This is a genomic window from Arthrobacter sp. NPDC056691, from assembly GCF_042791415.1.
Lineage (GTDB): Bacteria > Actinomycetota > Actinomycetes > Actinomycetales > Micrococcaceae > Arthrobacter.
The window spans coordinates 27,337-82,340 of the sequence record NZ_JBHTXX010000030.1 but is presented as its reverse complement, the minus strand read 5'-3'; the positions used below and the strand labels follow the sequence as shown (position 1 = coordinate 82,340).

The window sequence follows — 55,004 nt, the reverse complement described above, 5'->3', positions numbered from 1 at the left end:
GCTACCAGCCGAAAAAACAAAACACCCCCGGTCCGTAGACCGGGGGTGTAGCCGATGTCTCGGGACATCTGTAGTCGATGTCCCGAGACATCACAAATGCGCCCCAGGAGGGAATCGAACCCCCGACCGGCGGATTAGAAGGCCGCTGCTCTATCCCCTGAGCTACTGGGGCAATGCCTGGCTGGCACATTGCTGGCGCCTAAAAAGTCTACATTGACTTGCGCGCCACCAGCGTCAGGCACCTGGCAGTTTTACCATCGCGTCACAAGCCGTGCGGCCATAGTTTTCCACATACGGAACGTCGGCTCTCGCTGTCCATCTGTTGCCGGTTGATGCTTGAAATGCCTGCTAGGGCATGACACTTCGAGACAGGACACCAAGATGACCGACACCATTACCGTCCGGGGCTTCGTTGCCACGGAGATCCGCAGTTCCACCACCCCGGGAGGCGTCCCCACCGCCTCATTCCGTCTCGGCTCCGCGGAACGGCGGTTCGACAAGACCGCCAACGCCTGGGTGGACGGCAACATCAACTGGTTCACCGTCCAGGGATACCGGCAGCTGGCCGGAAACATGGGCTGCAGCATCAAGAAGGGCCAGCGCGTCATCATCGTGGGCAAACTGAAGATGCGCAGCTGGGAGAAGGAAGGCCGCGTCTACCACGACGCTGAGATCGACGCGGATGCTGTGGGCCACGACCTCAAGTGGGGCACCGCCAACTTCATCCGCAATTCCGGCAACCCGCAGGCCGCCGACGGATTCGGTCCCGCGAACGGCGATCGAAGCACTTCGGGCCCCTCCGGCGCGGGCCAGGACGGAGCTGACGATGGCCGGGAGGACGATGACGAGACCGATGAGGATGCGGCCGCGGCAGGAATCTTCCTCGACGACGCCGGCGACGAGCTGGAGCTTGATCGCGAAACGGGAGAACTTACCGGAGCCGCTGCCTGAACGCCGGTGGCGTGCGGCACCGCACCCCCTGGCGGTGCCGCATGGCAGAATGGCAGCGTGATGCGAGCGATGACACTCCGGCGGAACACGGCTCTCCGCGGCAAGGCAACTGGTGCCCGGGAAAATACCAAGGTGGTTGCCGGCCGGCTCGCACTGGCGGTTGCATTGCTGTCGGCGCTCGCCGCCTGTACGGCACCGGAAGACCAGGCCACCGTCAATCAGACGGCGGAAGGACAGGCCGCGGGAACACAGGCTGCCAAGCAGTCGGCATCGCAGTCGGCACCGGCGCCGGCGGGGGCTTCGGCGCCTGCATCCGCCGCCACGGCCTCCGCCTCTGCCGGGGCCACGGCCGCGCTGCAGCGGACCATGACTGACGTCCTGGGAAAGGTAGTCGCAGCCAATCCCAAGCCTGCCACGGCGGACATTGCCGCGGCGCTCACGGCGGCAGGCGTTCCGGCGCGGAGCCTGGAGGTCTCGGCGGGCCGCACGCCCACCGGGCTCGAGGTGGATTCCATGGAAGCGGCGGCCGTCCAGGCCAACGAATGCGTGATCGGCCAGATCCGCGACGGAAAGGTGACGGTGGCCGTTCTCCCGGCGCTGTCGAACGGGAAGTGCTTCGTAGGCGCCCCGGCCTGACGGGAATGCCGGACCTGACGCGAATGCCAGACCTGACGCGAATGTGAGATATGCCCGCCAACCCACTAGATTTGGAACCATGGCGGAATTTATCTACACAATGACCAAGGCCCGAAAGGCTGTTGGCGAAAAACTTATTCTCGATGACGTAAGCATGTCCTTCTTCCCGGGCGCCAAGATCGGTGTTGTTGGTCCCAACGGTGCCGGTAAGTCCACCATCCTGAAAATCATGGCCGGCCTGGACACCCCCTCAAACGGCGAAGCCCGGCTGAGCCCCGGCTACAGCGTTGGCATCCTGCTGCAGGAGCCGCCGCTGAATGAGGAGAAGACCGTCCTGGGCAACGTCCAGGAAGGCGTTGGCGAGATCTTCGGCAAGATCCAGCGCTTCAACGCGATCTCCGAGGAGATGGCCAGCCCTGACGCGGACTACGACTCACTCCTCGAGGAGATGGGCCACTTGCAGGAAGCCATCGACTCCGCCGACGCCTGGGACCTGGACTCCCAGCTCGAGCAGGCCATGGACGCCCTCCGCTGCCCGCCGGCCGACGCGGATGTCACCCTGCTCTCCGGCGGTGAGCGCCGCCGCGTGGCGCTCTGCAAGCTGCTCCTGCAGAAGCCGGACCTCCTGCTGCTTGACGAGCCCACCAACCACCTCGACGCCGAGAGCGTGCTGTGGCTGGAACAGCACCTCTCCTCCTACGAGGGCGCCGTTCTCGCCGTCACCCACGACCGGTACTTCCTGGACCACGTCGCGGAATGGATCGCCGAGGTCGACCGCGGCCACCTGTACCCCTACGAGGGCAACTACTCCACCTACCTGGAGAAGAAGCGCGCCCGCCTGGAAATCCAGGGCAAGAAGGACGCCAAGCAGGCCAAGCGGCTCTCCGAGGAACTCGAATGGGTCCGCTCCAACGCCAAGGGCCGGCAGACCAAGTCCAAGGCACGTCTGGCACGCTATGAGGAAATGGCCGCCGAGGCAGACCGCACCCGGAAGCTGGACTTCGAAGAGATCCAGATCCCGCCGGGACCGCGTCTTGGCGGAGTGGTCCTGGAAGCCAAGAACCTCCAGAAGGGCTTCGACGACCGCACCCTGATCGACGGGCTGTCCTTCTCCCTGCCGCGCAACGGTATCGTCGGCGTTATTGGCCCGAACGGTGTGGGTAAGTCCACGCTGTTCAAGACCATCGTGGGCCTCGAGCCCCTCGACGGCGGCGAGCTGAAGATCGGTGACTCGGTCAAGATCTCCTACGCCGACCAGAGCCGCGGCGGCATCGACCCCAACAAGACCCTGTGGGAGGTCGTGTCCGACGGCCTGGACTTCATCCAGGTGGGCAACGTCGAAATGCCGTCCCGCGCCTATGTCGCGGCGTTCGGGTTCAAGGGGCCGGACCAGCAGAAGAAGGCAGGTGTGCTCTCCGGTGGTGAGCGCAACCGCCTGAACCTGGCTCTGACCCTCAAGCAGGGCGGAAACCTGCTCCTGCTTGACGAACCGACCAACGACCTCGACGTCGAAACCCTCAGCAGCCTGGAAAACGCGCTGCTGGAGTTCCCCGGCTGCGCCGTCGTGGTCTCCCACGACCGCTGGTTCCTGGACCGGGTGGCCACCCACATCCTCGCCTACGAAGGTGACGAGGAGAACCCGTCGAAGTGGTACTGGTTTGAGGGCAACTTCGAATCCTACGAGGAGAACAAGGTGCAGCGCCTCGGCCCCGACGCCGCCAAGCCGCACCGCGTCACGCACCGCCGCCTGACCCGCGACTAGTCGCGCTGAGCACGAAAAAGGCCGGACCCGGGATCAATGAACCCCGGGGCCGGCCTTTTCGTATCAGGAGCCAGTCAGGCCTTGCGCATCTGGTGCTGCATGATCTTGGTCTGGACGGCACCGGCCACCTTGCTCTTGATGTCCGTTGGCACACGGACCATGCCCTCCTGCGCGACGGACGCCACATGCAGGCCCTCGCGGTTGAAGATCTTGCCGGTGGCGAGTCCGCGCGCCCCCTGGGCGCTGGGTGATTCCTGCACATACAGGAGCCACTCGTCCACGCGCACGGGACGGTGCCACCACATGGCGTGGTCGAGGCTCGCCACGCTCATGCCCGGCGTGATCCAGCTCAGCCCGTGCCTGCGAAGGATCGACTCGAGCAGTGTGTAGTCGCTGGCGTAGGCCAGCGCGGCGCGGTGCGTGTTGGCGTTGTCCGGCATGGGGCTGAAGGTCTTCATCCACACGGCGTTGCGTGCTTCCTTTTTCCCCGTAGCGGCCACATACAGGGCGGGATCCACATGGCGGATGTCGAAGGGCCGTTCGTACGCCCAGTGCCGGGCGACGGGGTGGTCGAACTTGCCCAGCAGGTCTGCGGTGCTGGGCAGGGTCTCCGGATCGGGGATGCCGGCAGGCATCTCGGACTGGTGCTCAATGCCCTCATCGCTTGCCTGGAACGAGGCGATCATGGAGAGAATCGGTGTCCCGTCCTGATAGGCGTGGACCCGCCGCGCAGAGAACGAGCGGCCGTCCCGCAGGCGCTGTACCCCGAACGTGATGGGTTTGTTCGCGTCCCCGGGCCGGAGGAAGTAGCCGTGCATGGAATGGACGGTGCGGTCCTCGTCCACGGTGCGCATTCCCGCAATCAGGGACTGGGCCAGGACCTGGCCGCCGAAGACACGCTGGTGCGGCTGGCGCTGCGACGGACCCATGAAAATGTCCTCGTCGGTGCGGGCGCCTTCCAGCTCGCCGAGGTCCAGCAGGTCGAGGAGGGAGTTCGTGGGGTGGTTCGTGGGCAAGGCCTGCAATCCGGCGTCCGCTTCAGTCATGGTTTGACTCTAGACGGCGCCCCGGCACCGCTCAACCGAGCCCCAGCCGGTAGTGTTCTTAACGTGTCTGATCTCCTTACCCAGTCTTTCCGCTTCGCTGACCCCCGCGACCTCGCCGATCTGAAGACCTTTGTCACCCGCGCCAAGGCCATCGATGACGGGGCCATCCGCCTGCAGGCAGCCGGCACGGTACTGGCCGCCTACGTCTGCGTCCTCCGGCCCCGGATCCTGGGGGAGTCCACCCCAACGATCCTCGGCCTGCGCACCATGGGGCTGGCAGACCCGTCCGCTATTGACGTCACGGTTCCGCTCGCCGCGGTCCTGGACCGGCTGGCCCGGGCAGGGGAGAACGACGCCGATCTTCCGGTCCCGCCGTCGACCGTCACCGAATCATGGGCCGGCGTGGGCGCGCCGCGCAGCGGCTGGGAACTGGTGGATTCAGTGCCCGACGCCGAACTGCGGCAGGTTGCCGAAGACGGCATCGCCGAGGTGGCCGGTATTGTCCCGGACAAACCCGGAGCCGTGATCGTCAACAATGCCCGGGCCGCCGTCTGGGGGCGGGGGCTGGCGGAACGGCACGGGGTGCCGGCCGGAGTGGCTTTTGCCGCCCTCACCCTGGGATTCCTCGGCGAGGACGAACAAAAGCTTTACCGTTCGGGGCGCTGGTTCCGGCTCAGCGGCAGCCGCGGACACGTGCTGGCACGGACGGGCGCCGGGCTGCTTTAGCCTAGGCGTCGGACGGGCTGTTCACCATGGAGAGCGCAGCGCGTTCCATGTAGTCCCACAGCGTGCCCTCATGCAGCGGCGGCAGGTCCAGCGAATCGACCGCCGCCCGCATGTGGTGCAGCCAGCGGTCCTTCGCTTCGGGCGTCACCCGGAACGGCATGTGTCGCATCCGCAGCCGGGGATGGCCGCGTTCCTCGCCGTAGGTGGTGGGGCCGCCCCAGTACTGCTCCAGGAACATCAGGAACCGCCGCTTGGCCGGCCCCAGGTCCTCTTCCGGATACATGGGCCGCAGCAGCGGATCGGTGGCCACGCCGTCGTAAAAAACGTCAATGAGCTTCACGAATGTCTCGTGGCCGCCCACGGCGTCGTAAAAGTTGTCCGTGTACCCGGGCTGGCTGAAGGGGTCGTTGCGCATCAGCGGCTTGCGGACGCCCGGCTCCGGCGGGGTGGGGAGCGATGGAATGGTCATGGCTATTCTCCGGCCTTCTGCTGGGGTGCGTGCTCGGCTTCGGCGGCAGTCACTTCAGGCTCTGCAGGCGGGACGTAGTTACCCTGCGAGCGGTTGCCCACGCGGAGGATCTCACCGTTGCGGAGGTACCAGATGGCGCCGTTCTCGTCGCGGACGCGCGTGATCCTCAGCCCGATCGACTCCACCACGCCAATCACTTCGCTGGTTTCAATGGTGTCGCCGATGCCGTACTGGTCCTCGATGGTGATGAAGATGCCGGCAAGGAAGTCCCTGATCAGCTGCTGGGCACCAAAGCCGATGGCGATACCCAGGATTCCCACGCTGGTCAGCAGCGGCGCCACGTCGACGTCCAGGTTCTTCAGCATGTAGATGCAGGTGATGACGGCGATGACCACGCCGATGCCGCTCTTCAGCAACGAGCCGATCGTTTGGGCCCGCTGGACGCGCCGCTCATGGTCCAGGGCGCGCAGCGCCGGCGCCACCCAGCGGAAGTGCGGTTTCTTGAACAGCGACGTGCCGTTCGCCACCCGACGGGTGATCCTGGCGATCAGGAAACTCGCGATCAGCCACAGGACGATGCCTGCGCCGAGGCTGATGGCCACGCCGGCCAGGTCAAGTCCGGTGGGCTCCAGTGAGGCCGAGGGCGTTGTGAACATGCTGTACATCTGCAGGAAGGCTCCTTGCTGCTGTCCGGCGGCGGCCGGTCTCCACGCTTACCGGGGAGACCGGCTGCTCTTTGGTCGCCTTTAAGCCTAGCGGGGTCTGCCGCTGGCTATGGACTTCCGGCTGTGGTAACAGGAGCGTGCAGAACGGGGAAATTTACGCTGCGGGCTATGAAACACACCTGGTTGGCCTCCTGGTGCATCTGTTCCGCCAGCGCAAGGTGCCCCGGATCCGCAACCGCCACCTGCGGGCGGAGGGTGACGGTTTCGAACTGGCCGCTGCCGTCCCGGTTCAGCCGGAGCAAGCCGGTGGCGTTGTCCTCATAGGACAGAACCACCACGCCATGCCTCACCGCAACGTGCAGGAAGGAGAGCATGTGGCACTGCGCCAGGGCCGTCAGCAGCAGCTGTTCGGGGTTATACCGGGAACGGTCGCCGTGGAAGGTGGGGTCGGCCGAGCCCTGCAGGACCGGCAGCCCCGGAATCTCGATGTCGTGGTCCCGGGAGTATCCCCGGTAGGACGACGTCCCGCTTCCAAGGTTGCCGGTCCAGCGGACCGTCAGCGCGTATTGGTGTTCGTCGAGCGCCACTGGTCAGGCCTGGACATCCGCCGCGCGGGCCCGCAGCGCCCGGGCCACGCCGTCGCGGTTTTCCAGCATCATCCGGCGCAGCGCAGCGCTCTCCTCCGGCAGCGACGCCAGGAACCCGTCGGTCCGGTCCACAGTCGCCTGGCTGGTCAGCTGCGCCGGGTAGAGTCCCAGGACGATTTGCTGAGCCAGGGCAAATGTGCGATCGGCGACGATGCCGGGCACGGCCTCGAAGTACTTCTCCGCGTACGGCTCCAGCAGGGCGGTGTCCAGCACCCGCGTGAAGCCGGCGACAGCCGAGGCCTGGATGGCATTGGAGAGATCGCCCTTGACCACGATCGACTCCCAGGCCTCCGCCTTGGCTTCCGGGGTGGGGATGGCAGCCTTGGCCAGCGCGGCCGCGTTCTGGCCGCTGGAGGTGTTGTCCCTCTCCAGTTCGGCGTCGATGTCCGCCTGGCCCAGCCGGCCGCCCGCAACGAGGGCTGCCACCAGCTCCCACCGGAGGTCCTGGTCCACGGCCAGCCCGGCCAGGGTGAGCGAGCCGTCCAGCAGGCCGGCGATTTGATCCAGCTGCTGCGCGCTGCGGGCCAGGAGGGTGAAGGACTTGATGAACTGCAGCTGGGCGTCGGAACCGCCCGGCACGTCCGAAGCCAGTTCCCAAAGACGGTCGACGGCGGCAACGGTGGCGGCTTCGCGGTGCTCCCCGGCCACGTAGAAGGTGAGCGTGGTGGCAAGCTGCCGCAGCTGTACCAGGATCACCGACGAATCAGACTCGGAGGCGATGTTGGCCAGGATCAGGTCGACGTATCCCCGGGCGGGGCTTTCGCCGTCCCTGGCCGCGTCCCAGGCCGAGCCCCACACCAGGGTCCGCGGCAGGCTCTCCCGGAAATCCTTGAGGTGAGCGGTGGCGGTGGCCAGGGACTGCTCGTCCAGGCGCACCTTGGCGTAGGCGAGGTCATCGTCGTTGAGCAGGATCAGATCCGGCCGCTTGAGTCCGGCCAGCTCCGGCACCTCGGTGCGTTCGCCGTCGACGTCCAGCTCCTCGCGGTGCACGCGCTCCAGCGTGCCCTCACCGGTGAGGTCGTAGAACCCCACTGCCAGGCGGTGCGGCCGGATGGTGGGCTGCTCGGCAACCGCGGACTGCAGGATGGCGAAGGACGTGATGGTGCCGTCCGCGTCCACGGCCAGTTCCGGCTTCAGCGAGTTCACGCCGGCCGTTTCCAGCCACAGGCGGCCCCACTGGTCCAGGTCGCGTCCGCTGGCCTTCTCCAGCTCGACCATCAGGTCACCCAGCTCGGTGTTCCGCCAGGAATGCTTGGCGAAGTATTCACGCACGCCGGCCATGAACTTGTCCGGCCCCACCCAGGCCACAAGCTGCCGCAGCACCGAGGCGCCCTTGGCGTAGGTGATGCCGTCGAAGTTCACCTCGACGTCATTCAGGTTGTTGATTTCGGCGAAGATCGGATGGGTCGTCGGGAGCTGGTCCTGGCGGTAGGCCCACGACTTTTCCACCGAGGCGAACGTGGTCCACGCGCTCTGGAACTTGGTGTTCTCCACGGCGGCCAGGTGCGACATGTATTCGGCGAAGGACTCGTTGAGCCAGAGATCGTTCCACCAGCGCATGGTCACGAGGTCGCCGAACCACATGTGGGCCAGCTCGTGCAGCACGGTGATGGCCCGGCGTTCCACCTGCGCCTCCGGGACCTTGCCGCGGAAAACGTAGCCTTCGAGGATGGTCACCGCTCCGGCGTTCTCCATGGCGCCGGCGTTGAACTCCGGCACAAACAGCTGGTCGTACTTCTCGAACGGGTAGGGGCAGCCGAACTGGGCCTCGAAGAACTCGAATCCCTGGCGCGTGAGCTCAAAGATGTTGTCCGCGTCCAGGTACTGCATGAGGGACTTGCGCGCGAAGACGCCCAGCGGCACGACGCGGCCATCCGAGCTCGTGACGTCGCTGCGCACCGACTGGTAGGGCCCGGCGATGAGGGCGGTGACGTACGAGGACAGGCGTGGCGTGGGCGCAAAGTCCCAGACCGAGCGGGCTCCGCCGTCGTCCCCCGGGGCAGCCGCTTCCGGCTCCGGCGTCGGTGAATTGGAGATGACGTCCCAGTGCGAGGGGGCGGTGACGCGGAACCGGAAGGCGGCCTTGAGGTCGGGCTGTTCAAAGACCGCGAACATCCGGCGCGAGTCCGGGACCTCGAACTGCGTGTACAGGTACACCTCGCCGTCCACCGGATCCACGAAGCGGTGCAGGCCCTCGCCGGTGTTCATGTAGGGCGCATCCGCCACCACGGTCAGCTCGTTGTCCGCCGCCAGGTCGGGCAGCTGGATCCGGACGCCGTCGGACACCTCGGCTGGGTCCAGTTCGCGGCCGTTCAGCGTCACGCTGTGGACAGCGTCCGTCACGGCGTCGATGAACGTCGAAGATCCGGGCGTCGCCGTGAACCTGACGGTGGTGGTGGAACCGAAGACGGTCCCGCCCGTGGTCAGGACCAGGCTGACATCGTAGGAGTCGACGGCGATCAGGGCGGCGCGCTCGCGCGCTTCGGCGCGGGTCAGATTCATGCCTGGCAAGGTTGTGCCTCCAGAGGTTGTGGTGGCCGGACTGGCCCGGCCCGCGGCTGCTGCGCGGTGTTCACGCGCGGATTACATCACTGTGAAGCCATTGTTTCATTTCGGCGCCGCTTGGCAAGTTATCTGGCTCACTTCTGCGGCCCGTTCGCTGCGGGACCTCTCTCCAGGCCGGCGGGCGCGGGGGTAGCGTTAAGGCATGGGAAAGATCCTCGATGCTGTGGACACCAAGGCGCTGCGGTTCGCGGCCGGCTTCCCCGTACTCCTTGCTGTCGCGTTTGCTGTGTGTGCCCTGCTGTTGCGGCCGGATCTGCCGGAGCCGCTGGCGGTCATGTGGAACAACGACGGCGGCACAGCCTTCGCGCCGTTCGCCGCCTTCGTGGGCGGCGGGTCTGCCCTGATCGTTGTCACCGGCTGGCTGGTGCTGCTGCAGTCCGTGCCCCTTTCCCGGCCCACGGTGATGCGCCGGATCATGATGGGCGCGGGGCTGACGGTGAGCCTTTTCGTCACCACCGTGCTGGCGGCCGCCCTCGTTGGCCAGGCCGGAGAGGCGGACGCCCGGGAATCCAGCGTCGATGTGATTGTTCTGGCTTCTGGCAGCGGTGCCGCGCTTGCGCTGGGCCTCATCATCGGGTTCGTCTTCAAGGCGGACCACCAGTGGACGCCGGAGGATGACCGTGCCCTGCAACGGGCGCTGGAACAGGAGCTGGATCCGGATCTTGCCGCCGATTCCGTGCGGTTCTGGGTACATGCCCGCAGTTCCGTCTTCGTCATGATCGCCATCGCCAGCCTGTTTCCCGCGTCGCTGCTGGCCATCGCAGTGCCGTGGCTGGGGGTCCTGCTGGTGGCCGCCGCCCTGGTTGGCGCCGCGTTCCTCTTCGCCAGGGTCACCGCGGACCGCAGCGGACTGCGAGTTTTCCTGGCCGGCATCCTGCGTGTCATTGATGTCCCCGCTACCGCCATCTCCGCCGCGCATCCCGCGGACGTCCGCGCCGCCGACTACGGCGGCTGGGGCTACCGCAACCACGACGGAACCGCAGCGGTGCTTGTCAGCAGCGGCCCCGCCGTCGTCGTCCGCAAGACTGACGGCCACCGGCTTGCCGTCAGCGGCGGAAACTCCGACTCGGCGGCCCTTCTCGCGGAGGTCCTCACCCGCGTGGCGGCGAGGGCCCGCCGCGACACGCGCCCCCCGGCGCAGGGCGACGCGGACGCTTAGCTACCGCGTAACTGCCGCGCCGGCACCTCGCCGGCGCAAGCACACCGAGTACTCTTGGATCTGTTGATTTGACCTGTACCAGCCCGGCTGCGCCCCGGTGCTCATGACTGAACGGAACCTACCGTGACAACAAACCCTGCCTTTCCGCGGGTCCACATCGCCACCGACCACGCCGGCATGGAGCTGAGCGCCCACCTGGTCAAGCACCTGACGGCGAACGGCTACGACGTGGTGGACCATGGTCCCAGGGAGTACGACGCCCTGGACGATTACCCGTCGTTCTGCATCAACGCGGCGCGCGCCGTGGTGGCGGACCAGGAGGCCGGCGTCCACGCACTGGGCATCGTGCTGGGCGGATCCGGAAACGGCGAGCAGATCGCGGCCAACAAGGTCAAGGGTGTCCGTGCAGCCCTCGCCTGGAACCACGCCACCGCAACGCTGGCCCGCGAGCACAATGATGCCAACGTCGTGGCCGTCGGCGGGCGCCAGCACAGCGTTGAGGAGGCCACGTCCCTGATCGAGGCGTTCCTGCAGGAGCCCTTCAGCAACGACGAGCGGCACGTGCGGCGCATCGGCAAGATCGCCACCTACGAAACCACCGGCGAGATCGTCGAATAGTGCCCGAAGGCCACTCGATCCACCGGCTTGCCCGCCAGTTCGGTGACGTGTTTGCCGGCGAGCGGCTGGCTGTCAGCAGCCCGCAGGGCCGCTTTGCCGCCGGCGCGGCACTGCTGGACGGGAACGCCATGGTCCACGCGGCCGCGCACGGCAAGCACCTGTTCCTGCACTTCGAGCACGGGCTGGTGCTGCACGTCCACCTGGGCCTTTACGGGGCCTGGGACTTCGGCGGCGATAGCCAGTTCCGCGGGGCGTCCAGCATCGGTGCGCCCCGCAGGGTGGGGGAGCGGGAAGTGGCCGGCGACGGCACCGGCCCTGCGCCCGCCGGGTACGCCGGCCCGCCGGCGCCAGTGGGCGCCGTGCGGGTCCGTTTGGTGAGTGACCACGGCTGGGCTGACCTGCGCGGCGCCACCACGTGCGCGGCCATCACCGACGCCGAGGCGGCAGCCGTGCTGGACAGGCTGGGACCCGACCCGCTTCACAACACCGCAGGCAGCCGGGACGACTTCATCCGGCGCATACTGGCGAAGCGGACGCCGCTCGCCACGCTGCTGATGGACCAGAAGGTGATTGCCGGCGTCGGGAACGTCTACCGGGCCGAAGTGCTGTTCCGCGGCCGGATCGACCCGTTGCTTCCCGGCCGGGCGCTTACGGAGGACGCCGCCGGGTTCCTCTGGGACGACACCGTGGCGGTGATGACCGACGGCGTCCGCGACGGGCGGATCATCACCACCACCGCCGGCTTTTGGACCCGGAGCGATCAGCTTCCGCCGGGGGAGGAGGCGCATTTTGTCTACCGCCGCCAAGGCCAGCCCTGCCGCGTCTGCGGCACCCCGGTTGCCCTGGCCGACCACGCCGCCCGCAAACTCTACTGGTGCCCGTCCTGCCAGCAGCCTGCCTGAGCCGACTTTCAGCGCCGCCGCGTCAGGCGAACCGAAACGGGGCACTTTGACACGATGGTTAACGCAGAAGAGGCCCCTCGCGGAGGGACCTCTTCTGTAATGGAGGGGACGACGGGAATCGAACCCGCGTAATCAGTTTGGAAGACTGAGGCTTTACCATTAAGCTACGTCCCCGAGGAAAGCGTTCCGGCGCAGGCTTTTGGGGCACTGGCCTTTAGGCTTTTCTTCGGCGGCTGTTCAAGCCGGATATAACTAAACCTAATTCATGCCCCAAGTGTCAAATGTGCATTCGCGGCAGGGATGAACGTAGACTGTCCTGTGCATTACGGGGTGTAGCTCAGCTTGGCTAGAGCGCCTGCTTTGGGAGCAGGAAGTCGCAGGTTCAAATCCTGTCACCCCGACTCTGCGGCCAGGGCCCCAGGCCTGGTCACAACAACGCGTTTGCAGAAACCATCCAACAAAACCAGGAGTACTTAGACCGTGAAGAGCGCTGTCGAGAACCTCACCCCCACGCGGGTCAAGCTCAATGTTGAGGTCCCCTTTGAGGAATTGAAGCCCAGCATCGAAGAGGCATACAAGACTGTTGCTTCGCAGATCCAGGTTCCTGGCTTCCGTAAGGGCAAGGTTCCCGCCAAGCTGATCGACCAGCGCGTCGGCCGCGGCTACGTCCTGGAGACTGCCATCAACGAGGGCCTCAATGGCTGGTACCAGGCTGCTGTCCAGGAATCCGGCATTCGCCCCCTGAGCCGTCCCGAGGTTGAGATCACCGAGGTTCCGGACCCGTCCGCCACCGACGGTGAGCTGAAGTTCCAGGCCGAGGTTGACGTCCGCCCCGAGATCGAACTGCCCGACTACTCGGGCATCAAGGTCGAGGTTGCCGCGGCCGAGTCCTCCGACGCCGACGTCGACAAGGCGCTGGACGAGCTGCGCGGCCGCTTCGGCACGCTCAAGACCGTTGAGCGCCCGGCCGCCGACGGCGACTTCCTCAGCATCGACATCACGGCAAGCGTTGACGGCGCCGAGGTGGACTCCGCTGCGGGCCTGTCCTACCAGGTTGGCGCCGGCACCATGCTTGAGGGCATGGACGAGGCCGTCACCGGCCTCAGCGCTGACGAGGACGCCATCTTCGACACCACCCTCGTGGGCGGTGAGCACGCCGGCGAGTCGGCCCAGGTCAAGGTTGTCGTCAAGTCCGTCAAGGAGCGCGAGCTGCCCGAGGCGAACGACGACTTTGCACAGCTGGCCTCCGAGTTCGACACCTTGGCGGAACTGCGTGAAGACCTCGCCAAGCAGGCCGCCGACTCCAAGGTCGTCGAGCAGGGCGTCGAAGCCCGCGACAAGGTCCTGGACAAGCTCGTTGAGCTGGTTGAGGTTCCGGTTCCGGAATCCGTCGTCGAAGAGCAGCTCGAGCAGCACTTCAAGGCTGAGAACTCCCACGGTGAGGGCGAGCATGACACCGACGAGCACCGCGCCGAGGTCAAGGCCAACACCGAGCGCGCCTTCCAGAACGAGATCATCCTCGACGCCATCGCCGAGAAGGAAGAAGTGGGCGTCAGCCAGAACGAGCTGATCGACTACATCGTCACCACCGCCAGCCAGTACGGCATGGACCCGAACCAGTTCGCCCAGATCATCGACCAGAGCGGCCAGGTTCCCATGATGGTCTCCGAGGTCCGCCGCCGTAAGGCGCTGGCCGTCGTCCTGGGCCAGGCCGAGGTCACCGACTCCGAGGGCAACAAGGTCGACCTGAGCGACTTCGTCCGCCCCGGCGGCGAAGAGGCTGCGGCCGTCGAAGCAGAAACCGAAGCTGAAGAAGCAGCCGGCGAGACCGTCGCAAACGACGATCCCGCGGCCGTGAAGTTCTAGCAGCTGCACGCATCAGTGACGCCAGCCCCCGGGTCCTCGGATCCGGGGGCTGGCGCGTTAACGGCCGGTGTACAGCTCCCGCGGGCAATCGTGCGCCGTCAGCGAACAGCGCGATTCCGACGAACAAATCCGCTCCGAAAGCGGTTAGTGTCCAAGTAGTGAAGTTCAGTGATGTCGAACAGTAACGTCACCGTCACCAGCGAGAGGTAAGTACAAATGTCACAGCAAGCAGCGGCCCCCCGCATGGCAACCGTCGATCCTGCAGCCCAGGACAACTACATCTACAACCGCCTGCTGAAAGAGCGCATCATCTGGCTTGGCTCCGAAGTCCGCGACGAGAACGCGAACGCCATCTGCTCACAGCTGCTGCTGCTTTCCGCCGAGGATCCCAACAAGGACATCTACCTCTACATCAACTCGCCGGGCGGCTCGGTGACGGCCGGCATGGCCATCTACGACACCATGCAGTTCATCCCCAACGACGTCGTTACGGTCGCCACCGGCCTGGCTGCCTCCATGGGACAGTTCCTGCTGTCCTCCGGCACCAAGGGCAAGCGGTACGCCACCCCGAACGCCCGCATCCTGATGCACCAGCCCTCCGGCGGCATCGGCGGAACGGCGTCGGACATCAAGATCCAGGCCGAGCTGATCCTCCACATGAAGAAGGTCATGGCAGAGCTCACCGCGGACCAGACCGGACAGACCGTGGAAACCATCCTCAAGGACAACGACCGCGACAAGTGGTTCACCGCTACCGAAGCGCTCGAATACGGTTTCTTCGACAAGATCTCGGCCCACGCAGGATCCGTCGCGGGCGGCGGCGGAACCCAGAACTCTTCATCCAACGGCCAGAGCTAACCGGCAGCAAGACAGAACTGAATCCAGGAGCAATGAACATGAACTACAATTTCGGATCGTCTGCCGGCAACCTGCCGACAAGCCGCTACGTTCTGCCGCAGTTCGAGGAGCGCACGCCGTACGGCTTCAAGCGCCAGGACCCCTACACCAAGCTCTTCGAGGACCGCATCATCTTCCTCGGTGTCCAGGTGGACGACGCGTCCGCCGATGACATCATGGCGCAGCTGCTGGTGCTGGAGTCCACGGACCCGGACCGCGACATCACCCTCTACATCAACTCGCCAGGCGGCTCTTTCACCGCCATGACCGCGATCTACGACACCATGCAGTACATCCGCCCTGAGATCCAGACCGTGTGCCTGGGCCAGGCGGCAAGTGCCGCGGCCGTGCTGCTGGCCGCGGGAACGCCGGGCAAGAGGCTCGCACTGCCCAACGCCCGCGTCCTGATCCACCAGCCGGCGCTGTCTGGCGGCCAGGGTGGACAGGCATCCGACCTGGAGATCCAGGCCGCCGAAGTCATGCGCATGCGGACCTGGCTGGAGGAAACCCTGGCCAAGCATTCCGGCCGGACGCCGGAACAGGTCAACAACGACATCGAGCGGGACAAGATCCTCACCGCCGCCGAGGCGCAGGATTACGGCCTGATCGACCAGGTCCTCGATTCCCGCAAGATCAAGCCCCAGGCACTCGCCCGCTAAATACGGACACATGCCGGGTAAACAGCAGTAACGGACGCCGGTGCGGTTTAGATTTTTGAACCGCACCGGCGCCCGGTTTCCACCCCTCGGGCCGAATGTGACCTAGAGTGGATGTAATCATTGCCGGATCCGCGAGGTAAGGCCGTGATTCCAGCAACCGGTGCAAAGCTGCCCTTGCGGCAAGATACTAAGGGGTTCACATATGGCTCGGATTGGCGAGAGCGCGGATCTGCTCAAGTGCTCTTTCTGCGGCAAGAGCCAGAAGCAGGTGCGCAAGCTCATTGCCGGGCCCGGCGTCTACATCTGCGACGAGTGCATCGAGCTCTGTAACGAGATCATCGAGGAAGAACTCGCGGAAGTCGCCGATCTGGGCAGTTTTGAACTGCCCAAGCCCCGCGAGATCTTTGACTTCCTGCAGGAGTACGTCATTGGCCAGGAGCCGGCCAAGCGCTCCCTTGCCGTCGCGGTCTACAACCACTACAAGCGGATCCAGGCCGGGCACGCGCCCAAGAGCGGCGCACTGGCCGACGGCGTCCACCACGACGACGTTGAGATCGCGAAGTCCAACATTCTCCTGATTGGCCCCACCGGCTGCGGCAAGACCTACCTTGCGCAGACCCTGGCGCGACGGCTGAACGTTCCGTTCGCCGTCGCCGACGCCACCGCCCTGACCGAAGCCGGGTATGTGGGCGAGGACGTGGAGAACATCCTCCTCAAGCTCATTCAGGCCGCCGACTATGACGTCAAGAAGGCCGAACAAGGCATCATCTACATCGACGAGATCGACAAGATCTCGCGCAAGAGCGAGAACCCGTCCATCACTCGCGATGTTTCGGGCGAGGGCGTGCAGCAGGCCCTCCTGAAGATCCTCGAAGGAACGGTTGCCTCGGTTCCGCCGCAGGGCGGCCGCAAGCACCCGCACCAGGAATTCATCCAGATCGACACCACCAATGTCCTCTTCATCGTTGCGGGCGCCTTCGCCGGCCTGGAGGACATCATCGGTTCCCGCTCCGGCCGCAAGGGCATCGGCTTCGGTGCGCCGCTGAACGAGGTCAAGAACACAGACTCCTACGGCGAGGTGATGCCGGAAGACCTGCTGAAGTTCGGGCTCATTCCGGAGTTCATTGGCCGCCTGCCGGTGATCACCACGGTGTCCAGCCTCGACCGTCCCGCGCTGATCCAGATCCTGTCCACGCCCAAGAATGCCTTGGTGAAGCAGTACCAGAAGATGTTCCAGCTGGACGGCGTGGAGTTGGTGTTCGACGACGCCGCCCTCGACCTGATCGCCGATCAGGCCCTGGAACGGGGAACCGGAGCCCGCGGGCTGCGCGCCATCATGGAAGAAGTCCTCCTCCCGGTCATGTTCGACCTGCCCAGCAGGGACGATATCGCCAGCGTGGTCATCACCGCCGACGTCGTGGCCAAGAAGGCGCAGCCCACCATGATCACGCACGACGTCGTGGCCAAACGGCGGAACAAGTCGGCCTAGCCGGAGTAAATCCGCTAATCGGAATAAACCCACGCTTTCCGGCGCTGTGGCTTAAGCGCGCCCTAACAGTTGCTTTGCCGCGCGCCACACCCCGAAGACTTCCCTGAGGAGATTTGCTGTGTCTGAAACCGCCGTCAACAAGGCCGACTTCTGGTTCGACCCCCGCTGTCCGTTCGCCTGGATCACGTCCCGCTGGATTGGCGAGGTGGAAGGTGTCCGTGACATCAAGACGGAGTGGCACGTCATGAGCCTCTCGGTGCTGAACGAAGGCCGGGACCTCGATCCGAAGTATCGCGAAGCCATGGACAATGCCTGGGGGCCGGTGCGGGTCATCATCGCCGCCCAGGAACAGCACGGCGACCACGTGGTCAAGCCGCTCTACGATTCCATGGGAACGCAGATCCATGACGGCGGCCAGAAGGACACGTCGATCGTCATTGCCAAGGCGCTGGCCGACTGCGGCCTTCCCGCCGAGCTCGCGGCCTTTGCGGACTCCGACGAATACGATCCGCAGCTGCGTGCCAGCCACGAGAAGGGCATCTCCCTGGTGGGGCAGGACGTCGGAACCCCCGTGGTCGCCTTCAACGGCACCGCGTTCTTCGGACCCGTCCTCACCCGTATCCCGCGGGGAGAGGAAGCCGGAAAGATCTGGGACGCCTCGGTGACGCTCGCGGCCTACCCGCACTTCTTTGAGATCAAGCGCAGCCGCACCGAAAGCCCTGCGTTCGACTGACCTGCCTCAGGGCCCCGGCTGAACTACATGAGAGTAGTTCTGCCGGGGCTCTTGCGCATCCGGAACCGGAGGACAAAGATAGACCTTACCCACTTCGAAAGAAGTGAGACGCAAGAACCAAAGATTCAGTGACATGCTTCCAACGCAGCCTTCGGCAAAGTTAGAAGCAGGCTACCGGTGACAAGGTAGGAAGACCTGAAATTTCCAAGGATCTTGCCAGACTGTCAAAGATGTCACCAGACAGCCGAAAAGTCGAAGCCCCACCAACGGCAAAACGCTGATGGGGCTTCCCCTTTGCCCGAAAACATCTGGACGGCCGAAAACATCCGGGCCGCCCGAAATATCCGGGCGGCCGGAAACATCCGGGCTGACTCCTAGGCCTGCGCCGGCTCCTCGGCCGGGGCCAGCTCCACGTCGCTGACCGTGAGCTCGCCCTCGCCCGTGTTGAGCGAGATCTCCTGCGCGTTGGCCGCTGCCTTGAGGTCCCCGAGCCCTGCCTGAAGCTGGCCCACGAGCGCCTCCGGTGCCGTGATCGTCGCCGACAGGACCTCGGTGCGCTGCTTGACCTTGGCCTCGGACTTGGCCTTCCGGATGCCGCTGAGCGCAATGCCGACGGTGCCCAGCATGCCGGTGTCGCCGTCGGTGATCTCCAGCGGCGCCGGCCAGGCGGCGCGGTGCACGGAACCGGCCCGCCACCAGCTCCAGACCTCTTCGGTGGCGAAGGGCAGGAACGGGGCGAAGAGGCGCAGCAGTGAATCCAGCGTGGTGGCAAGGGCAGCCAGCACGGAGGCCTGCTCGGTCTCGCCGGCGGCACCGTAGGCGCGGTCCTTGATCAGCTCGACGTAGTCGTCGGTGAACTGCCAGAAGAAGGACTCGCTGATCTGCAGCGCCCGGGCGTAGTCGTAGTTGTCGAACGCCTTGGTGGCCTGGGCCACGACGTCCGAGAGCTGCGCGAGCAGGGCGCGGTCCAGGGGGTTGGTCAGGACGGAAAGATCCGAGGAGACCACCGAGTTCTCCGTGGCGCCGAGGTTCAGCACGAACTTCGAGGCGTTCAGCAGCTTGATGGCCAGGCGGCGGCCGATCTTCATCTGGGCGATCTCGTAGGCCGTGTCCGCGCCAAGCTTGGCCGAGGCTGCCCAGTAACGGACGGCGTCGGAGCCGTACTCGTTCAGCACATCTGTCGGTACCACCACGTTGCCCTTTGACTTGGACATCTTCTTGCGGTCCGGGTCCAGGATCCAGCCGGAAATGGCCGCATGCTTCCAGGGCGCGACGTCCTGCAGGGCGTCGGCGCGGACGGCGGAGGAGAACAGCCAGGTGCGGATGATGTCGTGCCCCTGCGGGCGCAGGTCGAACGGGAACACCTTGGCGAACAGGTCTTCGTCCCGGCTCCAGCCGCCCACGATCTGCGGGGTCAGGGATGAGGTGGCCCAGGTGTCCAGCACGTCAGCGTCCCCGGTGAAGCCACCCGGAACGTCGCGCTGGGATTCGTCATAGCCAGGTGCCGCGTCGGCCGCCGGGTCCACCGGCAGCAGGTCGTCGGACGGCAGGACAGGGTTGTCGTAGTCCGGGTTGCCCTGGGCGTCCAGCGGGTACCAGACCGGGATCGGCACGCCGAAGAAGCGCTGGCGGGAGACCAGCCAGTCACCGTTCAGGCCGGCAATCCAGTTCTCATAGCGGGAACGCATGAAGGGCGGGTGGAAGTCGATGTCCTTGCCGCGGCCGATCAGGCGTTCGCGGCGGTCCTCGTCCCGGCCGCCGTTGCGGATGTACCACTGCCGGGACGTGACCACCTCAAGGGGCTTGTCACCCTTTTCGAAGAAGTTCACCGGGTGGGTGATTTTCTTGGGCTCACCGTCGAGCAGGTCCGCTGCCGTGAGCAGCTCCACCACGGCTTCCTTGGCGGAGAACACCGTCTTGCCGGCGATGGCGGCGTACGCTTCGCGGCCGGCGTCCGTGCTGATCCACTCCGGAGTCTCGGCGAGGATACGGCCGTCGCGGCCCACGATCGCGCGGGTGGGGAGCTGGAGTTCGCGCCACCAGGTGACGTCGGTCAGGTCACCGAAGGTGCAGACCATCGCGATGCCCGAGCCCTTGTCGGCCTTGGCCAGCGGGTGGGCCTTGACCTCCAGTTCGACGTCGAACAGGGGGGACGTCACCGTCTTGCCGAACAGCGGCTGGTACCGCTCGTCGTCGGGGTTTGCCACCAGGGCGGCGCACGCAGCGAGCAGTTCGGGACGGGTGGTCTCGATGAAGATCTTCTCGCCGTCGGCGGTGAAGAACGGGTAGCGGTAGTAGGCGCCGGGCACCTCGCGGTCCTCAAGCTCAGCCTGGGCCACAGCGGTGCGGAACGTGACGTCCCACAGGGTGGGGGCCTCGGCCATGTAGGCGTCGCCGGCGGCCAGGTTCGCAAGGAACGCGCGCTGGGAGACGGCTCGGGAGGTGTCGTCGATGGTGCGGTAGGTGAGGTTCCAGTCGACGGACAGGCCGAGGGCCTGGAACAGGTTCTCGAAGACCTTTTCGTCCTCGACGGCCAGCTCTTCGCAGAGTTCGATGAAGTTCTGCCGGGAGACGACGTCGAAGTCCCGCTGGTTCTTCGCCGGCTGGGCCGACGGCTGGTAGTCCGGTTTGTACGGGATGGCGGGATCGCAGCGGACACCGTAGTAGTTCTGGACGCGCCGCTCGGTGGGCAGGCCGTTGTCGTCCCAGCCCATCGGGTAGAAGACGTTCTTGCCGGTCATGCGCATGTAGCGGGCTTGCACGTCGGTCTGCGTGAAGGAGAACATGTGGCCCACGTGGAGGGAACCGGACGCGGTGGGCGGGGGAGTGTCGATCGAGTAGACCTGCTCCCGGGTGGTGTCGGGGTCGAACCGGTAGGTTCCTTCCTCGAGCCAGCGCTGCGTAAGGGCAGCCTCCAGGCCTTCCAGGGCCGGCTTGTCGGGAACGTTGATGGGGGCGGTGGCGGGCGTGTCTGTACCCTGCGTTGATTCAGCCATGGCCCAATTGTTTCATGCCGGGCAGTTGTTTCCTGCCCGGCGGCGGGCGCTGCAGCGCGACGACGGGAGTAGCATGCGGCCTATGGCGAAAGCAGGCGCTTCCTTTGCGATCAAACGCATCTATGCGGAACCGGCGGACGACGACGGCTGCCGGGTTCTGGTGGACAGGCTCTGGCCGCGCGGGGTCAGCAAGGAACGGCCCGGCTGGAGCTGTGGCTCAAGGAAGTCGCGCCGTCGCCGCCGTTGCGGCAGGAATTCGCCCACATGCAGGAGCGGTTCGAGGATTTCCGTGCCCAGTATGAGGACGAACTGGCCGCCAACCCGGCCGTCGGCCAGCTGCTGGAGCTGGCGGCACAGCACGGGAAGGTGACGCTGTTGTACGCGGCCCGTGATCCGGACGTGAACCATGCCAGGGTCCTGATGGAATTCCTGGCAGCTGTGGGCCCGGGAGAGTAAGCGGTTCGCGGAAGTAAACAATGGGCCGGCCCGCCAACCGTTGGCGCTAGGGTGGTGCCATGACTGAGGTTTCCGCAAGCTCTGACGTGTCCACCAACAAAGCGGCTCTCGTGACGGGCGCCAGCTCCGGCATTGGCGAGGCCACCGTGCGCGCGCTTCGCGCCGACGGCTGGACCGTGTACGCCGTCGCCCGCCGCCAGGAACGGCTGGCCGCGCTGGAAGTCGAGACCGGCGCCGTCGCCCTCGCTGCCGACATTTCCGAGGACGCGGACGTCGCACGCCTTCTGGCCGAGGTGACCTCCGCCGGCGGGATCGACACGCTGGTCAACATCGCCGGCGGCGCCCGCGGGGCGGACCGGGTGGGCCAGGCCGTGACGGAGGACTGGGACTGGATGTACCGGGTGAACGTCCTCGGCACCATGAAGCTGACCCGCGCCTTCCTGCCGATGCTGCGCGAGAACGGTGAGGGCACCGTCCTGAACCTGACATCCACGGCCGGTCTGGCGGTCTACGAAGGAGGGGGCGGCTACAATGCCGCGAAGTACGCCCAGCACGCCCTGACCGGGGCGCTGCGGCTGGAAGAGGCCGAGCACAACGTCCGGGTCATTGAAATCCTCCCCGGCCTGGTCCAGACCGAGGAGTTCGCCCTCAACCGGCTGGGTGACGCCGAGGCGGCCAGCAAGGTGTACCAGGGCGTGGAGAAGCCGCTGACCGCTGAGGACGTGGCCGACGTCGTGCGCTACGCCGTGAGCGCGCCGCACCACGTGAACCTTGACGAGATCGTCATCCGCCCGGTGGCGCAGGCGTCGACCTACAAGCTGATCCGCAAGCAGGCCTGAGCCGGTTGGCGGCCCCGCTAGCCGTCCACCGGAACGTCAAGCGTGGCCAGCACGGCCGCGTGGTCCGTTCCGGCGACGCGGTGCACGGCGTAGCCCGACGCCGGAATGCGCGGACTGGTGATCACATGGTCGATCGTGATGCCGGGCAGCGCCTGCCCGTCCATCGGCCACGTGGGCGTGAACCGCGCCCCGGACGCCGTGCCGACGTCCACCAGCTTCCGGCCGCCCGGGCCGCCGTCGAGCAGCCTGCGGAACTCCGAGTGGTCGTAGGTGGCGTTGAAATCCCCGAGTAAGAGTTGATTGGGTGGCAGCTGGTTGCCCACGGCGTTCGCCCCGTTGCGCGCCACCAGCCGGCCCAGGGATTCCAGGTCGCTTCGCCACTGCCCCACGCGGACATCCACCGGCGGGAGGGTGTGCACGTTCGTGACCTCAAGCGTGGCGGCCGTACTGCCGCCACCGGCAACGGGCAGGGCCAGCCGGAAGCTCGGCATCTGGAACGGAGTGTTGGGAATCAGACCGATGGCCTGGATGGGGTGTTTTGAGTACGTGGCGCTGCCCGAGCCGTTCTCGGCAGGACTGCTGATCCTGTGGGGAAGGAGACTCCCCAGGCCCTCGGCGGCCAGCCGGTCCTCCAGTGCCTGGGTGTGCTCCTGGATGGCGAGCAGTTCCACGCTGTTGTCCCGGACCAACCGGACAATTTCGGCGGCGTCGGCCTTGCCGAAGCGGGAATTGATGCTCATCACCGTCAGCGGAACGCTGCTGCCGGATTCGGCGGGCCTCGCCAACGCCCCGCCGGCATCCGCCCTGCCCGCGTCCGGCGCCCACAGCCAGAAAAGCTGGGCTCCCAGGAGCAGTACGGCAGCGGCCGTGATCAGGAGCCGCCGGCCCAGCAGCGCCAGGGCGAGTGCAAGGGCGGCAGGGATCACCAGCCACGGCGTGAAGGACAGCAGCTGGACCACCTGGGTGGGCCACTCGGCCGGGACGGCACGGAAGACCGAAAGCCCCGCCACCGGCAGGAGGATGCAGAGTGCCAACACCCGGGCCGCAGCAGTCATGGCTCGAGTCTAGGCCGAGGGCCCGCATGGTTATGGCCGCCGCGGCCGCAGCAGTTAGACTGGAGCCAACAGCTTTGACCCGGCCATCACCGGTGAGCTTCCGGAAGAAAACCCGCCCCGCATTGCGGACAACCGATCGCAGGGGACGCGGCCAGTAGAACCGGACGGGTAAGCCCGTCACAGCAGCAATGAGCGGCCGTCGTCGAACTCCCTTGGGGCTGGGCGGCGGTAAGTGAGGTGGTACCGCGGTGCCGTGGTGTTTTATCCAACGCTGTTGGATGACTGCACACGCGCCGTCCTCGCATCCTGAATGTTCCACTTGTTCACCAGCTCAACCCAGGATGTCGAGATGACGTATTACCCCAAGGCCTCAGCAGTCCCGTCCGGTCCGGGCTCCTCTGCAGGAGTGTCCGCCTCCGTGAGGTTTCCGGAGATCGAAGAGCGGATCCTCAAGTACTGGGACCACGACGGCACCTTCCAGGCAAGCATCGACCAGCGCAGCGCCGACCTTCCCGGCGGCGCCCCTGGCAGCAACGAATTCGTCTTCTACGACGGCCCGCCCTTCGCCAACGGCCTGCCGCACTACGGCCACCTGCTGACCGGCTACGCCAAGGACCTGGTGGGCCGCTACCAGACCCAGCGCGGCAAGCGCGTTGAACGCCGGTTCGGCTGGGACACCCACGGCCTTCCCGCGGAGCTGGAAGCCATGAAGCAGCTGGGCATGACAGACAAGACCCAGATCGAGGCCATGGGCATCGACAAGTTCAACGACGCCTGCCGCGCCTCAGTGATGAAGTACGCCAACGAGTGGCAGGCGTACGTCACCCGGCAGGCCCGCTGGGTGGACTTCGACAACGACTACAAAACGCTCAACGTCGAGTACATGGAGTCCGTGCTCTGGGCTTTCAAGCAGCTGCACGAGAAGGGCCTGACCTACAACGGCTACCGCGTGCTGCCGTACTGCTGGAAGGACGAGACGCCGCTGTCCAACCATGAGCTGCGCATGGACGACGACGTCTACAAGAACCGCCAGGACCAGACCGTCACGGTGACGTTCCCCGTCACCGCGGGGGAGACGGAACTTTCGAAGCAGCTGGCAGGTGTGCAGGCGCTGGCCTGGACCACGACGCCCTGGACGCTGCCCACCAACCTGGCGCTCGCCGTCGGGCCTGCCATCAGCTACGCCGTGCTGCCCGCCGGACCGAACGGCGTCAAGGCCGCTTCGGCGGAGGCGCCCGTCACCGGCAGCTTCCTGCTCGCCGAGGACCTCCTGGGCGCCTATGCGAAGGACCTGGGGTACGGTGATGGTGCCGCCGGCGCGGCTGCCGCCGCGGCCGCCGTCACCTCCACCCACACCGGCGCCGAACTCGAAGGACTCACCTACGAGCCGCTGTGGCACGACTTCGCCGACACGGAAAAATACGGCACCCACAACGCCTGGCAGTTCCTCGTGGCGGACTACGTCACCACCACCGACGGCACCGGCATCGTCCACCAGGCCCCGGCCTACGGTGAGGACGACCAGAAGGTCTGTGAAGAGGCCGGCATCCCCGTGGTCCTCTCCGTGGACGAAGGCGCCAAGTTCCTGCACCTGTTCGCCCACGGCGACCTGCACGACATCGTCGGACTCCAGGTCTTCGAAGCCAACAAGCCCATCACCCAGGTGCTCCGCACGCAGGGCCGCCTGGTCCGCCAGGCCAGCTACGAGCACAGCTACCCGCACTGCTGGCGCTGCCGCAACCCCCTGATCTACCGCGCCGTCTCCTCCTGGTACGTGGAGGTCACCAAGTTCCGCGACCGGATGTCCGAGCTGAACCAGGAGATCAACTGGATCCCCGGAAACGTCAAGGACGGCCAGTTCGGCAAGTGGCTCGCCAACGCCCGCGACTGGTCCATCAGCCGCAACCGCTACTGGGGCAGCCCCATCCCGGTGTGGCAGTCCAGCGATCCCGAGTACCCGCGCACGGACGTGTACGGCTCGCTCGCGGACATCGAGGCCGACTTCGGCCGGCTGCCGCTGAACAAGGACGGCCAGGTGGACCTGCACCGGCCGTTCATCGACGAACTCACCCGGCCCAACCCGGACGACCCCCGCACCCCCGAAGAGGGCCAGTCGGTCATGCGCCGCGTGGAGGACGTGCTGGACGTCTGGTTCGACTCGGGCTCCATGCCCTACGGCCAGGTGCACTACCCATTCGAGAACGAGGCCTGGTTCGACACCCACAACCCGGCCGACTTCATCGTGGAGTACATCGGACAGACCCGCGGCTGGTTCTACATGCTGCACATCCTGTCCACCGCGCTGTTTGACCGGCCGGCTTTCCGGAATGTCATCAGCCACGGCATCGTGCTGGGCTCCGACGGCCAGAAGATGTCCAAGAGCCTTCGCAACTACCCGGACGTCTCCGAGGTCCTGGACCGCGACGGTTCCGACGCCATGCGCTGGTTCCTCATGTCCAGCCCCATCCTGCGCGGCGGCAACCTCGTGGTCACCGAACAGGGCATCCGCGACGGCGTCCGGCAGGTCATCCTGCCGCTGTGGAACGTGTACAGCTTCTTCACGCTGTACACGAACGCCGCTGCCGGCGGCTCCGGCTACGACGCGAAGCTGCGGTACGACGGCTACACGGACACGCTGGACCAGTACCTGCTGGCCAACACCGGCGACCTTGTCCGGAACATGACAGCCCAGCTGGACACCTACGACATCTCCGGGGCCTGCGACGAACTCCGCAGCTACCTGGACATGCTCACCAACTGGTACGTCCGCCGCAGCCGCCAGCGCTTCTTCGACGAGAACGCCGATGCCTTCGACGCTCTGTACACCGCCCTGGAAGCCGTGTGCCGCGTGGCCGCCCCGCTGCTGCCGCTCGTCTCAGAGGAAATCTGGCGCGGCCTCACCGGCGGACGCTCCGTCCACCTCGCCGACTGGCCCGACGCGGACCTGTTCCCGTCCAACGCCGCCCTGGTCGAGGCGATGGACCGCGTGCAACAGATCTGCTCCACCGGCTCCTCGCTGCGGAAGGCCGCCAACCTCCGCGTGCGCCTGCCGCTGCAGGAACTCACTGTCGTGGCACCCGGTGCAGATGCGCTGGAAGGCTTTGCCGCCGTCGTCGCCGACGAACTGAACCTTCGCTCGGTCCGTCTGCTGGATGCTGCCAGCGCCTCTCCGGAGGAGTTCGGCATCGAACAGAAGCTCGTGGTCAACGCCCGTGCCGCCGGTCCACGCCTCGGCAAGAACGTGCAGCTGGCCATCAAGGGCTCCAAGTCCGGCGACTGGTCCGTTTCCGACGCCGGTGTGGTCACCGCGGGCGGTCTTGAGCTGGAGCCGCAGGAATACACGCTGGAGACGGTGGTGGCAGAGTCCGAGGGCGGTTCAGCCTCTGCGTCTTCTGCTGCCGCAGTGCTGCCCACTGGCGGCTTCGTCGTGCTCAACACGGAGGTGACGCCCGAGCTTGAGGCCGAAGGCCTGGCGCGTGACATGGTCCGTGCCATCCAGCAGGCCCGCAAGGACGCCGCACTGAACGTGAGCGACCGGATCCGGACCACCGTGAACGCCGCGCAGAACGTCATCGACGCCCTGCTGGCGAACGCAGAGCTGGTGAAGACCGAAACGCTGACGCTCGAGCTGGAGGCCGTCCCGGCCGACGCGGCCGAACCGCGCATCACCGTCGAAAAAGTGGGGGCCTGAGACATGACCGACGAATTCTCCGTGGAGAGCGTCTACGCCGAGCTGCTGGGCCGGGCGCCGGAAAATAAGATGGAGCCCCGGCTTGCGCCGCTGTTTCGCGCCATGGATGTGCTGGGGGAGCCGAACAAGGCCTACCCGATCATCCACATCACCGGCACCAACGGCAAAACCTCGACGGCCCGGATGATCGAGGCGGGACTGCGCGCCCACGGCCTCAGCACCGGGCGCTACACCAGCCCGCACCTGTCCAAGGTGACGGAGCGGATCAGCCTGGACGGCGCGCCTGTGTCCGACGAGACGTTCGTGCGCATCTGGGACGAGATCCGGCCGTACCTGCAGATCGTCGACGACGAGCTCACCGCCGAGGGCCAGCCCCGGCTGACGTACTTCGAGTGCCTGACCATCCTGGCGTTCGCCGTGTTCGCCGACCAGCCGGTCAATGTGGCCATCATGGAGGTGGGCCTCGGCGGCATCACCGACGCCACCAACGTGGGCGACGGCCAGGTGTCAGTGGTGACACCCATTTCCCTCGACCACACCGACCTGCTGGGTGACACCACCGAGGAGATCGCCTACGAGAAGGCCGGCATCATCAAGCCCGGCGGCTTCCTCGTCAGCGCGGCCCAGCCGCTGGACGCCGCGCAGGTCCTGCTGGAGAAGGCAAAGGAGGTGCAGGCGCCGTTCCGCTTCGAAGGGGTGGAATTCGGCGTCGAATCCCGGCAGGTCGCCGTCGGCGGGCAGGTGGTGACCGTCCAGGGCCTCGCTGGCCGCTACCCGGACCTCATGGTCCCGCTGCACGGCGCCCACCAGGCCGAGAACGCAGCCGTGGCCGTGGCAGCGCTGGAGGCATTCCTTGGCGGCGGCGAGAAGGAGCTATCCCTGGAGGTCCTGCAGGAGGCCTTCGCCACCGTCTCGTCCCCGGGCCGTCTGGAAGTCCTGCGGACGGCCCCGACCATCATCGTGGACGCGGCCCACAACCCGGACGGCATCCGTGCGTCGGCCGAGGCAATCCAGGAGGCGTTCAGCTTCAGCAAGCTGGTGGTCGTGGTGGGCGTGCTCAAGGAGAAGGACGCCGGGGAGATCCTGCGCCAGCTCAAGGAGTCATTGGGCGATTTGGCAGAGGAATTCTGCTTCACCCAGTCCAACTCCCCGCGGGCGGTGCCCGCCGCGGAACTGGCGGAGCTCGCCGTCGACCTCGGTTTCGGCGAGGAAAATGTGCACATCGCCGAGAAGCTGGATGACGCGCTGGAGTGGGCGGTGGAACGCGCCGAAGCCAACGACGACCTCGCCGGCGGCGTGCTGGTGACCGGCTCCATCACGCTGGTGGCGGACGCCCGCATCCTGCTTGGAAAGGCAGCCGCCTGATGGCGCGGCTCACCAAGGCCCAGCGTGAATGGCGTCCGGGCATGCCCAAGAAGCGGCGGTCCACCAAGGTCATGTTCGCCTCGACGGTCCTGCTGCTGGAGGCCTTCGTGGTCTTCTTTGCCGCCCTGGCGGTGTTCGGCCTGCGCCGCGCCGAGATCTCCCCGGCGCTGATCCTCTCCGTGGGCATCGGGCTGAGCGTGGTTCTTATTCTGGCCTGTGCCGTTCTGTCCAAACCGTGGGGCGTGGCGCTGGGCTGGGTCCTGCAGGTGGTGCTCATCCTTTCGGGTTTCGTGGAGCCCATGATGTTCCTCGTGGGTGCGCTCTTCGCCCTGGCCTGGTGGTACGGCATCAGGGCCGGCATCCGGATTGACCGCGAATCCGCCCAGCGGGTACGCGAGCAGGCTGAATGGGACGCCGCGCATCCGGAAGCCGCCGGCAATGAAGGCGCTGGCACTGAAGGCGCTGGCACTGAAGGCGCTGGCACTGAAGGCGCTGGCACTGAAGGTTCAGGCCAGACCCCGTAGACTTACCGGGAAACCCACAACCAACCTCATTGGAGCAACTGTGAGCATTGAGCGCACCCTTGTCCTGATCAAGCCGGACGGCGTCACCCGCAACCTGACGGGCGCAATCCTCAGGCGGATCGAAGCCAAGGGCTACACCCTGGCCGAACTCAAGAAGACCAACGCCAGCCGGGAACTGCTCGAGCAGCACTACGAGGAGCACGTGGGCAAGCCGTTCTACGAGCCGCTGGTGGAGTTCATGCTGAGCGGTCCCGTAGTGGCAGCGATTTTCGAAGGCCACCGGGTCATCGAAGGCTTCCGCTCACTGGCCGGCACTACAGACCCGACGACGGCGGCCCCCGGCACCATCCGCGGCGACTTCGGCCGCGACTGGGGCCTGAAGGTGCAGCAGAACCTGGTCCACGGTTCTGACTCGGTGGACTCGGCCGAACGCGAAATCAAGATCTGGTTCCAGGCCTGATCTTTCCGACAGGTTAAGCGCGAACTGGCAGCTAACGCCCTCAAAAGCTGATTCTGAGGGCATTAACTGCCAGTTCGCGCTTTTTTCTTTGGGATTAGAAGCCTGAGGTGCCGGCGAATACCTGGATGAATGCGAAGAAAATCGTGGCGATCACGGCGACATACAGCAGTGCGGAGATGATCCAGCCGGAGTCGCCCAGGATCCGGGCCAGGCCTGCCGGCGCCGGAATCACGCCGTGGACGACGTTCCGCACGGTGACCCAGACGAAGAGCGGGATCATCGCTGCCCAGACAATCATGCAGAACGGGCACAGGATATGGATGGAGTACAGCGCCTGGGACCACAGCCACACCACGAAGATGAAGCCGAGGGTGATCCCCGCCTGCAGCGCAAGCCAGTACCAGCGGGCGAACCTGGCACCGGCAAGAAGGGCCATTCCCACGGTGGTCGTGATGGCGAAGGCGACAATCCCGATGAACATGTTCGGGAAGCCGAAGACTGAACTCTGCCACGTCTGCATGACCTGGCCGCAGGAAATCCAGGGGTTGACGTCGCAGACGGTGGCGTGGTTGGGATCCTTGAGGACCTCAAGCTTTTCCAGCACCAGGATGCCGGATGCCAGCCAGCCCACCACGCCGGTGATGACCAGCAGCCAGCCGAAGGGGCGGTCGCGTGTCATGGCCGGTACGGCGGCACCGGCCGTAGCCGCGGCGGGCCCGGCGCCGGCCTGGTGGTCCTGTTCGTAGTCCGTGCCCGTGGAAGGCGAAGTGCGTGGCATGGGATGGCGTCCTTTGTCTGGGGGTGCTCCTGCCCAGATTGTATCGCCGCCAGCTTGACGCCGCCTGTACCCGGGGCCCACGGCGGCATGACCGGCTTTGTCACACAATTACAGTTTATTTGAACGGCAATATGAGAGAATAAACGTGGCTGGAGCGCGAACCACATTCGAACTCCAGTCCGGTGGCTTGTTCCCAAGACCGCCAATGAGCAGTGGTGCAGGCTTCGGAAAGAGATCCAGCCTCCCACCTTCCATTGGACGGCACCTGGTTGTGGCTGTTAGAAACAACGGGTTCCAGTAACAATCCCGCCGGCCTGTCAGGCCTGCCGCACCCCACTGCCGGTGCGAGCCTGCTGGTATCCAATTGACTTCTGTCAATGCCTGCGGGTTTTGACAATATGTGCCCCAATGGGTGCCGAATGTGGCGGCACGTCAGGGGCAGGAGTGTTGCCACATATGGATAATGACCAGGTTATAGCCGTTAATGAAGATTCGGCTGCCGCCGGCGAAACCGCCGAGGCTCCCAAGAAAGCCACCAGGACCCGGCGCAAGGCCGCGCCCAAGGTTAAGGAAGCGGACACGGAGCCACTGACGTCTGAAGGCGCAGTGCCTGAAACCGCTGTGCCTGAAACCGCCGTGCCCGAAGCCGCAGTGCCGGAGCCGGCCGCCGAAACCGCAGAAGCACCGGCCAAGGCCCCGGTCCGCCGGACCCGCGCCCGGAAGAAGGTCGCCGAAGAACCGCTCCCCGCGTTTGCGGAAGCCGCCGTGGCGGAAGGCGATGTGCCGGAAGCTGACGCGGAGGCTGCCGCCACTGAGCCGGCCGCCGAGGCGCCCGCAGCCGAGGCGCCGGCCGCCGAATCCAAGCCTGTGCGCCGCCGCCGGGCAACAAAGCCGAAAGCCACCGAACCGGCCGAAAGCCCCGCTGAGTCACCGGAAACTGTAGAGGCGCCCGCTGCCGTAACGGCCAGCGAACTGCCGTCCGGCGGGCAGGCCGAAACGCCCGCCGAGGCCGCCGCTGCCCCGGCACCTGCATCCGAAGCAGCCCCCGCCGAACCGGCGGCTGCACAGGAAGCCGCTGAACAGGGAGCCGCTGCACAGGAAGCCGCCGCCGAGGAAGAGGCTGAAGACGAGGCCGCCGGGCAGTCGCCCCTGGGTTCGCTGTTCCTGGAACCGGCATCAGTGACGTCGATCATCTTCCAGGCGCCTGACCTGAGCACAGCCGTCCGTCCTGCGGCTCCCGCCAAAGAGGAGGCGGCCGCCGAGGAGGGCGAGGACGAGATTGAGGACGACGGCGGCCGGCGCCGCAGGCGCAGCCGCGGACGCCGCGGCCGCAGCCGGACCGACCGCGAGATCACGGACGGCGATGAGGGAACGGACGATTCCGACGAGGCCCTCGAAGACGAAGGTGGGCAGCCGGAGGACGGCGTGACGTCCCGCCGTCGCCGTCGCCGCCGCCGCGGTGACCAGGACCTGGAACTGACCGGCGGGGGAGAAGACGATCCCCCCAACACGGTCACCCGCGTCCGCGCCCCCCGGGCCATCAGCGAGGCGCCGGCGAGCAACCGCGTGACCAGCGTCAAGGGATCCACCCGCCTGGAGGCCAAGAAGCAGCGCCGCCGCGAATCGCGGGACACCGGCCGCCGCCGCACCGTCATTACCGAGGCCGAGTTCCTGGCCCGGCGGGAATCCGTGGACCGCCAGATGATCGTCCGCCAGCGCGACGACAGAATCCAGATCGGTGTCCTGGAAGACGGCGTCCTCGCCGAGCATTTCGTCTCCAAGACGCAGCAGGATTCCCTGATCGGCAACGTCTATCTGGGCAAGGTCCAGAACGTCCTGCCGTCCATGGAAGCTGCCTTCGTCGACATCGGACGCGGCCGCAACGCGGTGCTTTACGCCGGTGAAGTCAACTGGGACGCAGCCACCCTCGAGGGCAAGCAGCGCCGGATCGAGAACGCGCTCAAGTCCGGCGACTCCGTGCTGGTCCAGGTCACGAAGGATCCGGTGGGCCACAAGGGTGCGCGGCTGACCAGCCAGATCTCGCTGCCCGGCCGGTACCTCGTGTACGTCCCCGGCGGATCCATGACGGGCATCTCCCGCAAGCTGCCCGACGTCGAACGCAACCGCCTCAAGCGCATTCTCAAGGACCGCCTCCCCGAGGACGCGGGCGTCATTGTTCGCACGGCCGCCGAAGGCGCCTCCGAGGAGGAGCTGACCCACGACATCAATCGCCTCCGTGCCCAGTGGGAGGGCATTGAGAGCCAGGCGACGTCCACCAAGGTCCTTGCCCCGGAAGTGCTCTACGGCGAACCGGACCTGACCATCAAGGTTGTGCGCGACGTCTTCAACGAGGACTTCTCCAAGCTGATCGTCTCCGGCGACGAAGCGTGGGACACCATCGAGGCTTACGTCACCTACGTTGCCCCGGACCTGGTGGGCCGGCTCGAAAAGTGGACCAGGGACGAGGATATCTTCTCCGCCTGGCGCATCGACGAGCAGATCCACAAGGCACTGGACCGCAAGGTATTCCTGCCGTCCGGCGGCTCCCTCGTCATTGACCGGACCGAAGCCATGACGGTGGTCGACGTCAACACCGGCAAGTTCACCGGCAGCGGCGGCAACCTCGAAGAGACTGTCACCAAGAACAACCTTGAAGCAGCCGAGGAAGTTGTCCGGCAGCTGCGCCTACGCGACATCGGCGGCATCATCGTCATCGACTTCATCGACATGGTGCTGGAGTCCAACCGCGACCTGGTCCTGCGGCGGCTGGTGGAGTGCCTGGGCCGTGACCGGACCAAGCACCAGGTGGCCGAAGTGACATCGCTGGGACTCGTGCAGATGACGCGCAAGCGGATGGGCACCGGGCTCCTGGAGGTCTTCGGCGAGCAGTGCGAGGCATGTGCCGGGCGGGGTGTCGTCACCCATGACGAGCCGGTGGAGCACCGCCGCGCCAACACCGTGGCCGCAGAGCACCATGTACACCGTGCCGAGGTCCAGCCGCCTGCCCGGACAGAGCGGAAGCGCCGCCGCGGCAAGGGCGGGCAGCCGTCCTCCGAGACAGCTCCGGCCGCCCCTGCTGCACCGCACCACCCGGAGCCGTCGGAAGCAGAACGCCACGCCAAGGCTGAAGCGACCCGTGCTGCCCTCGCCAATATCGCGGCAGCGGCCCATGCCGCGCACTTGCATGAGGACGCAGCGCACAGCGCCGCGGCGGCGGGTGAGGCTGCCCGGCCTGCCGCGCCCGCGGCCGCTGCACCGGAAAGCCCCGTGGTGCACCGCACTCCGGAGACGGAGAGCGTCTCCGGACGGCCTGGCGCAGTGCTCACGTTCGGTGGCGAAAAAGTGGTTCTTCCGTTTGTCGATCACAGCGACGAGCCGGTCAAGGAAGCGCCGGCCCTGACGCTGGACCGCCTGGAGGAAGCCTTCGCCCACCTCGGTGCCCCCGTTGCCCCCGAGGAGGAGGCGCCCGGGGAGGTTCCCGCGCCGGCCCGCGTCCAGGAAGGGCAGCAGCAGTCGGCAAGCCAGCCCGCCGCAGGCCAGCCTGTGGAAAGCCCCGCTGCTCCGTCCCGCGCCCGACGGCCGCGCCGCAACCGCAGTGCCAGCCGTGCCCAGGGTGCAGCCAACGAGACATCCGTGGAACACCACGAAGTTTCGCCGGCTGCTGCCGCCGGGCACTCGCACGAGGCCAAGGCGCCTGCGGCGGCCAACGCGCCGGCGGCTCCGGCGGCTTCGCAGCCGGCCAGCGAACCGATCATTTTGGGCGTCGGAGTACCGGCCTCGGAACTGTAGGACAAACGGGCTCCGGGCTGACCGGCTCCGAGCTGACTGACGCCGAGCCCATGGCTAAAGGTCCGGCACCGCGGTTGCGGTGCCGGACCTTTTGGCTAGGCGCCCGAGAGAGCCTGTCGCAAACGTCAAATTCGATGCCCGACGCCGGTCCAACCGCTAGGCTGGAGGACTGACACGGGGTGCCGCGCACGGGCCGGCTGAGATCCAAACCCGTTGAACCTGTCCGGTTAGCACCGGCGAAGGGATGTCCTCCTTGTCATCAGCACTGTCATCAGCATCACTCCTGCCCGCACCCGTGGCTGGCGCCGACTCACTCCGGGAAACCGTGCCGGCGGCCGTTCCGACGTCCCGCGAGGTTCCCCGGGTCCTCGCCATCGCCGGGTCGGATCCGTCCGGCGGTGCAGGCATCCAGGCCGACCTGAAAAGCATCGCGGCCCACGGCGGCTACGGGATGGCCGCAATAACCGCCCTCACCGCCCAGAACACCACCGGCGTGCGGGGCGTGCACGTTCCACCGGCTTCCTTCCTGTCAGCGCAACTTGAGGCTGTCAGCGACGACATCCACGTGGACGCCGTGAAGATCGGCATGCTGGGCGATGAACAGGTGATTGCCGCAGTCCGCAGCTGGCTCGAAGAGGTGCGGCCCGGCGTCGTGGTTCTGGATCCGGTGATGGTGGCCACCAGCGGTGACCGCCTCCTTCAGGAGGCTGCGGAAGCAGCCCTCCGGAGATTGTTGCCGCTGGCGCATCTGATCACCCCCAACCTTCCCGAACTTGCCATGCTGCTCGGGGAACCGGAAGCCGAGGACTGGGCAGCCGCCCTGGAGCAGGGCAGGCGGCTGGCGGAGCAGACCGGTGCCACGGTCCTCGTCAAGGGCGGCCACCTGAACGGCTCAACCTGCCCGGATGCCCTCGTGAATACTGCCGGGCTGCTGTCGGCGGAGGTGGTGGAGGTTGCCGGCGAGCGGATCAGCACGCGCAACAGCCACGGCACCGGGTGCTCGCTGTCCTCGGCCATGGCCACGGCTCAGGCTCGGCTGGGCGACTGGGAAGCGGCACTGCGGGCGGTCAAGCCCTGGCTGGCCGGAGCCCTCCGCACGTCCGGGCAGCTTGAAGTCGGCACCGGCAACGGGCCGATCAACCACTTCCACCACCTGGCCCAGCCCGAACCTCAGGGCGGGTTCGCGGAACTGCTGCGCGCAGAGACTGTTGCAGACCTGGACGCCATCTATGGCCTCGGCTTCATCCGTGGCCTGGCCGACGGCACCCTGGCGGAGAAGGAATTCGCGTACTACCTCGCACAGGATGCCATCTACCTCAACGGCTACTCCCGCGTCCTGGCCAGGGCCAGCGCGCTGGCACCAACCGAGTCCGAGCAGCTGTTCTGGGCGCGCTCCGCCCAGCAATGTCTGGAGGTTGAATCGGAACTGCACCGCAACTGGCTCAGCACGCGCGCCGTGCAGACGGAGTTGGGCCCCGTCACGAAGTCCTACGTCGATCATCTGCTGGCGGCCTCCGCGGGCGGCAGCTACGCGGTGCTGGTCGCCGCGGTCCTTCCTTGCTTCTGGCTGTACGCCGAGGTGGGGGAGACCCTGCACGCCGAATACCTGGCTGCCGGGGCGCAGGCCGGGCACCCGTACGCCGAGTGGCTGCGGACGTACGCCGACGAGGAGTTCGCTGCCGCCACGCTGCAGGCCATCGAAATCGCCGACGGCGCTGGCCGGACCGCGTCCGCGGGGGAGCGCGAAGCGATGATTACCGCATTCCGGCAGTCCTGCCGGTACGAGGCGGAATTCTTCGACGCGCCGAGCCGACACAGCTGAACGGAAGCGGGGTCCGAGCCCGGTAAGATAGTCGCGCACGGCATTGGATGTCCGGAACAGCGCCCCTGTGGTGGCTATCACGGACGACCCGCCGGTGCCAGCCTCATTTGCGGCCGACGACGGAATTAGCGTATTCTGGATCTTCGGTGCTTACGCCAACACTTGGGTTATGACCCGGGATCGTCCACTCGGACTAATTCCTGGGATAGCTCACGGGTTCCCCCGGGCAATCCACGGCGTTGAGGCACAGCGAGAACCAGGCCAATTTCCGGACCCGGGTTCCGCACGCAAATTTAGTAATAAACGTCGAGAGAAGTGAGTTCCCAAGTGGTGTACGCGATTGTCCGCGCAGGCGGCCGCCAAGAGAAGGTTTCCGTTGGAGACTTCGTTACCCTGAACCGCGTCGCCGGTGGAGCTGGCAGCACCATTGAGCTGCCCGCACTGCTCCTGGTGGACGGTGACAAGGTCACCTCCGCAGCTGCGGACCTGGCCAAGGTAACTGTTACGGCTGAGATCCTCCAGGACCTCCGTGGTCCGAAGATCGTCATCCAGAAGTTCAAGAACAAGACCGGTTACAAGAAGCGCCAGGGTCACCGTCAGGAACTGACCAAGGTCAAGATCACCGGCATCAAGTAACCCACCGGTTACTGACCAGGTTCCCCGCAGTCTCAGAATTAAAGGCAGGCATTTCAAATGGCACACAAAAAAGGCGCGAGCTCCACTCGCAACGGTCGTGACTCCAACGCCCAGTACCTCGGCGTCAAGCGCTTCGGCGGCCAGGTAGTTTCCGCTGGCGAAATCATCGTCCGCCAGCGCGGCACCCACTTCCACCCCGGTGCGGGCGTTGGCCGTGGCGGCGACGACACCCTGTTCGCTCTGCAGGCAGGTGCCGTTGAATTCGGCACACGCCGCGGCCGTCGGGTCGTCAACATCGTTGCTGCTGCAGCTGCAGAGTAACAACAAGTTCTGAACCGGTGGAGCGGGCCATGATGGCTCGCTCCACTGTTCTTTTAACCGCATTACAATCGATTTGGACGTCCAGGACGGCCGGATTAAGCAATAGAGGAGATTCACGTGGCGAGCTTTGTAGACCGGGTAGTACTGCACGTATCCGGCGGTACCGGCGGCCACGGCTGTGTCTCCGTTCACCGTGAGAAGTTCAAGCCGCTCGGCGGGCCCGACGGCGGCAACGGCGGCGACGGGGGCGACGTCATCCTGCGCGTCGACGCACAGACCACCACGCTGTTGGACTACCACCACGCCCCGCACCGGCACGCCACGAACGGCGGCCCCGGCATGGGCGACTGGCGCGGCGGCAAGAACGGCGAAACGCTGGTCCTGCCCGTTCCGGAAGGTACGGTCGTCAAGACCAAGGACGGTAAGGTCCTGGCTGACCTCGTCGGCGAAGGCACTGAGTTCATCGCGGCCTCCGGCGGCCTGGGCGGCCTGGGCAACGCGGCGCTGTCTTCGCAGAAGCGCCGGGCGCCAGGCTTCGCGCTGCTCGGGATCGAGGGTGACGCCAGTGACATTGTCCTGGAGCTGAAGTCGATCGCCGACATTGCCCTGGTGGGTTTCCCCTCCGCCGGCAAGTCGAGCCTGATCGCGGCCATGTCTGCCGCCCGCCCGAAGATCGCCGACTACCCCTTCACTACTCTCATCCCGAACCTTGGCGTGGTCCAGGCCGGCGACGTCCGCTTCACCATTGCCGACGTTCCGGGACTCATCGAGGGCGCCAGCGAAGGCAAGGGCCTGGGCCACAACTTCCTCCGCCACGTCGAGCGCTGCGCGGCTTTGGTGCACGTTTTGGACTGCGGTACGCTGGAATCTGACCGAGATCCGCTCTCCGACCTCGCAATTATCGAAACCGAGCTCGAAAAGTACGCGGTGGACTCGAGCTACGCTGGTACGAACGGCGAAGTTGTTCCGCTCAATCACCGGCCCCGGCTGGTGGCACTGAACAAGGTGGACCTGCCGGACGGCAAGGACATGGCCGAGTTCGTCCGGCCGGAGCTGGAGTCCCGCGGCTACCGTGTCTTCGAAATTTCAGCCACGAGCCACGAGGGCCTGCGCCAGCTTGGCTTCGCCATGGCAGAGATCGTCAAGGCTGCCCGCGACAGCGTGGAAGCCACGCCACCGAAGGTGCACGCACCGGTACTTCGGCCCCGCGCCGTCAACGAGACCGGTTTCCGGATCCGCCGCGAGGAGAAAAACCTGGAGCCGCTGTTCCGCGTTCTGGGCGAGAAGCCCGTGCGCTGGGTCAAGCAGACGGACTTCACCAACGAGGAAGCCATTGGCTACCTTGCCGACCGCCTGGCCAAGCTTGGAGTCGAAACCGAGCTGTTCAAGCAGGGCGCCAAGCCCGGCGACACCGTGGTGATCGGTGAGGACGACGGCGTGGTGTTCGACTGGGAGCCGACCATGATGGCTGGTGCCGAGCTGCTGGCTTCGCCGCGCGGCACGGACGTCCGGTTCGCAGATATCGGAGACCGTCCTACCCGCAGCCAGAAGCGCGAAGAGCAGATCGAACGCCGCGACGCGAAGGCAGCGGCGCGGGCCGAGCTGGAAGCCGAACGCAAAGCCGGCATCTGGACCGAGTCCGTCAGCGCGCGCCGGGCTGCCCGGCCCCTCAAGGAGAGCGGACTTAACACCGAACATGAGGAGTGAACCCGCACACGTGACCGATACTTCCGCAGTTGTTATAGAGGAACCCAAGATCGACGACCGCAGCATGCTCGCCAGGGCGCGCCGCATTGTGGTCAAAGTAGGATCGTCGTCCCTTACCAGCATCAAGGGCGGAATATCGGAGGAGGCGCTCACCGGGCTTTCGGATGTGCTGGCCGCCAAGTGCAATGCGGGAACCGAGATCATCCTCGTTTCTTCCGGTGCCATTTCGGCCGGTCTCGCGCCCCTGGGCCTGGCCAAGCGTCCCCGGGACCTCGCCACGCAGCAGGCCGCGGCCAGCGTGGGGCAGGGCCTGCTGATGGCACGGTACACGCACGCCTTTGCCGCCCACGGCGTCACGGTCAGCCAGGTGCTCCTCACCGCCGACGACCTCATGCGGCGCAGCCACCACCAGAATGCATTCCGTGCCCTCAACCGGCTCCTGAATCTCGGCGTCGTACCAGTCGTCAACGAGAACGACACCGTCGCCACCCACAAGATCCGTTTCGGCGACAACGACCGCCTGTCAGCCCTCGTGGCGCACCTTGTGCGCGCCGACGCGCTGGTGCTGCTGTCCGACGTCGACTCCCTGTATGACGGCCCGCCCGCCCAGGGCGCCAAGCGGATTCCCCAAGTGGACGGTCCGGAAGACCTCGACGGCGTCTCCATCGGCAAGACCGGCAAGGCCGGCGTGGGCACCGGCGGCATGCAGACCAAGGTGGAGGCGGCCCTCATGGCCGCGGATTCGGGCATCCCGGCGCTCGTCACGTCCACCTCGAACGCCGCAGCGGCGCTGGCCGGTGATGACGTTGGAACCTGGTTCACCGTTAACGGCGCACGCAAGTCCGTCCGGATGATGTGGCTCGCCCATTTGGCCCACGTTCAGGGCCGGCTGTTCCTTGACGCCGGCGCCGTCCGGGCCGTGCGGGACAACCACACCTCGCTCCTGCCCGCCGGCATCACCTCCGTCGACGGCAGCTTCGAAAGCGGTGACGCCGTCGAAATGGTCTCCCCGGACGGTACCGTCGTCGCCCGGGGCCTGGTGAACTACTCCGCGGCGGAACTGCCGCAGATGCTCGGACGGTCCACCGTGGAGCTGGGCGAGGCCCTGGGCCGCGGGTTCGACCGTGAAGTTGTTCACGTTGACGACCTGGTTCTGGTCTAGGCGCCGGACTCGCCTAGACTTGAATGATGACTGAGGCACTGATGAACCAAGCAGCTGAGACATCCAACGACGCTACGACGGTCCCCACCCTGCCGGCAGACAGCCAGCCCACCCCGGCTGACGTCGAGGCGGCCGTCTACGCGATCGCCGACCGTTCCCGCCAGGCCGCCCGCAGCATGGGCCGCGCCAACCGGGCCTGGAAGGACAAGGCCCTGCGCGCCATCGGCAGCGCCCTGCTCGCGAACAGGCAGCAGATCCTCGCCGCCAACACCAAAGACGTGGAAGCGGGCCGCGCCAACGGCACCTCTGCCGCCCTCCTGGACCGGCTGACCCTCAGCGACACCCGCATTGCCGCCCTCGCCGCCGCCCTGGAGAACCTGGCCGGGCTGCCCGATCCCGTGGGCAATGTGGTGCGCGGACAGACCCTTCCCAACGGCCTGCGCCTGCGCCAGGTCAACGTCCCCATGGGCGTTGTGGCTGCCATTTACGAGGCCCGTCCCAACGTAACAGTGGACATCGCCGGCTTGGCGCTCAAGAGCGGCAACGCCGTGATTCTCCGCGGCGGTTCGGCGGCAGCCTCCACCAATGAGGCACTTATCCGCGTGCTGCGCGATGCACTGGAATCAGTGGGCCTGCCGGCGGATGCCGTGCAGACCGTGGACCAGTACGGCCGCGAGGGCGCCAACGTGCTCATGCGTGCCCGCGGGCGCGTCGACGTGCTGATTCCCCGCGGCGGCCGGGAACTGATCCAGACCGTCGTCAACAACTCCTCCGTGCCGGTCATCGAGACCGGCGAGGGCAATGTCCACATCTTCATCGACGAGTCAGCCAGTGAAGACATGGCGGTGGAGATCCTCCTCAACGCCAAGACACAGCGCCCCAGCGTGTGCAACACGGTGGAGACGCTGCTGGTGCACTCCGGCTCCACAGTCCTCCCAGCCGTCGCGGCGGCACTGACCAAGGCGGGCGTCAGGCTGCACGCCGATGACCGCGTTCGGGCAGCGCTCCCCGCATCAGTTGAGTCCCTGCCGGCCACTGATGACGACTGGGCCACCGAGTACATGGACCTGGACCTGGCCGTGGCCATGGTGGACAGCCTGGACGACGCCGTGAAGCACATCCGGACATGGTCGACGGGTCACACCGAAGCCATCCTGACCAACGACCTGCGAAACGCTGAGCGCTTCATCGCGGAAATCGATTCCGCTGCAGTCATCGTGAACGCGTCCACGCGGTTTACCGACGGCGGCGAGCTGGGCCTGGGTGCCGAGGTGGGCATCTCCACGCAGAAGCTTCACGCCCGCGGACCGATGGGCCTAACCGAGCTGACAACCACGAAGTGGATTGTCCAGGGCGAGGGCCAAGTCCGCTCCTGACATAGCGGTAACATTAGTAAAGAAGTCCGGACCGGCGGGAATTTCCGCCGTCGTCATCCTTTTTATTCCTAGGGGAGAAAATGCTGCTCCAGCAGATTGCCGCGTCAGTTGCCGAACACGAGGAGAGGGCGCCCCTGTGGGCCGAGCCATGGGTCTTCGGCCTCTCGATGTTTTCCATCTTCGTGGTGCTGATGTTCGTCACCCTCTCCTACGGCAACCTGGGCAAGCGCCACACCGCAGTTGATGAGCACGCAGACCCGCACCGCCAGCACCCCAACAAGCACGACCACGGCCAGGGCCACTAAGATTTCCGCCGCACTGCACCACAAGGATACGCAGCGCCGGCTGCGGCTGGGCGTGATGGGCGGAACGTTCGACCCCATCCATCACGGCCACCTTGTGGCCGCCAGCGAGGTGGCTGCCAAGTTCGGACTCGATGAAGTCGTGTTCGTGCCCACCGGCCAGCCGTGGCAGAAGTCCAGCAAGAAGGTCAGTGAGCCCGAACACCGTTATTTGATGACGGTGATTGCCACGGCGTCGAACCCCCGGTTTACCGTCAGCCGCGTGGATGTGGACCGTCCCGGCCCCACGTACACCATCGACACCCTCCGCGACCTGCGGACCCAACGGCCCGATGCCGACCTGTTCTTCATCACCGGCGCTGACGCCCTGGCGCAAATTCTGTCGTGGAAGAACATCGACGAGCTGTGGTCCCTGGCCCACTTCGTGGGAGTTACCAGGCCGGGCCATGAACTCGACGGCATGGGCCGCAAGGACGTCAGCCTGCTCGAGGTCCCCGCGATGGCGATCTCCTCAACCGACTGCCGCGCCCGCGTTGCCGCCCACAACCCCGTCTGGTACCTGGTGCCGGATGGTGTGGTGCAGTACATCGCTAAATACGGGCTCTACGCCGCACCGGCCGGGAACAGCAGCTCCGAAACTACCGAGACAAACGATCCAGCCAGCACTGAATGAGTTTGAGATGAGTCAGGAACAGCAACCGATCCGCAGCCGCCGGGAACTGCGCAAGGCCCGGGATGAAGCCTCGGCCACGAACCGGAACGCCGCCCCTCCGGGTGCCGGCGAGTCAGCCCCTGCCTCGAAACCACCTGCTTCAAAAGGTCCCGCCTCAAATCCGCCTGCTTCGAAGCGTCCGGCCCCCGCGGGCCAGGCCGCGGCAAGCCCCGGGGCGTCCGCTTCCGTAGGCGCGGACAAGACTGACGCTTCGCGTGTCGCCGCAGACAGCGGGCAGGAAGATGCCACCGGGCGCGTGCGCCGGGTAGCGCCGGGCCCCGTTGACTCCGCTCCGGCCGGTTCAGCCGCTGAGCGCTCGTCACAAATCCGTGCCCGCGACAGGGCGGCCCTGCGGACCATCAAGGAGCTTGCCGAAAAGGAAGAGCAGCTTGCCGGCGGTGGTCCGCCCACGCGCCGCCAGCTGCGGCTGATGCAACTCAAGGAACAGGCCGTTACTTCGGCAATGCCCGTTGTGCAGCCGGCCGACGGCGGTGCCTCCACCGGGAAATCGCCCGCTTCTTCGCCTGACTCTTCGCCCGGTACGGCTGGCAAGCCGACTACGACCACTGGATCCAAGTTGGCCGGTCAGCCCTCCAGCGGTCCCGGACCACGGCCCGCGACGCCGGCGGGGGACGAGCTGCCCGAGGGCATGACGGTGGAGCAGGCCCTGGAGGCGCGTGCCCTCCTCGCGGAACAGGCTAAGAATCAGATCGCCAAGATGGAGCACATCGCGGCGACCGACCCTGAAGCCGTAGATCCTGAAATCCTGGCCCAGCAGATTGCCTTGGCCGAGCGGGCCGCCGTGCTCAACAAGCGGGCCATGGCCAAGCAGAAGCTTGCTGAACAAAACACGCCGCAGCAGAGCGGACAGAATGGTCCGTCCACCGCCAGCAATCTCGCCATGGTGACGCCGCTGGAATTTGAACAGGTGCCCGGCGTCGACCGCCCCGTCATGAAGCGGCCGGCCACCTCGCATGTTCCCCTGGTGACCAACCCCGGACCGCGTGTCCCGGCCCGGGGCAACAGGGCCGCCAAGGCGTCCCGCTCGGGCGCGCCGTCCAGCGGGCGGTCGCGGGTCATCGCCCGGGCGGAAGCCGCGGCGCGCTCGGCAGCTGCGCCTCCGGCCAGCAGCCGCCAAAATGCCTGGACCGAAGAGTCCGGCGAAGACGTCACTGCTCTGCCGCCGGTGTCTGCCAAGTCCGCCTACGGGCTGGAACCCCTGGACGCAGCGACGGCCGGACTCGCCCGGGCCAACCGGCTGCGGCTGATCCAGCTCGGCGTCCTGGCGCTCGGCGCCATCGCCCTCGTTGCCGGCGTCATCATGATCATCAGCGGCCTTTCACGCTGACTTCATTCAGTCCCACCACCTACGCTTTTCATCACCACAAGGAGTCCCGTGACCGCATCCGAATCGTCCGTCACCATAGCCCGGCACGCAGCCAGGGCCGCGGCGGACAAGATCGCCCAAAACATCGTCGCCCTCGACGTCAGCGAACGCCTGGCCTTGGCGGACGTGTTCCTCATTGCCTCGGCACCCAGCGAACGCCAGGTCAACGCCATCGTCGACGGCATTGAGGAGGAACTCATCAAGCAGGACCTCCGCCCGGTCCGCCGGGAAGGCCGTTCTGCCGGCCGCTGGGTCCTGCTCGACTACGCCGACGTCGTCATCCACGTTCAGCACGAGGAGGACCGCGTCTTCTATGCCCTGGAGCGTCTCTGGAAGGACTGCCCGGTAGTGGATCTGCAGCTGGGAGACGACGCCTCGGCAAAGGCCGGTGCTGCCGCCGAGCAGGAGTAGGCCAGCGACCGAATATGCCCGATTTGGAATTTTCGGAAACGCTGTTCTAAGATATTTGAGTTGCTTCGGAGAGATCCGGACAAAAGAACGGATTCCAACGGCCCTGAGCTGAAGGTCCGAAGCAGCAAGAATACGGGGCTGTGGCGCAGCTGGTAGCGCACCTGCATGGCATGCAGGGGGTCAGGGGTTCGAGTCCCCTCAGCTCCACCGGATAATCCGCCGGAATCGTTAGATTCCGGCGGATTTTTGTTTGCCCGAAAGCAGCATTCAGCCGGCTTTTCCGGCCCGCCGGGAACGTGACGGACGCCACATGGCGTCGATTCGCATCTTGGCGGTTTCTGGACTACGCTGGTCGGGTTGCTTCGGGAAATCGCAAAGATTCCGGAGGAACGGCTTGGGGCTGTGGCGCAGCTGGTAGCGCACCTGCATGGCATGCAGGGGGTCAGGGGTTCGAGTCCCCTCAGCTCCACCAAGTAGCCGCCGGATCATGGAACAAACCATGACCCGGCGGCTTTTTCCGTTAAAGCCCGCGCTGCCGGTGCCGCGAATCTTTGACGAATCTTGGATATTCATTGGGCACGTCTTTCCCGCTTTGCCTCTAGAGTGGAGCCATGAAAACGGGAGCGGCCCTGGTGCTGTCCGTTGCAGGGATACTCGCAGCGGGCTCGGCGGCCCTTGCCGTCAATACACAGGTGCTCAGCGTTTCGCCCACCGGCACCGGAAACGCCAACGTAGTCCTCCTGCCGAACGGTTCCGTGCCTCCTGGCACCACCGCGGGTCCGAAGGCCTCGCCACCTGCGACAGGCGCGCCGGCCGGCGCACAGAAAACGGCCACTCTGGCGAAATCCAGCCCCGCAAGGCCCGGCTCCGCACAATCCGGTGCAACGGCATCAAATGCGGCCAAAGCCAATCCGGCGAAGTCCGCCCCGGCAACTGCGCCCGGGACTGTCGGCGGTTCCGCAACTGCACCGTCGTCATCGGGCCCCGGCGGCGGGTCGGCCGGCGGAGCGGTGACCGTTCAACCCGCCCCTGCCACGGGCGGCGTGGTCCCTGCTGGGCCCGGAGACGACAAGGGCGGACTCCGCAAGGCGCCGGAGCCAGGCGATGACAGCGGCGGCCACGGCGCCGACGACTGAACACCGGCGACGGAACACCGGCGGCTGATCACTGACGGCGGATCAGCGGCGTCGGGCCTGCGTTTGCTGCTGCTAATGCACCCTTTCCTGCGCACAGTTCCCTGCGCCCTGCCTGCCCTGTCGTACCGGCCTGCCCTGTCGTGCCTTCACTCTCCTGCCTGACTGGTGGGGCCCGGGAGGGCGGTTCGGGATAGGGAAAACCGCGAGGGCAACCTTGGACAAGTCTTGGATTTCCTCTGCACCCATCCTCGACGTCGAATTTCTACTGTGGAGCCATGAAAACAAAAGCAGCCCTTGCACTATCCATCGCCGGCATCCTCCTCACCGGAGGTACCGCCTTCGCCGCCACCCAGACGCTGAGCAACTCGGGCGCGGGTACCAGTGATGACGCGCCGAGCGTCCTCGTAACGGACGACTCGGCCACCAGAACCCCCGCCGTTGGCTCCGGCACGGCCACTGCAAAGACAACTGATGACACACAAGCCGACGACAAGAAGGCATCAGCGGCCAAGAAGTCGTCCAAGCCTGCCGAAGCGGGTGACGACAAGGGAGGCCAGCGAACCGCCACAGAGTCCGGCGACGACAACGGCGGAACCGCGGCAGCGCCGGCGGAGAATCCCGTCGGCAGCGGTTCGGCCTCCGTTGAACCGGGTGACGACAAGGGAGGCCTCCGGACCACCCCGGAGCCCGGCGACGACAACGGCGGTCTCCGCTCAGACCAGGCACGGGTTGCGGAACCCGGTGACGACCACGGTGGACTGCGGACGACTCCCGAGGCCGGCGACGACAAGGGCGGGGACCGGAAGGCCGCTGAGCCCGGCGACGACAGCGGTGGCAGCGGCGGCCACGGCAGCGACGACTGAGAAACGAGACAACCAACCCAACAGCCCGGAAGGTCCTCCTGCACCTTGGCGTCCAGGAGGACCTCCATGTGCCTGGGCCGGACGGCGCCTAGGATGTACACGTGGAGCGGATAACGAGCCGGGGGAGCGGCACTTTTGAGCGGTGACACTTTTGGGCGGTGACACGACCCGGAACGCCGACGTCGTGGTCATCGGCGCCGGGCAGGCAGGTCTCTCTGCCGCCTTCCACCTGGCCCGCCGTGGCTTTACCCCCGCCCCGGCCCGAGAACAGCCGGCGGACGTGGAGCAGCCAGCGACGGCAGCCGGTCCGGGACGGACCTACGCGGTGCTGGACGCCGAGGACGGGCCCGGCGGAGCGTGGCGCCACCGCTGGAAAAGCCTGCTGATGGCCACGGTGAACGGCATCAGCGACCTTCCCGGAATACCGCAGCCGGACGTCGACCCAACAGAGCCGAGTTCCGCCTTCCTCAGCCGCTACTTCGCCGCCTACGAACGGCAGGTCGGCCTGTCCGTGGAACGGCCCGTCAAGGTGCTCGCCGTCGAACGCGAAGATGCTGATCCGGGCGGGCGGCTAAAGATCACCACGTCCGACGGCGGTTGGACGGCCCGAGCGGTCATCAACGCCACCGGAACCTGGACCAGGCCGTTCTGGCCGATCTATCCGGGCCAGTTCACGTTCGGGGGCCGTCAGTTGCATGTGGCTGACTATGTGTCCGCGGAGGAGTTCCGGGGCCTGCACGTCATCGTTGTGGGCGGCGGGATTTCCGCCGTCGGGCTGCTGGACGAAATCTCCAAGGTCACCTGGACGAGCTGGTTCACGCGCCGGGAGCCGGTATGGCGGGAGGGGTTCGACCGGCAGGCCGGGCACGCCGCCGTCGCCCTCGTGGAAGACCGCGTACGGCAGGGACTGCCGCCGCAAAGCGTCGTGGCGGCTACCGGGCTCATCTGGACTCCGGCGCTCCGGGCGGCAGCCGCGCGCGGCGTGCTGGACCGGCGGCCGATGTTCACCGCGATAGAACCCGGCGGCGTCCGGCTGGCGGACGGCGGGTTCCTCGCGGAGGACGTGATCCTGTGGGCCACCGGCTTCCGTGCCGAACTGGAACATCTGGCGCCGCTGCATCTGCGGGGACCAGGCGGCGGGATCGCCATGGAAGGAACGCAGGTGGCGGCGGAGCCCCGGGTGCATCTGGTGGGCTACGGCCCGTCGTCGTCCACCATCGGCGCAAACCGCGCAGGCCGTGCCGCGGTGACGGAAATCCTCCAACTCCTGGCGGCCCCCGCGGGCGCGACGGATCCACGGTAGATTTGCACAGGCGGATTTCTGCCCCGGTAACGTAAGCAACCGGCAACAAGCAAGGAAGAGGCGGCGGCAACACGTGACTGAAAACGGTCTTGGCCAGGTACTGGGCTTGCTTCGAAGGCACCCGGATGTCGAGGCCGCCAACCTTCAGGCGTGGGACGCCACCGACTCGCTCCTCCTGGAGGCGGCGTCGGGTCTGCTCACCCCGGACAGCACGGTTGCCGTCATCGGGGACAACTACGGGGCGCTCACGCTCGGGCTGCTGGCCGGCGGTGCCGGCCAGGTGCCGGCCGAGGTGAAGGTGCACCAGGACCTGGTTACGGGGGAGCGGGCGCTCCGCAACAATGCGGCAGCGCTGGGAGTTGCGGCAGGCTTTGCCCCGTTGCCGCTCGGCGCCGAACTGCTGACCGGCGCGGACCTGGTGCTGCTGCAGCTTCCGAGGACGCTCGCCGAACTCGAGGAGATCTGCGACGCCGTTGCCCGGCACGCTCCTGCAGGCGCCGTCCTGATTGCCGGCGGCCGGGTCAAGCACATGTCACTGGGCATGAATGCCGTGCTGGGCAAGCACTTCGGTAAGGTCCAGCCGCAGCTGGCCCGGCAAAAATCACGGCTTCTCATTGCCTCCGGCCCGAAACGGGCGGAGGCAATCCCGCCGTACCCAGTGACGGAACACAACGCCGAACTCGATCTCGACATCTGCGCACACGGTGCCGTTTTCGCAGGCACCCGCCTGGATATTGGAACCCGCTTCCTGCTGTCGTTCCTGCCGGAGATCCCCGCCGCCGCCACGGCCGTGGACCTGGGTTGCGGCACCGGGATCCTGGCAGCAATGTATGCGCGCCGGCACCCCGGAGCCGCGGTGATCGCCACGGACCGGTCCGCGGCCGCTGTGGCCTCGGCAAGGGCGACTGCCCGGGCCAACGGCCTGGCCGCCAGCATCACGGCCGTCCAGGATGATGCAATGAGCACCCTTCCGGCCGGAAGCGCGGACCTGATCCTCCTGAACCCGCCGTTCCACCTCGGCTCCAGCGTCCACGCCGGCGCGGGGCTGAAGCTCTTCGAAGCGGCGGGCCGGGTGCTGGCGCCCGGAGGCCAGCTCTGGACAGTATTCAACAGCCACCTTCGCTATGTGCCGGCGCTGGAGCGGCTGGTTGGTCCCACCACGGTGCGGGGCCGGAATCCCAAATTCACCGTGTCCGCCAGCGTCAGGCGGGCCGCCGGATGAGCGCCGACAGCCGCCGTCGAACCACCCAGTGCCGCCGTGCGCGTGGGGCGTACCCGTTACCCGGGGCGTAACGTACGATTCAGACATTGATAGTGGCCAACAGCAGATGATAGGGGAATCCTTGACCGAGATCCGCCAGCCCTCGCCGAGGCGCGGAACCAACCTGCCCCGCATGGGCGACTTCAACCTGACTGTCATTCTTGATGCGATCCGCCGTGCCGCTGCAGGGCTCAGCCGCGTGGAACTGGCCCAGATCGTGGGACTGTCCCCGCAAACCATTTCAAACATCTCCCGCCGCCTGCTGGACCAGAACCTCATTGTCGAGGCGGGCAAAGAGGGCAGCGGGCCCGGCAAGCCACGGACCATTCTTCGCCTGAATCCCGCCGGCATGTATGCGGTGGGTGTGCACCTGGACCCTGCCGTGGCCACGTTCGTCGTCCTGGATCTGTTGGGCGCAGTGGTCCAGCATTCGAGCGTGAAAACGCCGGACAGCTCCCGGCCCGAGGCTGTCATTACCGCCATCGCCGCCGAAATCGACAAACTGATCGAGGCCTCGGGCGTGGACCGCGCCAAGATTGCCGGCCTGGGCGTCGCGGCTCCCGGCCCCATCGACCATGACAACGGCACAGTGGTGGAGCCGCCGCTCCTTGACGGCTGGGACAGTGTGCCGCTGCGGGATGCGCTGGCCGAGGCCACAGGCCTGTCCGTGCTGATGGACAAGGACGTCACCAGCGCCGCGGTCGCCGAAACCTGGGCCGGCGGGGCCAGCGGTGCCGGCAGCTTTGTTTTCATGTACATGGGCACCGGCATCGGCTGCGGCATCGTCCTCAATGACGAGGTGGTCCGCGGCACGTCGGGCAACGCCGGCGAGATCGGCCACATCATCGTTGACCCGGACGGAGCCCCCTGCGACTGCGGGCTGCGCGGCTGCGTCAAGTCCACGTGCATTCCCCAGGTCCTCGTCGCGCAGGCCCAGGCCGCCGGCATCCTGGCTGAGCCCGGCACGGCCACCAGCGGCCCTGCGGTCCAGGAACGGTTTGCCATGCTCTGCGAGGCTGCCGACGCCGGAAACAGTGCAGCGGCGGCCATCATCGACAAGTCCGCTGAACTCGTGGCCCGGGCGGCGTCTGCGGTGGCCAACACCCTGGACGTGGACCGTGTGGTATTTGGCGGGCCCTTCTGGCCGCTGCTGTCCGGACGCTACCTGGAGAAGATCCCGGGCCTGATCCAGCAAAGCAGCGACGCCGGCAACATCCACCCGGTCGAAGTGGTGGGCACAGGCGTGGGGCAGGATGTGGGAGCCGTGGGTGCTGCCTGCCTGGTCCTTGAGCACACCCTTGCGCCCCGGGCCCAGCGGCTGCTTCTTGAGGGCTGAGCCTGCCAGCGGACCAAGGCCGCCCGTAGGCTAAGCCTCAGTCGATGTCTTCGAGGATCGTCCCGTAGGGAATCGTGTCGTCGAGGTGTGCCTGGTGTCCCCGGGGAACAAAGAGCACCCGGACGCCATGCAGCTGGTCCGCTGCCGACTGAAGAAGAACCGGACGGACCATGTCAACGAAGCTCGGGTCCTTGCCGACGAGGTATTCCTCATAACTGGCTGGTAGCTGGATCATGGCATCAGGATAGACCTCTTCATGCGACAAGGGGAGGGAGGCCAAGCGGGCCTGCCTGCGCCCCCTCCCCGTTGTCCGGACGCTCGGGCTGATCAGTAGCCGGGCTGAACAGTCGGCTTATCAGTAGCCGGGCTGCTGGCTGGCCCGGACGTTCCGGTGGCAACCTCAGCCTGGTCCGTCTTCGCGTAGACGGTCTTGCTGACCTGGTAGGCATGCGTGTCCAGCTTGAGCGCCTCCTGGTTGATTTCGTTCAGCTTGGCATCGGTAAGCTGTTCGATCTTGGCGAGCTCCAGCGTCTCCTGGTTGTCGCCGCCCACAGCGGTCACCTTCACCAGGCCCGTTCCAGCCGAGTAGAACTTCCGCTGGTGGCCTACTGCCGGTTCCAGCGGGTTCCGTTCGTCAATCACCAGCACATCGTCATAGCAGCCAGTGGGGACGCACACATGGTCGTTCTGCTTGAAGACCTGCCCGCAGTCCAGGAAGTCGACGCTCGCCGCATGGGCCTGGACGTAACTGGGCGTGCTGGTCTGGGGGTCTGCCTGCATGGCGATGCCGGCCTGTGCCTCATCCAGGCTATGGATGAAGGTGGCGGGAGCACCGGTGAACTTACCGTTTTCATATTCCTCGGGGTATTCACCAAAGAGCCAGACGGTGCCGCTGTTGGTCTGGGCGAAGAAGGCAAGTTCGGATTCCACGAGCTCGTCGCCGGCGTAGTCCCGGTCCCACATCACCTGGGTCTTTACCCCGTCGATGACCTTGGTCAGTCCCGTCACCGTATGCACCACGGTACGTTTAATGTCTCCTTCTGCACTCTTGACGTCTCCCGTGGTGCTGTACTGCATGCCCGGCTTGAGCGGGAACCATTTGTTGTCCACGTTGGGGGACGGCTGGAACTGGGAGATGTCAAAATTGATCGCGGACCCCGGACCGCAGAGCTCGTCCGCGCCGGCTGTCCCGGTCGCGCCGGCAGAGGCCGAGCCCGAAGCAGTCGCCGAGGCCGACGTCGCTGTCGGTGAGGCGGCCCCGGAGGTGGCCGGCGGAGCGGTGTTGTTCTGCGCTGCGCAGGATGTCACGGTGGTCAGCGCCAGGAGGAGCACGAGGGCGGAGCCCGGGGCGGACGGTGGTTTGTGAAGCTGGAACATCTCGATGGCCTTTCGCCGTGGGGATTTCTGGCTTCCAGCAACTCCACCGCGCCGTCAGTGCCGTGCCCGGTCCGCAGCGGAACGCTGGCAAACCGCGCCCTGCCAGCGGGCGAATCTCGGGACGGTGCGACGCAGGCCGTGCGATGGGCGCGGATAATGTTCTCTCGGGACGATTCACCGAGGAAGAACCAGAAGGAGCATTCAGCCTCCTCAACCTGAGACCTTGCCGAATCCGATACGACGTGACAAAAGGATGGACTAATTTCCGTGGTTTGAAAAGGGCCTCGGGGGGCCTTGCCCGGCCGGTTCGCTGTGGCCAAACACCGTCAGGGCCCCCTCGGGCGAAGATAATTCTGAACGGGCAATCCAATCTGGCGTAAAGCAGCGTCTTAATTCGGCGTCAACTTGAAGGCGTGCCCGGACGGCTTCTAGAGTTCTTTACAAGTTACCGAGGTAACGTGTCAGCGATCCTCCGCTGCGGTGAGCCGCCTGCCGGCCGCCAAGGAGGGTGTGGGTGCCCCCATGTGGGCCTGACATTTGCTCACGGTGGACTTCTTTACAGGCGTAACAGTCGCGGCTGCGCCCTGCCGAAGTCCGTCCCGTGTTCCCCAAACTCAATTCATTGACCGCATGCTGCAGGGGCTTCCCGCCACCGCAGCGCAGCCTTCAATGGCCCATAGCCAAGGACGCAAATGTCACCGCCAAGCCTTATAGACACACACCCAAATCTCTCCGACACCGCACCGGTGGCGCTCTCCTATGAGCTGTTCCCGCCGCGTTCGCCTGCTGCCGCCGAGACCCTGTGGACCACCATCCGGGAACTGGAAGCGACCGACCCCGACTACGTGTCGGTCACCTACGGTGCCAGCGGCTCCAACCGGGACACCGCCGTCGAACTCATCAACCGCCTGGTGCTGGAGACCACCCTCCGCCCGCTTGCCCACCTGACCTGTGTTGGGAACACGCCGACGGAGCTCGCGGAAATCATCGGTGAACTGCTCGACGCCGGCGTCCGCGGCATCCTCGCGCTCCGCGGGGACCTGCCCAAGGACAGCGGCGAACCGGTCAGCGGCTCCCTGCGCTACGCCCAGGACCTGATTGAGCTCATCCGCCGGGTGGAGCAGCGGCGTTCCGCCCTGCTGTGCGCCGGAAAGGTTGCCGTTGGTGTGGCGGCCTACCCGACGCGGCACCCGGAATCGCCGAGCGAGGCGCATGACGTCGAGGTGCTGCTCGCCAAGCAGCGGTCAGGTGCCGACTTCGCGATCACCCAGGTGTTCTTCCACACCGACCAGTATGCGGACCTCCTCACCAGGGCCCGCAGGGCCGGCGTCACCATCCCGATCATCCCCGGTGTCATGCCGCTCACCAGCCTCCGCAGGCTCAAGCGCCTTGGCGAGCTGACCGGCGTCGAGCCCGCACCCGAGCTCATCGAGCGGATGGCCGCGGCGGATACCGACGCCGAACGGCTCCAAATCGGCGTCAGCGCAACGGTGGATCTGGCCAACGCGGCCCTGGACGCCGGTGCACCCGGACTCCACATTTACACGTTCAACGAGCACCAGAGCGCGCTGGAGGTGCTGGACAAGCTGTCGCTCGCCCGGCCGGCCCGCTCCATGAGTCGCCTGAACGCGCTGGCCCGGCGCCAGCTCGCCAGCTGACCGCACTCCTCCCCGAGACATTCAGAGCTTTCCCAACGATTCAAGGAAATTCACATGACTGAACAGACTCCCGTGCAGAGCACGCCCTTCCCGTCCGCGTCCATCCTCGGCTACCCGCGCATTGGCCGCCGCCGCGAACTGAAGAAGGCCGTGGAAGCGTACTGGGCCGGCAAGATCGACGCCGCTGCCCTGGACGCCGCCGCCAAGGAAATCCAGCTGGGCACCGCCAAGCGCCTGCAGGGCCTCGGACTCACCGAAGCCGCCGCGGTTCCGGGCACGTTCTCCTTTTATGACCAGGTGCTCGACGCCGCCGCCCACGTCGGTGCCGTTCCCGCCCGTTTCGGCAACCTCCTCAACGCTGAGGGACAGCTGGACATCGACGGCTACTTCACGCTGGCCCGCGGCAACAAGGAAGAGCAGCCGCTGGAAATGACCAAGTGGTTCGACACCAACTACCACTACCTCGTGCCGGAAATCGGCCCGGAGACCAACTTTGCGCTCACGTCCAACCGGATCGTTGAAGAGTTCGAATACGCCCTCGCCAACGGCGTGGAGACCCGCCCGTACATCGTTGGCCCGGTCACCTTCCTGCTCCTGAGCAAGGCTTCCGACGACGCCCCCGCCGGCTTCAGCCCGCTGTCCCGCCTCGAGGACGTCCTGCCGGTCTACACCGCGCTGCTCGGGAAGCTGGCAGCTGCCGGCGCCAGCTGGGTCCAGCTGGACGAGCCTGCCCTGGTTGTGGACCAGGACACCTCCGCCGAGGAAATCCAGGCTGCCGTTGCACGTTCGTACGAGGTCCTTGCCGTTGCGGCCAGCCGCCCGCAGCTGTTCGTCTCCACGCCGTACGGCGCACTGAACGGCCAGCTCGGCACCCTCGCCGCCACCGGCATCGACGCCCTGCACATTGACGTCTTCAAAGGTGAGGTTCCCTCCGCGGCGGCACTGGCTGCGCTGGGCACCAAGACCCTCGTGGCCGGCGTCGTGGACGGCCACAACATCTGGCGCAATGACCTGCAGGCCTCGGCCAACAAGATCGCCGAGCTGCAGAAGTCGGTGGCCAAGCTGGCCATCAGCACCTCCACTTCCACCCAGCACGTCCCGCACGACGTCGAGGAAGAGGCCCAGCTGTCCGAGCAGCTCCGCAGCTGGCTGGCATTCGCCGACCAGAAGGCCGTGGAAGTTGTGACCCTCGCCGGTCTGCTGACCGACGCCGATGCCGTCCAGCCGGCCATCGACGAGGCCACCCGCGTCATCGCTTCCCGCGCCGCCGCCGAAGGTGTCCGGCGTGCCGACGTCCGCGCCCGCACCGCCGCCCTGACCCCGGCCGACTTCAACCGCTCCGAGTACGCGGTCCGCGAAGCCGCCCAGGAAGAGGCCCTGCACCTGCCGCCGCTGCCCACCACCACCATCGGCTCCTTCCCGCAGACGTCCGAAATCCGTTCGGCCCGTGCCCGCAACAACAAGGGCGACCTCACCAACGAGCAGTACGAGAAGCTCATGAAGGACGAGATCAAGCGCGTCGTCGACCTGCAGGAAGAGCTCGGCTACGACGTCCTGGTGCACGGCGAGCCCGAGCGCAACGACATGGTCCAGTACTTCGCCGAGAACCTCGAAGGCTTCGACGTCACGGTCCACGGCTGGGTCCAGTCCTACGGTTCACGCTGCACCCGCCCGTCCATCCTCTGGGGCGATGTCACCCGCAGCGCCCCCATCACGGTGGCGTGGGCGGAATACGCCCAGTCGCTGACCAGCAAGCCGATGAAGGGCATGCTCACCGGCCCGGTCACCATCCTGGCCTGGTCCTTCGTCCGCGACGACCAGCCGCTGGGTGAGACCGCCAACCAGGTTGGCCTGGCCCTGCGCGACGAAATCGCCGACCTTGAAGCCGCCGGCATTAAGATCATCCAGGTTGACGAGCCTGCCCTGCGCGAACTCCTCCCGCTGCGCAAGGCCGACCAGCCTGCGTACCTGGACTGGTCCGTCAACTCCTTCCGTCTGGCCACCGCCGGTGCGGCTGACGCCACGCAGATCCACACCCACCTGTGCTACTCCGAGTTCGGTGTGATCATCGACGCGATCGACGGCCTGGACGCCGACGTGACCTCGATCGAAGCAGCCCGCTCCCGCATGGAGGTCGTCCATGACCTCGAGTCCCACGGCTTCGGCCGCGGCGTCGGACCCGGCGTGTACGACATCCACTCGCCGCGCGTTCCGGGCGAGCAGGAAGTCACCGAACTGCTGAGCACCGCCGTGAAGCACGTTCCGTCCCGCCAGCTCTGGGTCAACCCGGACTGCGGCCTGAAGACCCGCGGCTACGCCGAGACCGAAGAGTCCCTGCGCAACCTGGTCGCGGCCACCAGGACGGTCCGCGCGGAACTGCTGGAAGCTGCCAAGTAGCAAAAGCAGTGCGAACGAACCGGCGCCCGGCACCGAAAGGTGACGGGCGCCGTCGTTAGTTAATCAGTGTTTACAATTACCAGACCAAATCGTC

General features: G+C 66.3%; 45 protein-coding genes, 5 tRNA genes, 1 pseudogene and 1 riboswitch. Of the genes and pseudogenes, 39 read left to right on the top strand and 12 right to left on the bottom strand.

Translation table 11 applies throughout. From position 1 onward, the window contains the following. Positions 1-99: 99 nt before the first annotated feature. Positions 100-172: transfer RNA gene (locus ACFRAU_RS20210), tRNA-Arg, on the bottom strand. A gap of 209 nt (positions 173-381) precedes the next feature. On the opposite strand from ACFRAU_RS20210, the gene ACFRAU_RS20205 reads away from it, so the two are divergent. From ACFRAU_RS20205 to ettA, 3 genes are all read left to right on the top strand, one after another. Continuing rightward, complete coding sequence (locus ACFRAU_RS20205) at positions 382-951, top strand: single-stranded DNA-binding protein (protein ID WP_378001210.1); 570 nt, start codon at positions 382-384, stop codon at positions 949-951. Positions 952-1,011: 60 nt separating this feature from the next. After that, positions 1,012-1,587 carry a DUF6993 domain-containing protein gene (locus ACFRAU_RS20200; RefSeq protein WP_378001213.1) on the top strand — a complete coding sequence of 192 codons (576 nt, stop codon included), beginning with the start codon at positions 1,012-1,014 and terminating at the stop codon, positions 1,585-1,587. A 79-nt stretch (positions 1,588-1,666) separates the two neighbouring features. Continuing rightward, positions 1,667-3,349, top strand: a complete 1,683-nt coding sequence (gene ettA, locus ACFRAU_RS20195) for an energy-dependent translational throttle protein EttA (protein ID WP_377996079.1) — start codon at positions 1,667-1,669, stop codon at positions 3,347-3,349. Positions 3,350-3,423: 74 nt separating this feature from the next. Here ettA and ACFRAU_RS20190 read toward each other — a convergent pair whose 3' ends face one another. Further along, positions 3,424-4,395, bottom strand: coding sequence for an acyl-CoA thioesterase (locus ACFRAU_RS20190; RefSeq protein WP_377996078.1), 972 nt, complete (start codon positions 4,393-4,395; stop codon positions 3,424-3,426). 63 nt (positions 4,396-4,458) lie between these two features. Between ACFRAU_RS20190 and ACFRAU_RS20185 the strand changes: the two genes are divergently transcribed. Then, positions 4,459-5,121 (top strand): hypothetical protein, encoded by a 663-nt coding sequence (locus tag ACFRAU_RS20185; protein WP_377996077.1) that lies wholly within the window; start codon positions 4,459-4,461, stop codon positions 5,119-5,121. 1 nt (position 5,122) lies between these two features. Here the strand turns inward: ACFRAU_RS20185 and ACFRAU_RS20180 are convergent, their stop codons facing one another. The 4 genes from ACFRAU_RS20180 to pepN all read right to left on the bottom strand — a co-directional run bounded on the left by ACFRAU_RS20180 (position 5,123) and on the right by pepN (position 9,404). Then, positions 5,123-5,590 carry a globin gene (locus tag ACFRAU_RS20180; RefSeq protein ID WP_377996076.1) on the bottom strand — a complete coding sequence of 156 codons (468 nt, stop codon included), beginning with the start codon at positions 5,588-5,590 and terminating at the stop codon, positions 5,123-5,125. 2 nt (positions 5,591-5,592) lie between these two features. After that, positions 5,593-6,255 (bottom strand): mechanosensitive ion channel family protein, encoded by a 663-nt coding sequence (locus ACFRAU_RS20175; protein WP_377996075.1) that lies wholly within the window; start codon positions 6,253-6,255, stop codon positions 5,593-5,595. 107 nt (positions 6,256-6,362) lie between these two features. Then, on the bottom strand, positions 6,363-6,842 hold the full coding sequence (locus ACFRAU_RS20170) for an OsmC family protein (protein WP_377996074.1): 480 nt from the start codon (positions 6,840-6,842) through the stop codon (positions 6,363-6,365). Between the two features lie 3 nt (positions 6,843-6,845). Beyond that, positions 6,846-9,404, bottom strand: a complete 2,559-nt coding sequence (gene pepN, locus ACFRAU_RS20165; protein WP_378001212.1) for an aminopeptidase N — start codon at positions 9,402-9,404, stop codon at positions 6,846-6,848. A gap of 205 nt (positions 9,405-9,609) precedes the next feature. On the opposite strand from pepN, the gene ACFRAU_RS20160 reads away from it, so the two are divergent. From ACFRAU_RS20160 to ACFRAU_RS20150, 3 genes are all read left to right on the top strand, one after another. Continuing rightward, on the top strand, positions 9,610-10,626 hold the full coding sequence (locus ACFRAU_RS20160) for a hypothetical protein (RefSeq protein ID WP_378001209.1): 1,017 nt from the start codon (positions 9,610-9,612) through the stop codon (positions 10,624-10,626). 123 nt (positions 10,627-10,749) lie between these two features. Beyond that, positions 10,750-11,244, top strand: coding sequence for a ribose-5-phosphate isomerase (locus ACFRAU_RS20155; protein ID WP_377996071.1), 495 nt, complete (start codon positions 10,750-10,752; stop codon positions 11,242-11,244). Next, positions 11,244-12,146 carry an Fpg/Nei family DNA glycosylase gene (locus tag ACFRAU_RS20150; RefSeq protein ID WP_378001208.1) on the top strand — a complete coding sequence of 301 codons (903 nt, stop codon included), beginning with the start codon at positions 11,244-11,246 and terminating at the stop codon, positions 12,144-12,146. Before ACFRAU_RS20155 ends, ACFRAU_RS20150 begins: the two co-directional genes overlap by 1 nt. Positions 12,147-12,246: 100 nt before the next feature. Here ACFRAU_RS20150 and ACFRAU_RS20145 read toward each other — a convergent pair. After that, positions 12,247-12,320 (bottom strand) — tRNA-Gly (locus ACFRAU_RS20145). Positions 12,321-12,472: 152 nt separating this feature from the next. Here ACFRAU_RS20145 and ACFRAU_RS20140 point away from each other — a divergent pair. The 6 genes from ACFRAU_RS20140 (at position 12,473) to ACFRAU_RS20115 (ending at position 17,790) form a co-directional block, all read left to right on the top strand. Then, positions 12,473-12,547, top strand: a tRNA-Pro gene (locus tag ACFRAU_RS20140). A gap of 79 nt (positions 12,548-12,626) precedes the next feature. Next, positions 12,627-14,012 carry a trigger factor gene (tig, locus tag ACFRAU_RS20135; protein WP_377996069.1) on the top strand — a complete coding sequence of 462 codons (1,386 nt, stop codon included), beginning with the start codon at positions 12,627-12,629 and terminating at the stop codon, positions 14,010-14,012. Between the two features lie 243 nt (positions 14,013-14,255). Next, positions 14,256-14,870, top strand: a complete 615-nt coding sequence (locus ACFRAU_RS20130; protein ID WP_377996106.1) for an ATP-dependent Clp protease proteolytic subunit — start codon at positions 14,256-14,258, stop codon at positions 14,868-14,870. Between the two features lie 38 nt (positions 14,871-14,908). Next, positions 14,909-15,568, top strand: a complete 660-nt coding sequence (locus tag ACFRAU_RS20125; protein WP_236803665.1) for an ATP-dependent Clp protease proteolytic subunit — start codon at positions 14,909-14,911, stop codon at positions 15,566-15,568. Positions 15,569-15,770: 202 nt separating this feature from the next. Continuing rightward, complete coding sequence (gene clpX / locus ACFRAU_RS20120) at positions 15,771-17,057, top strand: ATP-dependent Clp protease ATP-binding subunit ClpX (protein ID WP_378001207.1); 1,287 nt, start codon at positions 15,771-15,773, stop codon at positions 17,055-17,057. A gap of 118 nt (positions 17,058-17,175) precedes the next feature. Then, on the top strand, positions 17,176-17,790 hold the full coding sequence (locus tag ACFRAU_RS20115; protein WP_378001206.1) for a DsbA family protein: 615 nt from the start codon (positions 17,176-17,178) through the stop codon (positions 17,788-17,790). A 374-nt stretch (positions 17,791-18,164) separates the two neighbouring features. Here the strand turns inward: ACFRAU_RS20115 and valS are convergent, their stop codons facing one another. Beyond that, positions 18,165-20,786 (bottom strand): valine--tRNA ligase, encoded by a 2,622-nt coding sequence (gene valS / locus ACFRAU_RS20110; RefSeq protein WP_378001205.1) that lies wholly within the window; start codon positions 20,784-20,786, stop codon positions 18,165-18,167. 82 nt (positions 20,787-20,868) lie between these two features. Here valS and ACFRAU_RS20105 point away from each other — a divergent pair. After that, positions 20,869-21,242 (top strand): annotated as a pseudogene (locus ACFRAU_RS20105) (DUF488 domain-containing protein). Between the two features lie 59 nt (positions 21,243-21,301). Beyond that, complete coding sequence (locus tag ACFRAU_RS20100; RefSeq protein WP_377996064.1) at positions 21,302-22,081, top strand: SDR family oxidoreductase; 780 nt, start codon at positions 21,302-21,304, stop codon at positions 22,079-22,081. 17 nt (positions 22,082-22,098) lie between these two features. Here ACFRAU_RS20100 and ACFRAU_RS20095 read toward each other — a convergent pair whose 3' ends face one another. Beyond that, entirely contained in the window at positions 22,099-23,136 is a 1,038-nt protein-coding gene (locus ACFRAU_RS20095; protein WP_378001204.1) for an endonuclease/exonuclease/phosphatase family protein, read from the bottom strand. Between the two features lie 349 nt (positions 23,137-23,485). Between ACFRAU_RS20095 and ileS the strand changes: the two genes are divergently transcribed. From ileS to ndk, 4 genes are read left to right on the top strand one after another with little or no spacing between them, the layout of a single operon-like run. Continuing rightward, entirely contained in the window at positions 23,486-26,827 is a 3,342-nt protein-coding gene (gene ileS / locus ACFRAU_RS20090) for an isoleucine--tRNA ligase (RefSeq protein ID WP_378001203.1), read from the top strand. 3 nt (positions 26,828-26,830) lie between these two features. Further along, positions 26,831-28,192 carry a bifunctional folylpolyglutamate synthase/dihydrofolate synthase gene (locus ACFRAU_RS20085; RefSeq protein ID WP_378001202.1) on the top strand — a complete coding sequence of 454 codons (1,362 nt, stop codon included), beginning with the start codon at positions 26,831-26,833 and terminating at the stop codon, positions 28,190-28,192. Further along, positions 28,192-28,716: a DUF4233 domain-containing protein gene (locus ACFRAU_RS20080; protein WP_378001201.1), complete on the top strand. Its 525-nt coding sequence runs from the start codon at positions 28,192-28,194 to the stop codon at positions 28,714-28,716. Before ACFRAU_RS20085 ends, ACFRAU_RS20080 begins: the two co-directional genes overlap by 1 nt. Before the next feature lie 40 nt (positions 28,717-28,756). Then, positions 28,757-29,176: a nucleoside-diphosphate kinase gene (gene ndk, locus ACFRAU_RS20075; RefSeq protein WP_378001200.1), complete on the top strand. Its 420-nt coding sequence runs from the start codon at positions 28,757-28,759 to the stop codon at positions 29,174-29,176. Positions 29,177-29,270: 94 nt separating this feature from the next. On the opposite strand, the gene ACFRAU_RS20070 is transcribed toward ndk, so the two are convergent. Next, entirely contained in the window at positions 29,271-29,954 is a 684-nt protein-coding gene (locus ACFRAU_RS20070; RefSeq protein ID WP_378001199.1) for a vitamin K epoxide reductase family protein, read from the bottom strand. A gap of 456 nt (positions 29,955-30,410) precedes the next feature. Here ACFRAU_RS20070 and ACFRAU_RS20065 point away from each other — a divergent pair, with 456 nt between their 5' ends. The 18 genes from ACFRAU_RS20065 to ACFRAU_RS19980 all read left to right on the top strand — a co-directional run bounded on the left by ACFRAU_RS20065 (position 30,411) and on the right by ACFRAU_RS19980 (position 49,478). Then, positions 30,411-33,743 carry an Rne/Rng family ribonuclease gene (locus ACFRAU_RS20065; protein ID WP_378001198.1) on the top strand — a complete coding sequence of 1,111 codons (3,333 nt, stop codon included), beginning with the start codon at positions 30,411-30,413 and terminating at the stop codon, positions 33,741-33,743. A 165-nt stretch (positions 33,744-33,908) separates the two neighbouring features. Further along, positions 33,909-34,005: riboswitch (TPP riboswitch) on the top strand. Between the two features lie 33 nt (positions 34,006-34,038). Continuing rightward, positions 34,039-35,565 carry a bifunctional hydroxymethylpyrimidine kinase/phosphomethylpyrimidine kinase gene (gene thiD / locus ACFRAU_RS20060; RefSeq protein ID WP_378001211.1) on the top strand — a complete coding sequence of 509 codons (1,527 nt, stop codon included), beginning with the start codon at positions 34,039-34,041 and terminating at the stop codon, positions 35,563-35,565. A gap of 327 nt (positions 35,566-35,892) precedes the next feature. After that, the gene (gene rplU, locus ACFRAU_RS20055) at positions 35,893-36,201 is read left to right on the top strand and encodes a 50S ribosomal protein L21 (protein WP_003803420.1); all 309 of its coding nucleotides are present in this window, start codon (positions 35,893-35,895) and stop codon (positions 36,199-36,201) included. 57 nt (positions 36,202-36,258) lie between these two features. Further along, positions 36,259-36,522 carry a 50S ribosomal protein L27 gene (gene rpmA / locus ACFRAU_RS20050; RefSeq protein WP_003803426.1) on the top strand — a complete coding sequence of 88 codons (264 nt, stop codon included), beginning with the start codon at positions 36,259-36,261 and terminating at the stop codon, positions 36,520-36,522. Positions 36,523-36,639: 117 nt separating this feature from the next. Further along, positions 36,640-38,229, top strand: coding sequence for a GTPase ObgE (gene obgE / locus ACFRAU_RS20045; protein WP_377997862.1), 1,590 nt, complete (start codon positions 36,640-36,642; stop codon positions 38,227-38,229). 64 nt (positions 38,230-38,293) lie between these two features. Next, positions 38,294-39,391 carry a glutamate 5-kinase gene (proB, locus tag ACFRAU_RS20040; protein WP_377997878.1) on the top strand — a complete coding sequence of 366 codons (1,098 nt, stop codon included), beginning with the start codon at positions 38,294-38,296 and terminating at the stop codon, positions 39,389-39,391. Between the two features lie 26 nt (positions 39,392-39,417). After that, positions 39,418-40,767 carry a glutamate-5-semialdehyde dehydrogenase gene (locus ACFRAU_RS20035; protein WP_378001197.1) on the top strand — a complete coding sequence of 450 codons (1,350 nt, stop codon included), beginning with the start codon at positions 39,418-39,420 and terminating at the stop codon, positions 40,765-40,767. Between the two features lie 80 nt (positions 40,768-40,847). After that, entirely contained in the window at positions 40,848-41,072 is a 225-nt protein-coding gene (locus tag ACFRAU_RS20030) for a hypothetical protein (RefSeq protein WP_377997864.1), read from the top strand. Beyond that, entirely contained in the window at positions 41,011-41,742 is a 732-nt protein-coding gene (gene nadD / locus ACFRAU_RS20025) for a nicotinate-nucleotide adenylyltransferase (protein WP_377997865.1), read from the top strand. Before ACFRAU_RS20030 ends, nadD begins: the two co-directional genes overlap by 62 nt. A 7-nt stretch (positions 41,743-41,749) precedes the next feature. Continuing rightward, positions 41,750-43,129, top strand: a complete 1,380-nt coding sequence (locus ACFRAU_RS20020; RefSeq protein WP_378001196.1) for a hypothetical protein — start codon at positions 41,750-41,752, stop codon at positions 43,127-43,129. Positions 43,130-43,177: 48 nt separating this feature from the next. Continuing rightward, positions 43,178-43,579 carry a ribosome silencing factor gene (gene rsfS, locus ACFRAU_RS20015; protein WP_377997867.1) on the top strand — a complete coding sequence of 134 codons (402 nt, stop codon included), beginning with the start codon at positions 43,178-43,180 and terminating at the stop codon, positions 43,577-43,579. 134 nt (positions 43,580-43,713) lie between these two features. Further along, positions 43,714-43,786, top strand: a tRNA-Ala gene (locus tag ACFRAU_RS20010). A 189-nt stretch (positions 43,787-43,975) separates the two neighbouring features. Beyond that, a tRNA-Ala gene (locus ACFRAU_RS20005) sits at positions 43,976-44,051 on the top strand. Between the two features lie 139 nt (positions 44,052-44,190). Continuing rightward, positions 44,191-44,715, top strand: a complete 525-nt coding sequence (locus tag ACFRAU_RS20000) for a hypothetical protein (RefSeq protein WP_378001195.1) — start codon at positions 44,191-44,193, stop codon at positions 44,713-44,715. 275 nt (positions 44,716-44,990) lie between these two features. Beyond that, on the top strand, positions 44,991-45,578 hold the full coding sequence (locus tag ACFRAU_RS19995; protein ID WP_378001194.1) for a hypothetical protein: 588 nt from the start codon (positions 44,991-44,993) through the stop codon (positions 45,576-45,578). Positions 45,579-45,720: 142 nt separating this feature from the next. Next, the gene (locus tag ACFRAU_RS19990; RefSeq protein WP_378001193.1) at positions 45,721-46,881 is read left to right on the top strand and encodes an NAD(P)-binding domain-containing protein; all 1,161 of its coding nucleotides are present in this window, start codon (positions 45,721-45,723) and stop codon (positions 46,879-46,881) included. 73 nt (positions 46,882-46,954) lie between these two features. Then, positions 46,955-48,103: a class I SAM-dependent methyltransferase gene (locus ACFRAU_RS19985; protein ID WP_378001192.1), complete on the top strand. Its 1,149-nt coding sequence runs from the start codon at positions 46,955-46,957 to the stop codon at positions 48,101-48,103. Between the two features lie 121 nt (positions 48,104-48,224). Continuing rightward, positions 48,225-49,478, top strand: coding sequence for an ROK family protein (locus tag ACFRAU_RS19980; RefSeq protein WP_377997872.1), 1,254 nt, complete (start codon positions 48,225-48,227; stop codon positions 49,476-49,478). A gap of 37 nt (positions 49,479-49,515) precedes the next feature. On the opposite strand, the gene ACFRAU_RS19975 is transcribed toward ACFRAU_RS19980, so the two are convergent. Both ACFRAU_RS19975 and ACFRAU_RS19970 read right to left on the bottom strand, forming a co-directional pair. Further along, the gene (locus ACFRAU_RS19975) at positions 49,516-49,713 is read right to left on the bottom strand and encodes a hypothetical protein (RefSeq protein WP_377997873.1); all 198 of its coding nucleotides are present in this window, start codon (positions 49,711-49,713) and stop codon (positions 49,516-49,518) included. Positions 49,714-49,805: 92 nt separating this feature from the next. Further along, on the bottom strand, positions 49,806-50,855 hold the full coding sequence (locus tag ACFRAU_RS19970) for a hypothetical protein (RefSeq protein WP_377997874.1): 1,050 nt from the start codon (positions 50,853-50,855) through the stop codon (positions 49,806-49,808). 692 nt (positions 50,856-51,547) lie between these two features. Here ACFRAU_RS19970 and ACFRAU_RS19965 point away from each other — a divergent pair. Next, positions 51,548-52,513 carry a methylenetetrahydrofolate reductase gene (locus tag ACFRAU_RS19965; RefSeq protein WP_378001191.1) on the top strand — a complete coding sequence of 322 codons (966 nt, stop codon included), beginning with the start codon at positions 51,548-51,550 and terminating at the stop codon, positions 52,511-52,513. A gap of 54 nt (positions 52,514-52,567) precedes the next feature. Continuing rightward, positions 52,568-54,910 (top strand): 5-methyltetrahydropteroyltriglutamate--homocysteine S-methyltransferase, encoded by a 2,343-nt coding sequence (metE, locus tag ACFRAU_RS19960; protein ID WP_378001190.1) that lies wholly within the window; start codon positions 52,568-52,570, stop codon positions 54,908-54,910. Positions 54,911-55,004: the final 94 nt, after the last annotated feature.

Bases quoted from the DNA above. Each gene is read 5' to 3' on its own strand.
- ACFRAU_RS19970 (WP_377997874.1), bottom strand. From the start codon at position 50,855: ATGTTCCAGCTTCACAAACCACCGTCCGCCCCGGGCTCCGCCCTCGTG.
- ileS (WP_378001203.1), top strand. From the start codon at position 23,486: ATGACGTATTACCCCAAGGCCTCAGCAGTCCCGTCCGGTCCGGGCTCC.
- metE (WP_378001190.1), top strand. From the start codon at position 52,568: ATGACTGAACAGACTCCCGTGCAGAGCACGCCCTTCCCGTCCGCGTCC.
- ACFRAU_RS20095 (WP_378001204.1), bottom strand. From the start codon at position 23,136: ATGACTGCTGCGGCCCGGGTGTTGGCACTCTGCATCCTCCTGCCGGTG.
- ACFRAU_RS20030 (WP_377997864.1), top strand. From the start codon at position 40,848: ATGCTGCTCCAGCAGATTGCCGCGTCAGTTGCCGAACACGAGGAGAGG.
- ACFRAU_RS20065 (WP_378001198.1), top strand. From the start codon at position 30,411: ATGGATAATGACCAGGTTATAGCCGTTAATGAAGATTCGGCTGCCGCC.
- ACFRAU_RS20070 (WP_378001199.1), bottom strand. From the start codon at position 29,954: ATGCCACGCACTTCGCCTTCCACGGGCACGGACTACGAACAGGACCAC.
- ACFRAU_RS20160 (WP_378001209.1), top strand. From the start codon at position 9,610: ATGGGAAAGATCCTCGATGCTGTGGACACCAAGGCGCTGCGGTTCGCG.
- ACFRAU_RS19965 (WP_378001191.1), top strand. From the start codon at position 51,548: ATGTCACCGCCAAGCCTTATAGACACACACCCAAATCTCTCCGACACC.
- ACFRAU_RS19975 (WP_377997873.1), bottom strand. From the start codon at position 49,713: ATGATCCAGCTACCAGCCAGTTATGAGGAATACCTCGTCGGCAAGGAC.
- ettA (WP_377996079.1), top strand. From the start codon at position 1,667: ATGGCGGAATTTATCTACACAATGACCAAGGCCCGAAAGGCTGTTGGC.
- ACFRAU_RS20190 (WP_377996078.1), bottom strand. From the start codon at position 4,395: ATGACTGAAGCGGACGCCGGATTGCAGGCCTTGCCCACGAACCACCCC.
- proB (WP_377997878.1), top strand. From the start codon at position 38,294: ATGCTCGCCAGGGCGCGCCGCATTGTGGTCAAAGTAGGATCGTCGTCC.
- ACFRAU_RS20205 (WP_378001210.1), top strand. From the start codon at position 382: ATGACCGACACCATTACCGTCCGGGGCTTCGTTGCCACGGAGATCCGC.
- valS (WP_378001205.1), bottom strand. From the start codon at position 20,786: ATGGCTGAATCAACGCAGGGTACAGACACGCCCGCCACCGCCCCCATC.
- rpmA (WP_003803426.1), top strand. From the start codon at position 36,259: ATGGCACACAAAAAAGGCGCGAGCTCCACTCGCAACGGTCGTGACTCC.
- ACFRAU_RS20020 (WP_378001196.1), top strand. From the start codon at position 41,750: ATGAGTCAGGAACAGCAACCGATCCGCAGCCGCCGGGAACTGCGCAAG.
- nadD (WP_377997865.1), top strand. From the start codon at position 41,011: ATGAGCACGCAGACCCGCACCGCCAGCACCCCAACAAGCACGACCACG.
- ACFRAU_RS19995 (WP_378001194.1), top strand. From the start codon at position 44,991: ATGAAAACAAAAGCAGCCCTTGCACTATCCATCGCCGGCATCCTCCTC.
- ACFRAU_RS20200 (WP_378001213.1), top strand. From the start codon at position 1,012: ATGCGAGCGATGACACTCCGGCGGAACACGGCTCTCCGCGGCAAGGCA.
- ACFRAU_RS20130 (WP_377996106.1), top strand. From the start codon at position 14,256: ATGGCAACCGTCGATCCTGCAGCCCAGGACAACTACATCTACAACCGC.
- ACFRAU_RS20125 (WP_236803665.1), top strand. From the start codon at position 14,909: ATGAACTACAATTTCGGATCGTCTGCCGGCAACCTGCCGACAAGCCGC.
- ACFRAU_RS20085 (WP_378001202.1), top strand. From the start codon at position 26,831: ATGACCGACGAATTCTCCGTGGAGAGCGTCTACGCCGAGCTGCTGGGC.
- ACFRAU_RS20080 (WP_378001201.1), top strand. From the start codon at position 28,192: ATGGCGCGGCTCACCAAGGCCCAGCGTGAATGGCGTCCGGGCATGCCC.
- ACFRAU_RS20175 (WP_377996075.1), bottom strand. From the start codon at position 6,255: ATGTACAGCATGTTCACAACGCCCTCGGCCTCACTGGAGCCCACCGGA.
- ACFRAU_RS20000 (WP_378001195.1), top strand. From the start codon at position 44,191: ATGAAAACGGGAGCGGCCCTGGTGCTGTCCGTTGCAGGGATACTCGCA.
- clpX (WP_378001207.1), top strand. From the start codon at position 15,771: ATGGCTCGGATTGGCGAGAGCGCGGATCTGCTCAAGTGCTCTTTCTGC.
- pepN (WP_378001212.1), bottom strand. From the start codon at position 9,404: ATGAATCTGACCCGCGCCGAAGCGCGCGAGCGCGCCGCCCTGATCGCC.
- ACFRAU_RS20035 (WP_378001197.1), top strand. From the start codon at position 39,418: ATGACTGAGGCACTGATGAACCAAGCAGCTGAGACATCCAACGACGCT.
- ACFRAU_RS20180 (WP_377996076.1), bottom strand. From the start codon at position 5,590: ATGACCATTCCATCGCTCCCCACCCCGCCGGAGCCGGGCGTCCGCAAG.
- ACFRAU_RS20100 (WP_377996064.1), top strand. From the start codon at position 21,302: ATGACTGAGGTTTCCGCAAGCTCTGACGTGTCCACCAACAAAGCGGCT.